At 61.2% G+C, this 57,671-nt stretch carries 51 protein-coding genes (2 of these 51 running past the window's edge); 15 read left to right on the top strand and 36 right to left on the bottom strand.

What is annotated here, in order from left to right:
* Both IE091_RS00795 and IE091_RS00790 read right to left on the bottom strand, forming a co-directional pair.
* Positions 1-246: the 5' portion of an alpha/beta fold hydrolase gene (locus IE091_RS00795; protein WP_189462566.1), read on the bottom strand. 639 nt of this gene lie to the left of the window's left edge; 246 of the gene's 885 nt are visible here — the first part of the coding sequence; it begins with the start codon at positions 244-246; its stop codon lies off the left edge, out of view.
* Between the two features lie 30 nt (positions 247-276).
* Entirely contained in the window at positions 277-1,161 is an 885-nt protein-coding gene (locus IE091_RS00790) for a LysR family transcriptional regulator (RefSeq protein ID WP_189462565.1), read from the bottom strand.
* A 119-nt stretch (positions 1,162-1,280) separates the two neighbouring features.
* Between IE091_RS00790 and IE091_RS00785 the strand changes: the two genes are divergently transcribed.
* Both IE091_RS00785 and IE091_RS00780 read left to right on the top strand, forming a co-directional pair.
* A complete protein-coding gene (locus IE091_RS00785) occupies positions 1,281-2,291 on the top strand; it encodes a zinc-binding alcohol dehydrogenase family protein (RefSeq protein ID WP_189462564.1) in 1,011 nt (336 codons plus the stop codon).
* Between the two features lie 106 nt (positions 2,292-2,397).
* Positions 2,398-3,201 carry a helix-turn-helix domain-containing protein gene (locus IE091_RS00780; protein ID WP_189462563.1) on the top strand — a complete coding sequence of 268 codons (804 nt, stop codon included), beginning with the start codon at positions 2,398-2,400 and terminating at the stop codon, positions 3,199-3,201.
* On the opposite strand, the gene IE091_RS00775 is transcribed toward IE091_RS00780, so the two are convergent.
* Positions 3,198-3,800 carry a TetR/AcrR family transcriptional regulator gene (locus IE091_RS00775; RefSeq protein ID WP_189462562.1) on the bottom strand — a complete coding sequence of 201 codons (603 nt, stop codon included), beginning with the start codon at positions 3,798-3,800 and terminating at the stop codon, positions 3,198-3,200. The genes IE091_RS00780 and IE091_RS00775 overlap by 4 nt on opposite strands.
* Before the next feature lie 191 nt (positions 3,801-3,991).
* Here IE091_RS00775 and IE091_RS00770 point away from each other — a divergent pair, with 191 nt between their 5' ends.
* The 6 genes from IE091_RS00770 to IE091_RS00745 are packed head-to-tail and all read left to right on the top strand — an operon-like array spanning position 3,992 to position 12,586.
* Positions 3,992-5,197, top strand: a complete 1,206-nt coding sequence (locus IE091_RS00770; protein ID WP_096921406.1) for an efflux RND transporter periplasmic adaptor subunit — start codon at positions 3,992-3,994, stop codon at positions 5,195-5,197.
* On the top strand, positions 5,194-8,295 hold the full coding sequence (locus tag IE091_RS00765; RefSeq protein ID WP_189462561.1) for an efflux RND transporter permease subunit: 3,102 nt from the start codon (positions 5,194-5,196) through the stop codon (positions 8,293-8,295). Before IE091_RS00770 ends, IE091_RS00765 begins: the two co-directional genes overlap by 4 nt.
* On the top strand, positions 8,292-9,722 hold the full coding sequence (locus IE091_RS00760; protein WP_096921408.1) for an ATP-binding protein: 1,431 nt from the start codon (positions 8,292-8,294) through the stop codon (positions 9,720-9,722). The genes IE091_RS00765 and IE091_RS00760 overlap by 4 nt, the downstream gene beginning before the upstream one ends.
* A gap of 13 nt (positions 9,723-9,735) precedes the next feature.
* Positions 9,736-10,440 carry a response regulator gene (locus IE091_RS00755; RefSeq protein ID WP_016916247.1) on the top strand — a complete coding sequence of 235 codons (705 nt, stop codon included), beginning with the start codon at positions 9,736-9,738 and terminating at the stop codon, positions 10,438-10,440.
* Between the two features lie 50 nt (positions 10,441-10,490).
* Positions 10,491-11,174 carry a response regulator transcription factor gene (locus IE091_RS00750; RefSeq protein ID WP_016916246.1) on the top strand — a complete coding sequence of 228 codons (684 nt, stop codon included), beginning with the start codon at positions 10,491-10,493 and terminating at the stop codon, positions 11,172-11,174.
* The gene (locus tag IE091_RS00745; RefSeq protein WP_189462560.1) at positions 11,171-12,586 is read left to right on the top strand and encodes a sensor histidine kinase; all 1,416 of its coding nucleotides are present in this window, start codon (positions 11,171-11,173) and stop codon (positions 12,584-12,586) included. The genes IE091_RS00750 and IE091_RS00745 overlap by 4 nt, the downstream gene beginning before the upstream one ends.
* On the opposite strand, the gene IE091_RS00740 is transcribed toward IE091_RS00745, so the two are convergent.
* From IE091_RS00740 to IE091_RS00710, 7 genes are all read right to left on the bottom strand, one after another.
* The gene (locus IE091_RS00740; protein WP_016916244.1) at positions 12,528-13,547 is read right to left on the bottom strand and encodes an AbrB family transcriptional regulator; all 1,020 of its coding nucleotides are present in this window, start codon (positions 13,545-13,547) and stop codon (positions 12,528-12,530) included. The two genes, IE091_RS00745 and IE091_RS00740, sit on opposite strands and share 59 nt — an antisense overlap.
* 19 nt (positions 13,548-13,566) lie before the next feature.
* Positions 13,567-15,075, bottom strand: a complete 1,509-nt coding sequence (locus tag IE091_RS00735; RefSeq protein ID WP_189462559.1) for a tripartite tricarboxylate transporter permease — start codon at positions 15,073-15,075, stop codon at positions 13,567-13,569.
* 19 nt (positions 15,076-15,094) lie between these two features.
* Positions 15,095-15,547 (bottom strand): tripartite tricarboxylate transporter TctB family protein, encoded by a 453-nt coding sequence (locus IE091_RS00730; RefSeq protein ID WP_016916242.1) that lies wholly within the window; start codon positions 15,545-15,547, stop codon positions 15,095-15,097.
* 67 nt (positions 15,548-15,614) lie between these two features.
* Entirely contained in the window at positions 15,615-16,628 is a 1,014-nt protein-coding gene (locus IE091_RS00725) for a Bug family tripartite tricarboxylate transporter substrate binding protein (protein WP_189462558.1), read from the bottom strand.
* Positions 16,629-16,782: 154 nt separating this feature from the next.
* A complete protein-coding gene (locus IE091_RS00720; protein WP_016916240.1) occupies positions 16,783-17,679 on the bottom strand; it encodes a bile acid:sodium symporter family protein in 897 nt (298 codons plus the stop codon).
* A gap of 35 nt (positions 17,680-17,714) precedes the next feature.
* Positions 17,715-19,466 carry an AMP-binding protein gene (locus IE091_RS00715; RefSeq protein WP_189462557.1) on the bottom strand — a complete coding sequence of 584 codons (1,752 nt, stop codon included), beginning with the start codon at positions 19,464-19,466 and terminating at the stop codon, positions 17,715-17,717.
* A gap of 223 nt (positions 19,467-19,689) precedes the next feature.
* On the bottom strand, positions 19,690-20,622 hold the full coding sequence (locus IE091_RS00710) for an alpha/beta hydrolase (RefSeq protein ID WP_189462556.1): 933 nt from the start codon (positions 20,620-20,622) through the stop codon (positions 19,690-19,692).
* A gap of 158 nt (positions 20,623-20,780) precedes the next feature.
* On the opposite strand from IE091_RS00710, the gene IE091_RS00705 reads away from it, so the two are divergent.
* The 3 genes from IE091_RS00705 to dauA all read left to right on the top strand — a co-directional run bounded on the left by IE091_RS00705 (position 20,781) and on the right by dauA (position 25,300).
* Positions 20,781-21,167, top strand: a complete 387-nt coding sequence (locus IE091_RS00705; RefSeq protein WP_189462555.1) for a hypothetical protein — start codon at positions 20,781-20,783, stop codon at positions 21,165-21,167.
* 188 nt (positions 21,168-21,355) lie between these two features.
* A complete protein-coding gene (betT, locus tag IE091_RS00700) occupies positions 21,356-23,404 on the top strand; it encodes a choline BCCT transporter BetT (RefSeq protein ID WP_189462554.1) in 2,049 nt (682 codons plus the stop codon).
* Between the two features lie 159 nt (positions 23,405-23,563).
* On the top strand, positions 23,564-25,300 hold the full coding sequence (gene dauA, locus IE091_RS00695) for a C4-dicarboxylic acid transporter DauA (RefSeq protein WP_189462553.1): 1,737 nt from the start codon (positions 23,564-23,566) through the stop codon (positions 25,298-25,300).
* A 68-nt stretch (positions 25,301-25,368) separates the two neighbouring features.
* On the opposite strand, the gene adhP is transcribed toward dauA, so the two are convergent.
* Together adhP and exaC are read right to left on the bottom strand one after the other, a co-directional pair.
* Complete coding sequence (gene adhP, locus IE091_RS00690; protein WP_189462552.1) at positions 25,369-26,397, bottom strand: alcohol dehydrogenase AdhP; 1,029 nt, start codon at positions 26,395-26,397, stop codon at positions 25,369-25,371.
* Between the two features lie 123 nt (positions 26,398-26,520).
* The gene (exaC, locus tag IE091_RS00685; RefSeq protein WP_189462551.1) at positions 26,521-28,041 is read right to left on the bottom strand and encodes an acetaldehyde dehydrogenase ExaC; all 1,521 of its coding nucleotides are present in this window, start codon (positions 28,039-28,041) and stop codon (positions 26,521-26,523) included.
* A gap of 117 nt (positions 28,042-28,158) precedes the next feature.
* Here exaC and IE091_RS00680 point away from each other — a divergent pair, with 117 nt between their 5' ends.
* A complete protein-coding gene (locus IE091_RS00680) occupies positions 28,159-28,878 on the top strand; it encodes a response regulator (RefSeq protein WP_189462550.1) in 720 nt (239 codons plus the stop codon).
* 11 nt (positions 28,879-28,889) lie between these two features.
* Here the strand turns inward: IE091_RS00680 and IE091_RS00675 are convergent, their stop codons facing one another.
* The 24 genes from IE091_RS00675 to puuE form a co-directional block, all read right to left on the bottom strand.
* Positions 28,890-30,272 (bottom strand): ATP-binding response regulator, encoded by a 1,383-nt coding sequence (locus IE091_RS00675; protein WP_189462549.1) that lies wholly within the window; start codon positions 30,270-30,272, stop codon positions 28,890-28,892.
* Entirely contained in the window at positions 30,250-31,431 is a 1,182-nt protein-coding gene (gene nosP, locus IE091_RS00670) for a nitric oxide-sensing protein NosP (RefSeq protein ID WP_422822506.1), read from the bottom strand. Before nosP ends, IE091_RS00675 begins: the two co-directional genes overlap by 23 nt.
* Complete coding sequence (locus tag IE091_RS00665) at positions 31,388-33,634, bottom strand: ATP-binding protein (RefSeq protein WP_189462547.1); 2,247 nt, start codon at positions 33,632-33,634, stop codon at positions 31,388-31,390. Before IE091_RS00665 ends, nosP begins: the two co-directional genes overlap by 44 nt.
* Positions 33,621-34,127 carry a putative pterin-binding protein gene (locus IE091_RS00660; protein WP_229800673.1) on the bottom strand — a complete coding sequence of 169 codons (507 nt, stop codon included), beginning with the start codon at positions 34,125-34,127 and terminating at the stop codon, positions 33,621-33,623. Before IE091_RS00660 ends, IE091_RS00665 begins: the two co-directional genes overlap by 14 nt.
* Before the next feature lie 194 nt (positions 34,128-34,321).
* Entirely contained in the window at positions 34,322-35,137 is an 816-nt protein-coding gene (locus IE091_RS00655; protein ID WP_039175452.1) for a DUF2189 domain-containing protein, read from the bottom strand.
* A gap of 285 nt (positions 35,138-35,422) precedes the next feature.
* Positions 35,423-35,851 carry a universal stress protein gene (locus IE091_RS00650; RefSeq protein ID WP_039175450.1) on the bottom strand — a complete coding sequence of 143 codons (429 nt, stop codon included), beginning with the start codon at positions 35,849-35,851 and terminating at the stop codon, positions 35,423-35,425.
* 13 nt (positions 35,852-35,864) lie between these two features.
* Positions 35,865-38,465, bottom strand: coding sequence for a TRAP transporter permease (locus IE091_RS00645; RefSeq protein ID WP_189462546.1), 2,601 nt, complete (start codon positions 38,463-38,465; stop codon positions 35,865-35,867).
* A 132-nt stretch (positions 38,466-38,597) separates the two neighbouring features.
* Complete coding sequence (locus IE091_RS00640; RefSeq protein ID WP_144979621.1) at positions 38,598-39,578, bottom strand: TAXI family TRAP transporter solute-binding subunit; 981 nt, start codon at positions 39,576-39,578, stop codon at positions 38,598-38,600.
* A gap of 463 nt (positions 39,579-40,041) precedes the next feature.
* A complete protein-coding gene (locus IE091_RS00635) occupies positions 40,042-41,343 on the bottom strand; it encodes a TRAP transporter large permease (RefSeq protein ID WP_039175444.1) in 1,302 nt (433 codons plus the stop codon).
* Positions 41,333-41,812, bottom strand: coding sequence for a TRAP transporter small permease (locus IE091_RS00630; protein WP_039175441.1), 480 nt, complete (start codon positions 41,810-41,812; stop codon positions 41,333-41,335). Before IE091_RS00630 ends, IE091_RS00635 begins: the two co-directional genes overlap by 11 nt.
* 56 nt (positions 41,813-41,868) lie before the next feature.
* A complete protein-coding gene (locus IE091_RS00625; protein WP_096921426.1) occupies positions 41,869-42,879 on the bottom strand; it encodes a DctP family TRAP transporter solute-binding subunit in 1,011 nt (336 codons plus the stop codon).
* A gap of 196 nt (positions 42,880-43,075) precedes the next feature.
* Positions 43,076-43,597 (bottom strand): DUF192 domain-containing protein, encoded by a 522-nt coding sequence (locus tag IE091_RS00620; RefSeq protein WP_081136242.1) that lies wholly within the window; start codon positions 43,595-43,597, stop codon positions 43,076-43,078.
* A gap of 16 nt (positions 43,598-43,613) precedes the next feature.
* Positions 43,614-44,720: an ABC transporter ATP-binding protein gene (locus tag IE091_RS00615; RefSeq protein WP_189462545.1), complete on the bottom strand. Its 1,107-nt coding sequence runs from the start codon at positions 44,718-44,720 to the stop codon at positions 43,614-43,616.
* Positions 44,713-45,381, bottom strand: coding sequence for a molybdate ABC transporter permease subunit (modB, locus tag IE091_RS00610; protein WP_016916218.1), 669 nt, complete (start codon positions 45,379-45,381; stop codon positions 44,713-44,715). The genes IE091_RS00615 and modB overlap by 8 nt, the downstream gene beginning before the upstream one ends.
* Entirely contained in the window at positions 45,381-46,148 is a 768-nt protein-coding gene (modA, locus tag IE091_RS00605) for a molybdate ABC transporter substrate-binding protein (protein WP_189462544.1), read from the bottom strand. Before modA ends, modB begins: the two co-directional genes overlap by 1 nt.
* A 4-nt stretch (positions 46,149-46,152) precedes the next feature.
* The gene (gene pyk / locus IE091_RS00600; RefSeq protein WP_189462543.1) at positions 46,153-47,637 is read right to left on the bottom strand and encodes a pyruvate kinase; all 1,485 of its coding nucleotides are present in this window, start codon (positions 47,635-47,637) and stop codon (positions 46,153-46,155) included.
* A gap of 98 nt (positions 47,638-47,735) precedes the next feature.
* Complete coding sequence (locus IE091_RS00595) at positions 47,736-48,227, bottom strand: ureidoglycolate lyase (protein WP_081136249.1); 492 nt, start codon at positions 48,225-48,227, stop codon at positions 47,736-47,738.
* 37 nt (positions 48,228-48,264) lie between these two features.
* Complete coding sequence (locus tag IE091_RS00590; protein ID WP_016916214.1) at positions 48,265-49,095, bottom strand: bifunctional allantoicase/(S)-ureidoglycine aminohydrolase; 831 nt, start codon at positions 49,093-49,095, stop codon at positions 48,265-48,267.
* Between the two features lie 220 nt (positions 49,096-49,315).
* Positions 49,316-50,044 (bottom strand): amino acid ABC transporter ATP-binding protein, encoded by a 729-nt coding sequence (locus IE091_RS00585; RefSeq protein ID WP_229800652.1) that lies wholly within the window; start codon positions 50,042-50,044, stop codon positions 49,316-49,318.
* Positions 50,025-50,681, bottom strand: coding sequence for an amino acid ABC transporter permease (locus IE091_RS00580; protein ID WP_189462542.1), 657 nt, complete (start codon positions 50,679-50,681; stop codon positions 50,025-50,027). Before IE091_RS00580 ends, IE091_RS00585 begins: the two co-directional genes overlap by 20 nt.
* Positions 50,678-51,355 carry an amino acid ABC transporter permease gene (locus IE091_RS00575; RefSeq protein WP_039175427.1) on the bottom strand — a complete coding sequence of 226 codons (678 nt, stop codon included), beginning with the start codon at positions 51,353-51,355 and terminating at the stop codon, positions 50,678-50,680. Before IE091_RS00575 ends, IE091_RS00580 begins: the two co-directional genes overlap by 4 nt.
* 8 nt (positions 51,356-51,363) lie before the next feature.
* Entirely contained in the window at positions 51,364-52,218 is an 855-nt protein-coding gene (locus tag IE091_RS00570) for a transporter substrate-binding domain-containing protein (protein ID WP_016916210.1), read from the bottom strand.
* Between the two features lie 268 nt (positions 52,219-52,486).
* A complete protein-coding gene (locus IE091_RS00565; protein WP_016916209.1) occupies positions 52,487-53,365 on the bottom strand; it encodes a MurR/RpiR family transcriptional regulator in 879 nt (292 codons plus the stop codon).
* A 22-nt stretch (positions 53,366-53,387) separates the two neighbouring features.
* Complete coding sequence (puuE, locus tag IE091_RS00560; protein ID WP_189462541.1) at positions 53,388-54,314, bottom strand: allantoinase PuuE; 927 nt, start codon at positions 54,312-54,314, stop codon at positions 53,388-53,390.
* 262 nt (positions 54,315-54,576) lie between these two features.
* Here puuE and IE091_RS00555 point away from each other — a divergent pair, with 262 nt between their 5' ends.
* The 3 genes from IE091_RS00555 to IE091_RS00545 form a co-directional block, all read left to right on the top strand.
* Positions 54,577-55,335, top strand: a complete 759-nt coding sequence (locus IE091_RS00555) for an aspartate/glutamate racemase family protein (RefSeq protein WP_039175418.1) — start codon at positions 54,577-54,579, stop codon at positions 55,333-55,335.
* A gap of 159 nt (positions 55,336-55,494) precedes the next feature.
* A complete protein-coding gene (locus IE091_RS00550) occupies positions 55,495-56,865 on the top strand; it encodes an NCS1 family transporter (RefSeq protein ID WP_189462540.1) in 1,371 nt (456 codons plus the stop codon).
* 64 nt (positions 56,866-56,929) lie between these two features.
* Positions 56,930-57,671, top strand: partial view of an NCS1 family nucleobase:cation symporter-1 gene (locus IE091_RS00545; protein WP_189462539.1) — the 5' portion only. It continues 731 nt past the right edge of the window; only the first 742 of its 1,473 coding nucleotides appear in the window; its start codon is at positions 56,930-56,932; the stop codon falls past the right edge of the window.

Below are 57,671 nucleotides of genomic sequence, written 5' to 3'. Positions count from 1 at the left end.
CATGGTGCGCTTGGCGTAATTGAGATGCTCTGCGTCATCGTCCGGCTTGCCGCTGTCGCCGTAGCCGCGCAGGTCGGCGGCAATCACCGTGAAGTGCTGGGCAAGCGTGGCCGCCACTTTGTGCCAGATCATATGGGTCTGCGGGTGCCCATGAAGCAGCAGCAACGCCGGGCCACTGCCCCCCATGCGGTAGGCAATATCGACGCCGTTAACGCGGCGTGTCTGTTTTTCAAACCCTTCAAACATAACGAGCTCCTCGCGGATAGATGATGCTCTTCATTCGACGACTTCTTGTAACCGCTCGATCAGAAAGTCTTTCAGCGCGACCACGGCGGGCGTGAGCGACAGCCGATGCGGGCAGACGAGATACAGCGGCGCGGGCTCGGTAGGAAACGCAGCCAACAGCGCCACCAAGCGGCCTGCATCGAGGTCTGCCTGAACATCCAGGCGAGATTTATAGGCAACGCCCTCTCCCGCCAGCGCCCAGCGGCGCACGCACTCAGCATCGTCGCTCACCCGATTGCCCTGCACGCTGATACGCTCACTGCCGAACTGCCACTGGTCATGCACCCGCTCACCAAGATTGAAGCAGAGACAGTTGTGCTGGCGTAGTTCATCTGGCGTGGCGGGCTCGCCGTGGCGCGCGATATAGCGAGGTGCGGCGCACACCACCCGTTGGTTATCACTTTTTAGCGGCAGGGCTACCAGGCTGGAATCCTCCGGCACGCCGTAACGCAGGGCAATCTCCACTGGCTGGCGAAACAGATCGCTCACCCGATCGCTGACCCGAAGCCGCAGACGCAGCTGCGGATGCAGCGCCATAAAATGGTCCAGCCAGCCCAGCAGCACGTTGCGGCCCAGATCGGAAGGCATGGAGAGGCTGAGCTCTCCCGCGATCTCCTGGCGTTCGCGGTGCAGCTCTTTTTCCCCTTCGGCAAGGGCGCTCAATGCCGTTTTCGCATGCACTAAATAGTGCGCCCCGGCGGGTGTTAGCCGCAAGCTGCGGGTAGAGCGTACCAGTAGCCGCGTGCCCAACGCGTCTTCAAGCCGTTTGATCGCCACGCTAGCCACTGCCGGGGTAATCGCCAGCTCCCGCGCGGCGGAGGAAAGGCTGCCGTGCTCGGCGGCATAGACAAGCACGTTTAGGTCATCGGTACGCATGGAGCGATAGCGCCCTTATTTTCAAAAAAAATTGGAAACTGTTAGCTACATTAGCCCTCTTTTTCATAAAACGACACCCAGGCATGATGTCGCCATTCATCATCGCTTGGAGAACGACCATGAAAGCATTCGCGTTTACCAAAAGCCTGCCGATCGACCACCCAGACGCCCTGCACGCCGTCGAGCTGCCGCTGCCCACCCCCGAGCCCCACGATATTCGTGTCGCGGTCAGCGCAGTTTCCGTCAACCCGGTAGATGCCAAGGTGCGCAAAAGCGCGCTGCCCGAAGGCGGCGAGCCGCGGGTGCTGGGTTACGACGCGGTAGGCGTGGTCGATGCCGTGGGCAGTGCAGTCACTCGCTTTCAGCCGGGTGACCGGGTGTGGTACGCAGGCAGCATTGCGCGCCAAGGCTCCAATGCCGAGTACCAACTGGTCGATGAGCGTATCGCCAGCCTGGCGCCGAAAAGTCTGTCTGACGTCCAGGCAGCGGCTCTCCCTCTCACCGCCATTACCGCCTGGGAGCTACTGTTTGACCGCCTGGAACTGGGCCTGCGCGACACCAAAGGCAAAACATTATTAGTGGTAGGTGCTGCCGGTGGCGTTGGCTCGATTCTGATTCAGCTGGCCAAGCAGCTCACCGATATCACCGTGATTGGGACGGCCTCACGCCCGGAAAGCCAAGCCTGGGTCGCGTCGCTCGGCGCCGATGCGGTGATCGACCACCGCCAACCGCTGGATGAAGCGCTCAAAGCCGCAGGCTACGAGCAGGTGGATATGGTCATCAGCCTTAACCAAACCGATCACCACTTCGAGGCGATCATCAATGCCTTGAAGCCCCAGGGCAAATTGGCACTGATCGATGACCCGGCGCTGATCGACGTGCGTAAACTCAAGCTCAAGAGCCTGTCACTGCACTGGGAGCTGATGTTCACTCGGCCTTTGTTTACTACCGAGGACATTGCCAAGCAGCACGACCTATTGAGCGAAGTTGCCGCCATGGTGGATAGCGGCCGTTTGACCACGACGCTTGGCGAGGTACTTGGCCCCATCACTGCCGACAACCTGACGCGTGCCCACGCGCTGATCGAGAGCAACCGCACCGTAGGCAAGCTGGTGCTAGCGGGGTTTTAAGCACGCTCGCCGATCATTTCAAGCCAGCTTGAGGTATCAGCCGTTGCACTCTTGGGCGCAAGGCGGCACATTAGCCGCCACCGCCCAAGAGCCCCGAGTCACGCCCATGCACGATGAATTTGTGGCCAATTTGCGCCTGCTGTGCAGCTACTACCCGTCGATTGCCGACGTGTGCCGCCGCCTGCCGATGAACCGAGCGCAATTCAACCGCTACTTGAGCGGGCGCTACTACCCCAGTCATGCGGCGCTCCAACGAATATGCCATTTTTTTGGCATCGCCGCAGACGACATTGCCCTCCCCCACCAGGATTTTCGCGCCTTGGTACAGACCGGCCAATTGAGTGCTGATACGGCAAGCCCCACGCTACCCTGGCCCAATGCGCTGGTGCAGCGGGGCAGTGAAGGGTTGGAGCGCTACCTGGGGCGCTACTTCGAGCTTTATCACTCCATGTCGCGCCCTGGTCATATCATGCGCACGCTGGTCTGTCTGGAGGAGCGCGACGGCGGCGTGGTGTATCAGCGCACCGAACGCATGCCGGTGGCCCCCGGCAAACGCCCCTGCCATAACCGCTATGTGGGAGCGGCAGTCAAACTCGCGGACCGACTGTTCTTGATCGACCACGAAACCCTGAACGGTCACGAGATCACCCAGACCATTCTGTTTCCCAGCTTTCAAAGTCAGGTAACGCGATTGACGGGGCTGAAGATGGGCGTGGCAGACAACAGCGAGCGCATGCCCTGCTGTGTGAGAGTGGTGTATCAGCGGCTGGATGAACAGACCAGCCTGCGCGAAGCGCTCGCCCAGTGCGGGCTACTGGCACTGGACGACCCATCCCTGGATGCGGCGCTACTGGCCGCCATTCAGAACGATATCGCCGCAGGGGAGTATCATTTTCGTGCGCGCCATTAACGGGGTGGTGGTGTCGCAGTCGCCAGCACGTGGGAAAACAGAATGGCTTCGAACTGCTCCATGGGAGCCAGGGACTTGAGCGTCTTGGCGCGCAGGATGGCACCTTCCCACCCCGAGAGAATGAAGCTGGCCAGCGTGTCAGGTGACAACGCTTCCGGCACGCTGCCTTCTGCCTGCGCCTGGCTCAAGCACGTGACCAGGCGTTTTTCCCAGCGCTGGAAGACCACGTTGAGCGCATCGCGGAAGGTGTCGTTCTGGCCCGCCAGCTCCTGCCCCAGGTTGCCGATCAGGCAGCCCGTGGAGTGGTCACAGTCGAGCATATGCGCCCGGCCTGCCGCGAAGTAGCGACGCAGGCGTTCGAGAGGTGGCACGGCCGAATCTTCCATCAAGGTGGCCAGATTGGCATCGTATTGGCTGGCAAACCGCTCGATCACCGCCAGACCAAAGTCCTCTTTACTGGCAAAATAGTGGTAAAACGAACCCTTGGGTACACCGCAGGTTTTTAGAACGGCATTGATACCCGTGGCGTTATAGCCCTGCTGGGCAATCAGCTCAGCGCCGGTATCAATCAACTTATCGCGCGTGGCGGTGTTTTTCATAGCGTCATGCAGACCAGGAAGTCTATGGTTTTTCACGTCAATGATGACAGGTATCGGAAACCGCGTCAGCGTTTGGGTTGCACGCTATTTGCACAATGCTTGCCTAATCGCTGCGTAGGAATCGGTGATGCTAGCATGATCTTGCCACTTCTCGGGCATTTTTGCCTTCAGCCAATGGATACCCCCCGGCCATGACTCCACCTCGCTCTTTTGCCTCCTCACAGCAAGGCCGCCTGGGCCTGGGTGCCCTGGCCGCCTTGCTGGTACTGGCAGGCGGCCTTGCCGTGGCCTGGTGGATCATCAGCCAGCCACCCAGGGTAGAGCGCAGGCCACCGCCGCCGCCCGTGCCCCCGGTGGTCGACGTGATGACCGTCGAGCAGCGCCAACAGTCGCCTACCCTGAGTGGCTTTGGTCGTGTCGAAGCGGAACAGTCGACGCTGCTGGCCAGCCGCGTGGCCGGGCAGCTGGAACGTTTTGCCGAAGGCGTACTGCCCGGCCGTGTGGTCGAGCAGGGAGCACCGGTGGCTTACATCGACCAGGCCGACCTGCAGCTGGCACTGGAGGATGCCCAGGCTCAACTGGCAAACGCCGAAGCCCAGCTGGCCCTGGAACAGGCCGAACAGCAGCGCGCCCGCAGTGAGTACGAGTCGTTCGGCAGGCAGCTCAGCGCCGAACGGCGTGCGCTGGTGCTGCGTGAACCCCAGCTGCGCCAGGCCCAGGCGCAGCTGACCCAGGCGCGCGTAGTCCGCGACCAGGCGGCGCTAAACCTGGAACGAGCCACCCTCACGGCGCCCTGGCGCGCCATGGTTCAGGAGCGCCTGGTGGGGGCTGGCAGCCTGCTGAGCCAAGGCACCGAAGTGCTCAGCCTGGTGGGTGTCGAGCAGTTCTGGGTACGCGCGTCGCTGCCCGGCGATACGTTGGCCTGGCTGGAGAGTGGCGGTCGCGTCACGCTCACCAGCCAGGGCTGGCCCGATCAGGCCGAACGGGAGGGCGAGCTGCTCTCCGTGCTGCCCAACCTGGAAGAGAACGGCTTGCAGGCCCAGCTGCTGATTGCCGTGAACGACCCATTGGCCCTGAATCATGAGGGTCCCGCCCTGCGGCTGGGCGACGTCATGCGGCTCACCTTCCACACACGCGCCCAGGAGCCGCTGATCAGGCTACCCTCTGCCGCGCTTCGCCCCGGCGAGCAGGTCTGGTGGGTGGACGACGACAACCGCTTACGCAGTACCCGCGTCACTCTCGCTTATCGCGGCCAGGATGACGTACTGATCCGGGAGGGCCTGGAAGCGGGCCAGCGCGTGGTCGTTGCAGGCCTGGCGCAGCCCCGCGAGGGGCAGGAAGTTCGCCTGCGCCAACGTGGCGACACCCCGGCACGTGATCAGGAGAGCGCTCAATGATGCGTAAAGGCCCGTTGGCGTGGATGGTGGATCACGGCGTTGCCCCCAACTTGATGATGGTGCTGTTCATCGTGGGCGGCCTGATGGCCTCGATGGCCATCAAGAAAGAGGTCTTTCCGGAGTTCGAAACGGAAATCGTCCAGGTCTCCATCAGCTACCCAGGCGCCACCCCGGAAGATATCGAGCAAAGCCTGCTGCTGCCCATGGAAGCCGCCATCGCCAACGTGGAAGGCATCGACGAGATGACCGCCAGCGCCAGCGAAGGCAGCGGCGTGGTCAGCGCAACGCTGATCGACGGCGTGGATGTGATGCGCGCCTACCAGGACATTCAACAGGCCGTGAATGCCATTACCACCCTGCCCGCCGCTGCCGACCCGCCCCGCATTACCTTGGCAGGCCGCTCGCGCAGCGTCGTCAGCCTGCAGGTGTACGGCAGGGTGGGCCAGGAAGCCCTGCACGACGCCGCCGAGAACGTACGTGCCGAGTTACAGGCCACCAGCGGCATCTCCCGGGCAGAGCTCTCCGGCAACCGGGACCGGGAAATCCAGGTGCACCTGGACGATGAAGCCATCGAGCGCTACGGACTCGATCATCAGCAGTTGGCCAGCCGCATCGCCGCCGAAGCACTGGATCTGGCCAGCGGCCAGTTGACCACCGCCGAGGGCGAATGGCTGATCCGCTACCAGGGGCGCCGCAATAGCGCCGAAGAGTTCGCCGAGCTGCCCATTCTGACCACGGCCCAGGGCTCGCCGGTGCTGCTGCGTGACATTGCCCAGGTCAGTGAAGGCTTTGCCGAAACCGACCGGGAGGAGTTCTACAACGGCCAGCCGGGCATCTCGGTGGATGTGTACCAGATCGGCGGCCAAACCCCGACCAGCATTTCCAACGCAGTAAGCGGCGAGCTGGAACGGCTGCGCGCCAACCTGCCCGACGGCGTGAGCCTGGACATCGCCCGGGACAGCTCGGAGGTCTACGAAGACCGGCTCGGCCTGCTGCTCAAGAACGCCTGGATGGGCCTGGCGCTGGTGCTGGTGCTGATGGCGCTGTTTCTCGAAGCGCGACTGGCGTTCTGGGTGACGCTGGGCATTCCCACGGCGTTTCTGGGGGCCATGCTGTTCCTGCCCTGGATAGGCGTCTCGCTCAACATGATGTCGATGTTCGCATTCATCATTGCGCTGGGTATCGTCGTCGATGACGCCATCATGGTGGGCGAGAACATCTACAGCTATCGCGAAGAGGGTTACTCGTTGCGCGATGCGGCGGTCAAGGGCGCCCAGGAAATTGCCACGCCGCTCACCTTTGCGATCCTGTCGAACATCGTGGCCTTCCTGCCCCTGCTGTTCCTGCCCGGCTTTTTGGGGCTGATCTTTGCCACGGTGCCGGTCGTGGTGATCACGGTCTTCGTGATCTCGCTGGTGGAAGCGCTGCTGATCCTGCCCGCGCACCTGGCCCACGCCAGCAAGCCGAGGCAAACGCCAGCCTGGCAGCGTCCTCTGGAGGCCGTGCGGCTACGCATGCAGCAGGGGCTGCACCATTTCACCTACCGGCGCTTCGAGCCCTTTCTGCAGGGTGCACTGAACCAGCGCCTGCTGACCGTCTCGTTGGGCGTGGCGCTGCTGGCGATCACCCTGGCATGGGCCATGAGCGGCCGATTGGGCTTCTCGTTGATGCCCCGGGTCGAATCCGATCAGGTGCAGGCCAGCGTCACCCTGCCGATTGGTAGCCACATCAGCGTCAGCCGCGAATTGAGCCAGCAATTGCTGGACGCCGCCACGGCCCTGAGCGAGCGTGAAGAGGGGTTGAGCTTCACCAGCACCCGTAGCCGTCTGGATGGCGAAAGCCTCTCCGTACGCCTCGACATCGCTTCGGAAAGCCTGGAGAGCTGGCCACCCTCACGCATTGCCCGCGAGTGGCGTGAACTGACCGGCGACCTGCTGGGCGCGCAATCGGTCCGCTTCGAATCCGACTTTGGCGGCCCCGGCAGCGGCGCCGCGCTGAGCCTGCGGCTTTCGCACCCCAATACCCAGGTGCTGGAAGCAGCCGCCACACGATTGGCCGAACAGCTGGCGGAGTACGGGCTGACGGACATCGACAGCGGCCTGGGCGACGGCAAGCCACAGCTGGAAATGCGCCTGTCGGCCGAAGGCCGCTCGCTGGGGCTGACCGGCAGTGACTTGGCACAGGCCCTGCGTGGGCCGCTGCAAGGCGCCACCGCCGTCGAGCAGTTCATCGGCCGCCGAGAGGTCAGCGTCGAAGTGCGTTTACCGGAAGCCTCTCGCGATAGCCTCAGTGAGCTGTACCGGCTTCCCGTACGCACCCCCGAGGGGCTCAGCGTGCCGCTGTCGCGGGTGGCCGACATCACCCTCAGCCAGGCGTCCAGCAGCCTGCAACGCATCAACGGCCGGCGCATCATCACCGTCACCGCCGACTCCGAGGGCGACCAGGCCATCAATCAGGTGCTCGCCACCTTGCAGGAGGATGTCTTCCCCACCCTCAGCAATACCTGGCCGGGCCTCGAAGTCAGCATGGGTGGCCGCCAGCAGGATACCGCCGACAACCTGGCCACGCTGCGCAAGGCCATGTGGCTGATGATTGCGGCACTCTATGCCCTGCTGGCGATTCCCTTCCGAAGCTACTTGCAGCCGCTGCTGGTGATGGCCGCCATTCCGTTTGGTATCGTGGGTGCCATTGGGGGCCATCTGCTGATGGGCTTTGGCTTGTCGATCATCAGCCTGCTGGGCATGCTGGCGCTGTCCGGCGTGGTCATCAACGATGCCTTGGTGCTGATCGACTACGCCAACCGCAAGCGGCGCGAAGGCATGGCGCCTCGGGAAGCCATCGTGGCCGCTGCCACACGCCGGTTGCGGCCGATCATGATGACCACACTGACGACCTTCCTGGGGCTGGCACCGATGATTCTGGAAACCTCGCGACAGGCACGCTTCATGATTCCCATGGCCATCTCTCTGGGCTTTGGCATGCTGTTCGCCACGCTGATTCTGCTGATCATGGTGCCCTGCCTCTATCTCAGCCTGGAGAATCTGCGCGAACGCCTCAGCGCACCGTCCCCTCCCGAACCCGAGAGGGCTAACCCATGAAGGCGTTACATAGCCTGCGCCAGTGGCGCCCCTCGCGGCTGGGCATGAAGCTGTTCGCGGCCATCCTGAGCGTCAATGTGGCCATTGCCGCCAGCGTATTTCTGGCGGTCACCTACAGTATCGACCGCGGCTTTCTCGACTACCTGAACCAGGCACAGGAGCGCCGCGCCACGCTGCTGGCCGACGGCCTGATTACCCGTTGGGAAACTCAGAACAGCTGGGCGTGGCTGGAAGAGGCCCCCGACCGCTGGCCCTACATCGTACGCTTCGAACTGGGCCAGGAGCATCGTGATCGGCCATCTCCCTTGGGGGAAGCGCAGGATTTCGCTCTGCAGGATGCCGATGGCCACGCCATCATTCCCCCCAGCGATACTCCACGGGGCTCCCGCAACTGGCACTGGATGACCCTCTACAGCGACCTGGCGCCCAATGGCCAGCGTGAAGCCATTGGGGCCCTCGGCTTTCGCCCGCCCCAGGAGATGATGGAGCGCATGGAGAGCCGCTTTCTGGAGCGCCAGCAGCGCAACCTGATCCTGATCGTGGTCTCGCTGGGCCTGGCCTCTCTGCTGCTGGCTGGCGGGCTCTCCTGGTGGCTGGGCCGACGCACGCGGGCGCTGGCCGGTGCCACCCTGCGGCTCACCGAAGGCGACTACCATACCCGCTTGCCCGAACGCGGCCGCGATGAGCTGTCTCGCCTGGCCCGGGATTTCAACGTGCTGGCGGCCACCCTGGAAGCCAGCCGCGAGGCCCGGGCACGCTGGGTGTCGGACACGGCCCATGAGCTGCGCACCCCGCTGGCCGTACTGCGCGGTGAAATCGAAGCCATGCAGGATGGTATTCGCCCGCTGAATCAGGAAAACCTGAGCTCGCTGGCCCAGGAAGTGGCTCAGCTGGAGCGCCTGGTCTCCGACTTGCGGCTGCTCTCGCAAAGCGATGCGGGAGCGCTGGACATCCAGCTGGCCCCGCTGAACCTGAGCGACAGTCTGGGCAGCCGCCTGACAGACGCCGACCGCTGGCTGGAGCAGAGCGGCCTGAGCCTGACCTGCCAGCTGGAAGAGGACATCATGATTCGCGGCGATGCCCAACGCCTGCGCCAGCTGTGGAGCAATCTGCTGGACAATAGCTGTGCCTATACGCAATCGCCTGGGGCGCTGCGCGTCACGCTCGGCTGCGAGCGCGGTCAGGCCGTCATCGTCTGGCAGGACAGCTCCCCCGGTGTCCCCGACAGCGAGCTGGGGCGGCTCACCGAGCGGCTGTATCGGGTCGAGGGGTCGCGTAACCGTGCCAGCGGCGGTAGCGGCCTGGGCCTGTCGATTGCCAGCGCCCTGGTGAGTGCTCACGGGGGCACCATGGAAGCCAGCGCCTCGACATTGGGCGGGCTGGCCTGGACACTGCGCTTTCCGCTGATTTCTTCTGACCCTTACTGAATGCGAGTTGACCATGACCCAGGAAGCATCCCTGCTGATCGTCGAAGACGAACCCAAAATTGCCAGGCTCATGGCGGACTACCTTGGCAGCCATAACTTCGCCCCCACCATCATCGGCCATGGCAGCGACGTGATGCCCTGGCTCACCCAGCACTCACCGGCGCTGGTACTGCTGGACGTCATGCTGCCCGGCAAGGATGGCCTCACCCTGTGCCGGGAAATACGCCAGCAGTGGCCGCTGCTGCCCATCATCATGGTGACGGCCAAGGTCGAGGAGGTGGACCGGCTGCTGGGTCTGGAGCTGGGCGCCGATGACTACATCTGCAAGCCGTTCAGCCCCCGCGAGGTGGTGGCCAGGGTCAAGGCCGTGCTGCGCCGCAGCCAGGCCATTGCCGAGGCCACCGGCCACACCCCGACCACACGGCAAGCGCCGGTCACCCTGGATGAAGAGGGCTGGCAGGCCCTCGTCAATGGCCAGGACCTGGGGCTCACCGCCGTGGAGTTTCAGCTATTACGCGTTATGATGCAGTCGCCGGGGCGTATTTTCAGCCGCGAGCAGTTGATGGATCACATGTATCGCGACAACCGCATCGTGTCCGAACGTACCGTCGACAGCCATATCAAGAAGCTGCGCAAAAAGATCACCGAAGCCCTGCCCGAGCAGGAAATCATTCGCTCGGTGTATGGTGTGGGTTACAAATATCAGCCCGAAGGGTAAGCCTGGCAGATCAACAGGCACACTTGGGCACCGCTACGGGCCAATGCACCATGAAAGCGCTCATCGTAGAAGATAACGACAATCTTGCGCGCTCGATTGCCTCGACGTTAGAAGAAGCCAGCTTCACCATCGACGTGGCCTGCGATGGTGAAAAAGCGCTGCTCATGCTGCAGCAAGGGGGGTATGACCTGCTGGTACTGGACCTGGGGCTGCCGCTGCTCGACGGCATGTCGTTGCTGCGCCTGTTGCGCCACCAGCAGAACACCATTCCCGTCTTGATCATCTCCGCCCGCGACACCCTGGACCAGCGCATTTTGGGGCTGGAAGTCGGCGCGGACGACTACCTGTGCAAGCCCTTCTCGCTGAACGAGGTAGCCGCCAGAGCCCGCGCGCTGGTCAGAAGAGCCAAGCATTTTGGCGGTGAGAGCCTGCGCTGCGGGCGCCTGGAGTTCTTTCCAGATGCCATGGAGCTGCGCGTGGACGGCCAGGCCCTCACGCTACACCGCCGTGAGCTGGAGGTCATCGAATACCTGCTGATCAATCAGAATCGACTGGTCAGCAAGGACCAGATCATCGACCGGCTCTCCTCGACGGATGAAGCCATCAGCTACGCCGCCGTGGAAACCTACATTTCACGTATTCGCAAAAAGATCGGCCATGACTTCGGCCTGAAAACCGTGCGAGGGCTGGGCTATTACCTGGCCCCACCCGCCTCGGAGGAAGGCGCGCCTTGACCCAGACACCCCGCTCCATCCGCAGTCGCCTGCTGCTGTGGATTGCCTTGCCGTTCACCGCCCTGGCCTTCCTGGCCCTGCTCTCCAGCTACCTGCTGCTGAGCAAGCAGATCAACGAAGCCTTCGACGCCATGCTGCTGAATGCCGCCCAGCGCCTGGAGCGTCGGGTATATACCGCCGATGGCCAGCTACGCATCAACATGCACTACTTCAGCATCAGCACGCTGGGCAGTCGTGGGGAGGGCAAGATTTTCTACCGTATCCGGGAAGCCCAGGGGGGCATGATTGCCGGTTTTCAAGGGCTGGGCGATCCGCCCGACTCCCTCGACGCGCCGCTGTTTTACGACGTGGCTTACGCAGGCAACGAGCTGCGGGCCGTGGCCTTGACCTTCCCTTTTCGCCGCGGGCGTGATGTCGTGGACATCGAAGTCATCGTGGCGGAATCAAAAGAGACCCGGCACTCATTGACCCACGACTTCATGGTCACCCTGGCCGGGCTCACGGCGGTGACCGGGCTGCTGGCGATCACGCTGGCACTCCTCGCCATCCACCGTGGCCTTGCCCCCTTGAACGCCATCAGCCGCGCACTGCGCCAGCGCTCGCCCCACGATCTGCAGCCCATTCGCGACAGCGTGCCCAGAGAAATACGCCCCCTGACGCAAAGCATCAATTACCTGATGCAACGCATGCAAAGCAGTATTACCAGCACCCAACAGCTCAACGCCGACGTTTCCCACCAGCTACGCACGCCCATTTCAGAGATTCGGGCACTCACGGAAATGACCCTGAAGAGCGAGCAATCACCCGCCAACAGGGCCAACCTGCTGGAGATTCAGCGCATTGCCGAGCATGCCGGGCACACCGTGCAACAGCTGCTGAAATACGCCAAGACCCGCAGTGAGCTGTTCGAACTCACCCAGCTGCAGACCGTCGACCTGATCGCACTATGCCAGCAGGCTTGCCAGCAGGTCGCCACCGGCATTTACCAAAAGGGCCAGGAGCTGGCCTTCGAGCAGCCCGAGGCCCTGCCCTCCATTCATGGCGACCCCATTTTGCTGCAGTGGTTGGTGATCAACCTGATCGATAACGCCAGCCTCCACGCGGGCGGCGCGCTCCCTTACCAGGGCACCATTACCATTGGCCTCACCCATGACGCCGATACGGTACGACTCAGCGTGCACGATGACGGCGTGGGGGTGGACCCCGCCCGGCTGCCGCAGCTCACCGAACGGTTTTTCCGCGATAACGCCCATGCACCGGGCAGCGGCCTTGGCCTGGCCATCGTCGAACAGGTGGCCACTACCCACGGCGCCCAGCTTGCGGTGCGCAATCGCCCTCAGGGCGGGCTGGAAGTCACGGTGGCGTTTCCGGTGCTGCCAGCGTCGTCAGGCGGATCATCAGCGGCGTCATGAAGATCAGCAGCAGCAGCCGCAGAATATGGTGAGAGACCACGTAAACCGGGTCGATCCCCATGACCATGGCGATGACCGCCATCTCCCCGACGCCCCCCGGTATCAGCGCCAGCATCACCGCCACGAACGGCAATGACGTGACGCTGGCCACCAGCCAGGCCATCAACGCGGCCACCACCAGCGCAAAGAGCGCATACAGCATGCCAAACCGCCCTACCCGCACCACCTGTTTCCAGTGGGTGCCTGAAAAACGCGAGCCCACCGAAGATCCCAGCACCAGAAAGGTCACCAGCAGGATTTCATTGGGCAGCGTGTAGGCTACGCCCACATTGGCAATCAAGGCACCTGCCGCCATCGGCCCCAGAAACTCCGGTAGCGGCAAGCGGATCAGTCGACCCAGCCACCAGCAAGCAGGAGCCAGCAGCAGTGGCAGCACCCCCATGAGCGACAGCGGCTCGGCCGAGGGCGGCAAGGCCACGCTGTCGACGAACAGGCTGGCCAGCAGCGCCGCGCCCGATACCACGGTGACCAGCCTCAGCGAGTGAGAAATGGCGATCCAGCGCAGGTCACCATGGGCACGCTCGGCCAGCACCAAGGCCGAGTTCATGCTGCCTGGGTAGGCACAGAACATGGCGTTCAGGCTGCCGACGCGGGCACGAGCAAAGATCCAGTACCCTCCTGCCAGCATCAGCACCATGTAGGCCAGCATGGCCAGCACGCTGGGGTACCACTGCACCAGGCTCACCAGCTCGTCCGCGTGGATACGACTGCCGATGAACAGTCCCAGTAGTGCAATGGCCACGCGATGCAAGCGCTTGTCTACCCCGGTGCGAACGCCTGCCAGCGAAACGCCCATGACCATGAACAGCGCCCCTAGCATCCACGCCAGCGGCAGCGAAAAAAGGGTGGCCACCAGGCCACCCAAACATCCCAAACCAATGGTTTTCAGCGTTTTCTTCACTCGCGCCCCCGTTGTTGCGCTACGCTTTTGCCGCCACGCGCCGCGCCTGAAAGCGCTTGACCAGCGGCTGGCCAAACAGCGAAATCAACAGCAGCGCCAGGATGGCCAGGGTCGCAGGCCGCTCCAGCACGTAGGTGATGTCCCCGCCACTGATCTGGTAGGAGTGCAGCAGCGACTTCTCCGCCAGAGCCCCCAGCAGCATGCCAATGACCGCCGCAGGCACCGAGTAACCGTAGTGGCGGAAGATCCAGCCGATCACGGCAAACACCAGCACCGTGGCAGGCCCGGTCATGTTGCCGGTGAGCCCGAACGACCCCATGACCGCCAATACCAGCACGGAAGGAATCAGATAGCGCATGGGCACCTTGACGATGTTGGCCAGCAGCGGAATGAACAACATCCCCACGATGACCAGCAAGAATACCTGGGCGAAGTTGGCAAAGATGATGGCGTAGACCACGTCTGTTTGCTGGCGGATGAACTGCGGGCCACCGGTAATGTTGTGCATGGCAAACGCGGCCAGCATCACCGCCGTTGCCCCACCGCCGGGAATACCCAGCGCCAGCAGGGTTGCCATGGAGCCGCCCTCCGAGCTGCTGTTGGCGGCCTCGGACGCGACGACCCCTTTGGGGTTGCCCTTGCCGTAGGAGTCCGGGTCTTTATCCCGCCGCTTGGTCTCGATGTAGGAGAGCAGATTGGAAACCGACGACCCGACGCCGGGCACCGCGCCCACCAGCACACCGATCAAGCCACCACGAATCATCACCACAGGATGACGCAGCGCCATCTTGCAGCCCTGAAAAATTTCGCTGGCACGTACCTTCCGCGCATCCGCAGACTCGACGATGAACCCCTTGTTGGCCAGCTTGAACAGCTCGGACGCCGCAAACATGCCCATCATGGCAGGAATCACCGGCACCCCGTCCAGCAGGTAGGTTTGCCCCATGGTGCCCCGGGCCAGGCCAATTTCGTTGAACCCGATGGTTCCTACCAGCAGCCCCACGAAACCGGCCACCAGGCCTTTGAGCACCTGTTCCCCCTTGAGACTGGCGATCAGCGTCATGCCCCAGAGGATCACCACGAACATCTCGGCGGGCCCCAGGCGCAGGACCATATAGGAGAGCGGCTGGATCATGAAGAACAGCACCACGTAGCCCATCAGCGAACCGACCACCGAGGCGGCCAACGCCACTCCCAGCGCCTGGTTGTGCTGCCCGCGTCGCGCCATCGGGTAGCCGTCAAAGGCCGTGGCAATGGCCGAGGAAGTCCCGGGAATGTTCATCAGGATGGCCGGGATCCCTGCGCCAAACGAGCCGCCGGTAAAAATCGCCGTCAAGAACAGCATGGCCTGAATGAAGTCCATGTACATGGTCATGGGCAAGAAGATCGCCATGGCCATGGAGATCTGCAGGCCCGGCGTTGCCCCAAAAATCAGCCCCAGCACGATACCGGGAATCACCACAAGCCAAGGGCCTGCGCTGGAGAAGAGCAGGTTCATACTCTGCTCGACGGCACCAAAATCAATCATGTTGCCTCCTTCGATGCGTTCAGCTGGGCAGCAGCAGCAGCGTCATGGGGTAAGGCAGCATTCGCGAAAAAAAGAACGCTGCACCAAGGCCAAACAGCGCGCTGAAGCCGAATACCGCCAGCCAGTTGCGCTCACCCTTGAGAATCAGAAAAGACGCGATGAACGCCACCGTCGCCAGGTCGAAACCCAGGGTTTCCAACGACATCACGTAAGCGGCAAACAGGCCCACCACCGGCAGCGTACGCAGCAGGGGTTCCTCTTGCTGGTCCTGGGTCAGCAGCGTGCCTTTCTTCAGGCGCAGTACCACCTCCAGGGCAATCAGCGCCAGTACCAGCAGCGCCATGGGAAGAATCAGCAGTAAGTTCTGGGGGGTCGCGGAGACGCGAATGGCATCCATCAGATACCACAGCGTAAAGCTCGCCAGACCGATGAGGACGAGCGCGTCCCCATAGTCACGTTTTTGTGCCGTCATGGGTAAACTCCTGGCAGGCACCCCTTTAGGGTGCCTGCCACTACAGGATCGTCAGACGATGGGGTGATCAGTTGAGAAGGTGGGCGTACTTCTCGAACACTTCGTAGTTTTCGCGCATCAGCTCATTGGAACGCTCGGGGCCTACCCATACGCCGCCCATTTCATTGCGCTCCAGATGCTCTTGCACGTCCTTGCGCGCCAGTGCGTTCTGGATGGCATCCGCAAGGGCTTCGTAACGGCCCGGATGCTGGCGCTCGACTTCGCTGGTCACCGCGAAGCCGCGCATGGAGCCTTGCAGCACCGGCACTTCCAGCTCCATGGGAGCAAGGGCCTCATTGATGGTCGGCGCATCCCACTGCTCGATACGCTCGTCGTTGACGATGGCCAGCGGCGTCAGGAACTCACGAATGCCCTCGCTGCCCTGTGCACTGATGGAGACGAAATCCACCTGACCACCGGCCACCGCCGAACGTGCTTCACCACCGCTGTTGTAGGTCACCAGATTGAGATTTTCCTGGGGGATGCCCGCTTCTTCCAGCAACAACCGCACCATCAGGTGGCCCGCCGAGCCTTGTACCACGGCACCGCGCACCTGGCCGCGCTGCGCACGAATCGCCTCCAAAAGCGAAGGCAGGTCGTCGTAACCGCTGTCCTTGTTGGCTGCGATCAGGTCGAGGTCGAACCACTGAAAATTGATGTAAGAGAAGTCATCCACGCTGAAATTGGCCCCACCCGTCAGAATCGAGTTGGTCAGGTAAGGGGCGAAGGTAGAGGCATAAACGGTATAGCCGTCGTCCGGTACGTTCAGCACGTAGTTGGAAGCGACCTGAGTTCCCGCCCCGGGGCGGTTGGTGACTTGAATGGGTACGCCAATCTCTTCCGAGATGTATCCCGACATCAAGCGGGCCAACCGATCGGCACTGCCGCCGGTACCAAACCCGACGACCATGTTGAGCGGGCGTTCCGGGTAGCTGTCTGCCGCAGCAGGCAACACCATGGCCAGTGACGCTACCGTGACGGAGGCGCCCACCAGCAGGGATTTAAGCGCGCGAGGAAACGAGCTGACAGGTTGCTTGAGCATAGCGATGTCTCTTGTTGTGCGTGTTATTAGAATCAGGCGGCTGCCTGTAGAGAACAACGCTATCCCACGAAACTGTCATCAACCTTGCACGGGGATCAAAACCAACTAAAGTCTAGTCCCCGCGCCTGCCCTCCGGCTGAACCTTCCGACCGACCTACGAAGGTTCGACCTTGGCTTGATCGCGGGCCAATTCCTCCTTTTTCGTTAGCTTGCGGTAAAACACCGCTACGGCCGTGGAGTTCAGCACGATAAACAGCGAATACATGACGGGTATGAGCAGAATCAGCTGCTGTGTTTCGCCACTGAACGTCATGATGACGATCAATGCGGCCAGCGGGCCGTTTTGAATCCCCGTTTCAAGAGATACCGTGCGTGCTTTTTGCGGGTTGAGTTTGAGCACGCGGGAGAATAAATAACCGAACAGAAAACCCACCAAACCGAGCAGAATCACCGCTGCATATACCTGCCAGCTGGTCTCCATCAGCAAGCGCCAGTTGCGCGGTGCCCACGTCACCACCAGAAACACGATCACGATAGCCCCCAACACGCCGCCTACCAGCTCAATGACCGCGCCAAGGTTGGCATTTTTACGGCGTATCCACATGCCCAACAGCGTTGGAATCAGCAGTACGAACAGCAGGCGGCCAATTTGGTCGGGCGGTATGCGGAAGGCGTCATCAATCCCTTGGGTATAAAACGCCATCCACAGCGGCACAAGAACAAAGCCCGCCAGCGTGGAGCAGATGGTCATCATGATGCTGAGACTGAGCAGGCTTCGTGAGAAGTAGGCAAAAATGTTGGAGGTCGTGCCGCCCGGCATGCACCCCATCAGCACTAGCCCCACGGTATGTTCAACCGACAGGTCGAGAAGGCGCGCCAGGGCAAAGGCGATAAAAGGCATCAGCAGATACTGCGATGAGAAGCCAACCCCAATGGCCTGGGGGTGGCGCATGGAGAGTTTGAAGTCCTTGAAGGTGAGCGATGCCCCCATGCCGAACATGATGATCACCATCATGATCGACAGTAAGCTTTCTTCCAATGGGCTTAGCATAGTGCTGTAACTCCGTAGCCTGCCGCTGTTTGCGGTTATTGTTGTTTAGTCTCGGCGTGACTGCCCTGCACGATGGCACGCACTTCTTTGCGCAGCACCTTGCCAACAGGGGTTTTGGGCAGCTCATCCCAGAACACCACTTTTTTGGGAACCTTGTAGGCGGCAAGCTCTGTTTTACAGTGCCGGATAACGTCCTTGGCGCTTAGCCCCTGTTCACGCAGCACGACGTAGGCGTGAACCGCTTCGCCTGTCTGGTCGTCGGGGACACCAATGACGGCGGACTCTTGCACTTGCGGTAAGCGCGCAATGCTGTCTTCTACTTCGTTGGGGTAAACGTTAAATCCGCTGACCAGAATCATATCTTTTTTACGGTCGACGATTTGAAAGTGACCATCCTCTGACATGGTTCCCACATCGCCGGTGTAAAGCCAGCCATCTTTTAACGTTTTGGCGGTCTCTTCCGGGTTGTTCCAGTAACCTTTCATGATTTGTGGGCCGCGCGCGATAATCTCGCCAGGCTCGCCCGGGGCAACCGTCACGCCCTGTTCATCGACGATGCGCACCTGGGTAAACGGCGCGGGAATGCCGATGCTGTTAGCACGCTCATGCCCAATCGGGTTGAAGCAGATCACCGGAGAGCTTTCGGTTAGCCCGTAGCCTTCGGCAATCGGTGTGCCGACCACCGCGCGCCAGCGCTCAGCGACGGATTTATGTAGCGCGGTGCCGCCCGCCATCGCCACTTTCATGTTTTTAGGCGGGTACACGGTGAACCACTCTTCGTTGAGCAGCGCGTTGAACAGCGTATTGACGCCTGAAATCCAGGAGATCGGGTAGTTATCAAAAGCGCGCTGGCAGTTCTGGATAGGCCGCGGGCTGGGCACGAGCACGTTGTGCGCCCCTTTGCTGTAGAACGCCAGCAGGTTCACCGTGAACGCGAAAATATGGTAGATGGGCAGTGCGGTGAGAACGCACTCTTTGCCAACCTCTATGTGGCTGCCAACCACCAGATCGACCTGTTCTAAATTGCTCAGCAGATTGCCGTGCGTCAGCTCTGCCCCTTTACTGACGCCGGTGGTGCCGCCGGTGTACTGCAACAGCGCGGTGTCTTCACGCGCGATAGCCTGCCAGTAGCGCGCCACGTCTATGCCTTGTTCGGCTTGCCGTGCACTGCCCGTTTGAATGGCCTGGCTCAACGTCACGGCGTTCAGCGAGTGCCTGGGGATGGCTTTGTTCCAATATTTCAGTACGGCATCCAATACCGTGCGTACGACTGGTGAAAACCATTGCGAAAGCGAAGTGAGTACGACGTGCTGAATGCCAGTGTTGGGGAGCACGTCCTCCAGCTTGTCGGCAAACATATCCATGATGACAAGCGCCTTGACGCCAGCATCGTTGAACTGATGCTCCATTTCTCGACGCGTATAGAGCGGATTGACGTTCACCAGCACACAGCCCGCTTTCAAAACGCCGAAAATGGCCACCGGAAGCGCGAGACAGTTGGGCATTTGCACCGCAACGCGGTCGCCTTTGGCAAGCCCCAGGGTGTCACGCAGGTAAACCGCAAACGCATCGGAGAGAGTGTCCGTCTGCCGATAAGCAAGCGTGCCATTCATGCCGTTGGGCATGCAGGTGGTGAACGCGGTGTGGGAGCCAAACTGCTGGGCTGCCGCAGTGACCATCGCGGGAATACTGGCAAAGCGCGGCTGCGGCTGGTCACCTATCGCGTGATGGTTGGTGCCATAAAGATGTGCCCACGGCGCGCTGTCATAGAAGTGATCATTTGACATGCACATTCTCTTCGTTGGGGCCCTTTCATGAAGGGGCCATTGTTTTTATTAGCTTTCTACATGTTTTTCTACCGCACAGGCTCTCCATGGAATAACGCAGCCGCTGAGTTTAAGTCAACCGTTTTAATTTTTGCTTTCGCCAGGTGGGGCGTCAAATAAAAAACGGGCCAAGCGCAAGACGCACTGGCCCCGTCAGCTCGGCCCTCACACAACCCTCTGACATCTAGTTCCCGCGCCTGCCCTCCGGCTGAACCTGCTGATTCAGAAACGCGATACCTGCCTCGATGGCACTGCCACGCAGCAGGAAGCTGGCGAAATGGCCTCGGCCACGCTGAAGATACAGCTCGCTGGGCGTACCTTGCGCCTGAAGCGCGGCATAAAAATCGGTGGCGTGATCGACGGGCACGAGCCGATCCCAGCGGCCGTGAAACAAGAAGAACGGCGGTGCTTGAGGTGTGATTTGCCGCGCGGGCGATGCCAGGGCATACGCGTCACGCTTCTCTGCGCGCGTACCACCAATGAAGTCCACCACCAGCCGCCCATCGTTGAACTTCAGCAAGTCGCTGGGCAAACCGCCGGCCAGCACCGCCGCCAGCCGGGCATGCTCGCCGCCGTAGGGGTGTGCCAGGGGGCCTTCACTGCCCGCCAGCGCCAACAGGCTCACCAGGTGAGCCCCTGAGGAAAAGCCCACGCCGACAATGCGGTTCGTATCCACTTGCCACTCGTCGGCATGGCGATGCAGCCAGGCCATGGCCTGCTGCAAGTCGTGCAGCTGGGCGGGGAAACGATATTCCGGTACGAAGCGGTGTTCGATATTGACGGTGACGTAGCCCTGTTCAGCCAGCTGCCGGGCAATGCCTGCCATGTCGTCACGGCTGCGGTTACGCCAACCGCCCCCATGCACCAGCAGGGCGGCTGGACGCAGGCCCGCGCCCTCGGTGCGGGGGAGCAGCACATCGGCCACCAGCGGCTCGGGCCAGTCGTCCGGGGTATAGCGCTGCTGGACCAGCGCCGTGAACGGCAGCGCCTCCCGCAGGCCCTGGCGTTCGATGGCCGGTTCACCCTGGCTGGCCTGATGGGTGGCGCCACAGCCACTGAGCAGCGCTACCAGCGCGCCCAGGCGCGCATAGCGGCCAATGAATCCAAGTTCTGGCATGGTGTTCTCCTGTTTCCTGTTCCCCTCACCCTGTGGCGTGATCCTTGCCCCTCCGCATAAGACCACGGTTGTTGCACACTTCCTGCAACCGATTTACACCAAGCCCCTGGATACTGCCATGGTCAACATTAGCCCATTAATGACCCATGAGGTATGCCATGAAAATGTCTCTTAGCCAACGTTTTGCTCCTGCCTTTCTGGCCATTGCCCTTATGCCCCTGGCGTTCACCGCGCAAGCCGACCATCATGAGCACCGTGGCATGGACCGTGAAGCCATGCACGAGCGCATGGAAGAGCGCCGCCAGGAAGTTTACCAGCGCGCCGAGCTGAGCGAAGAGCAGCAAACCGCGCTGAATCAGGCCCATGCCGAGCATCGTGAAGCGGTCATGGCGCTGCGTGAGGAGCATCAGGCCCGCGTTGCAGAAATTCTGTCAGATGAAGAGCAGCAGGCACTGCGGGATGCCATGCACGAGGTGCACGCCGAATACCGTCAGGAGCACGGCAAGCGTGGTGGCCGCCACGGTGATCAGGCCAATGCTGAATAAGCGTTGATTTAACGTTCGTCCTGCCACCCTGCGCCCAGCTCTGCTGGGCGCAGGGCTATCTATACTCCTGTTTCATCATTTTACGTGGTTGGCTCGTCACTTGAACTGGCGTAGCAAACCGCGTATTTTATTTGAACGTTCATTCAAAAATAATTCTTCCCTTGTCTTAACAACAGGAGTCCGCCTCCATGGCGAAAGACAACTCGACCCTCCCCTCGCGGGATCGACTCAACCCCGTGGTTTTCCACGGCAGCGTCGCCGGTATACTCATCTTTCTGGTGATGACCATGCTGTTTACCGAGCAGGCAGGCGCTTTCTTCGACGCGGGCCTGGCCTGGGTCAGCACCACCTTCGGCTGGTACTACATGCTCGCCATCGTCGCCTACCTGGTGTTCGTGGTACTGATCGGCATGTCGCGCTTCGGCAACATACGCCTGGGCCCGGACCATTCACGCCCGGAGTTCTCACTGCTCTCCTGGTCCGCCATGCTGTTTGCCGCCGGTATTGGCATTGACCTGTTGTTTTTCAGCGTGGCAGAGCCGGTGGCCCACTACCTGGCCCCGCCGGACCTGACGCCTGAAAGCCAAGAGGCCATGCGCAACGCTGTCGTTCAGACTTACCTGCACTGGGGGCTTTCGGGATGGGGGCTCTACGTGCTGATGGGCATGGCACTCGCCTACTTCAGCTACCGCCACCGCTTGCCACTGGCGATCCGCAGCGCCCTCTACCCACTGCTGGGCAAGCGCATCCACGGCCCCATCGGTAATGCCGTGGATATCACGGCGGTCATTTCCACCGTGTTCGGTATCGCCACCAGTCTTGGGATTGGCGTTCTGCAGCTCAATTACGGCCTCAACTACATGTTCGACGTTCCCGAGACGTTGACGGTACAGATCATCCTGATTGGTCTGGTCGTGGTGCTGGCCACCATTTCTGTGGTGACCGGGGTCGAGAAGGGCATTCGCCGCCTCTCCGAGTTCAACATGCTATTGGCGCTGGCGCTGATGCTGTTCGTGCTGTTTTCTGGCGATACCCTGACCCTGCTCGACAAGGTGGTGAACAACGCCGGTGACTATCTCTCCGGGTTTGTCGCCGCCAGCTTCGATACCTACGCGTTTGCCGATGAAGGCGCCCAGGAGTGGAAAATGTGGTGGACCATTTTCTTCTGGGGCTGGTGGATTGCCTGGACGCCTTTCGTGGGCCTGTTCCTGGCGCGTATTTCTCGTGGCCGCACCATTCGCCAATTCGTCGCCGGTGCGCTGTTCATTCCGCTGTCGTTCATGATGGTGTGGATGTCCATTTTCGGTAACAGCGGTATCGAGCTGGTCGCCAATCAAGGCGTCGTCGAGCTGGGCGAACAGGCGTTGAACTCGCCGCAAACCACCCTCTACACGTTGCTGGAGTACTACCCCTACGTCGGTATCACCGCCGCCGTGGTCACCGTGCTGGGCATTGTGTTCTTCATTACTTCCGCCGACTCCGGCGCTTTGGTACTGGCCAACTTCACCTCGATTCTGAGCGACGTGAACCATGATGCCCCAGTGAAGCTGCGCATTTTCTGGTCGGCCGTGATCGGCCTGATTACCGTGGCACTGCTGATGGCAGGCGGACTGAACGCGCTGCAAAGCGCCGTGGTGATCACCGCCCTACCGTTCTCGGTGGTGATTTTTGCCATCATGGTAGGCACCTACAAAGCCTTGAAGCTGGAAGGCAGCAAGGCCGATGCACGCCGCATGATTGCAGGTAGTGCGCCTGGCGGCGATTGGCGCGAGCGCCTGGACCGTGCGCTGGATACCTCCAACCGTGCCGGGGCAGCGGCCACCATCGAGCACGCGATCCGTCCCGCCATGACCCAGTTTGCCCAGGAGCTCGAAAGCCGTGGCCAAACCGCCAACGTGACCGAAGAGCAGGTGGAAGGCGAGTCGCTGCCCACCTTGACGCTGCAGGTCGACTTTGGCGAAGCCACCAGCTTTGTCTATCAGGTCTGCCCGCACCGCATGCGCACCCCGAGCTTCATCCCGGCAGACGATGACTTCTACGTGCGCCTGGATGTCTATCTGGCCGAAGGCGGCCAGGATAAAGACCTCAACGGCTATACCCGTGGTCAGGTGATTGGCGATCTGGTGGCCGAGTACGAACGCCACCTGCACTTCCTGACCCTGGCCGGGGAGCAGATGGGCCATGTGCAAGCCATGCCCGGCACCATCGGCGAGCCACCAGAAGACGCCCAGATGTAGCGTCAGCACGTTCTCCCTGCAATCTCTATCCCGGCCACCGTGCCGGGATTTTTTTATGCCTGTTCGAGACGAACGGTCGAGACTAACGCCTTGTTGTGAGAACGCAGGCTCAGGCGTAGCGTAAGAGCTTGTTTGGCTTATCGTTGAGGAGGCTTTCCCATGTCTCGTGACGCTCGCACGTCGGGATATGTATTCCCGATGCCTGGTAGTGCTCTGTTACAGGCGTGGCGTGAAGGCTATACGCTGGATCGGTTGAAGCGCGATGTTCTGGCGGGATTGACCATCGGCGTGGTCGCGGTGCCCCTCTCCATGGCCTTGGCCGTAGCCACAGGAGTGCCCCCACAACACGGCCTTTACACCGCCATCGTCGCCGGTGCCATCATTGCCTTGACCGGAGGGTCGCGGTTCAACATCTCCGGCCCAACGGCAGCGTTCGTGGTCATCCTCTTTCCTATCGTCGCCCACCATGGTCTCGGCGGACTGCTCATTGCCACGTTCATGGCGGGCGTCATCCTGGTGGCCCTCGGGCTTTCCAGGCTGGGCAGCCTGATCCAATACGTGCCCTACCCGGTCATTCTTGGCTTTACAGCGGGCATCGGCGTGGTGATTGCGCTGCTGCAGCTGCCTGACTTTCTGGGTTTGAGCGGCATTACGCTCGGCGACAGTACCCTGCACAACCTGCTGTTGATTGGCCAGGCACTGCCGAGCCTGTCGCTGGAAGAGCTCAGCGTGGGACTGGTCACGCTGGCCGTGCTATTGGTTTGGCCACGCTTGCACACTCCCCTCCCCGCGCCGCTGGCAGGCCTGGCCATCGGTACGTTGGCCGCCACGCTGTTACTGTGGGGCGGAATAGAAGTGGACACCATTGCGTCTCGCTTCAGTTGGGAGCTTGGCGGTGAACACGGCAACGGCATTCCCCCTTTCGCCCCTGGGCTGATCGCCCCGTGGCATTTTCCCGGCGCCGATGGTCAGCCACTGGTGATCGATTTTGCCTTGATTCAGGCGCTGCTGGGCCCCGCCCTGGCCATCGCGCTACTGGCCGCCATCGAGTCGCTACTGTGTGCCGTTGTAGCGGATGGTTTGACACGCACCCGCCACGACCCCAATGCCGAGCTCATTGGCCAAGGCCTGGGCAACATGGTGGTGCCTTTTTTTGGTGGCATTACCGCCACGGCGGCCTTGGCTCGGACTGCCACCAACGTCAAGAGCGGTGCCTTTTCACCTATCGCTGCCGTGGTGCATTCGCTGGTGGTGTTGCTGGCCGTGGTGGCGTTGGCAGGCCTGTTGGGGTTTGTTCCCATGGCCTCTCTGGCGGCACTGCTGTTCATCATTGCCTGGAACATGAGCGAGGCGCGCCACTTCATGCATACGCTGAAAAGCGCCCCCGCCAGCGATGTGGCGGTGCTGCTCATCTGCTTCGGGCTGACGGTGATTTTCGATATGGTCATCGCGGTGGCCGTCGGTATCGGGCTGGCAGCCGCCCTGTTCATCCGCCGAATGGCTCAACTGACCCATACTCAGCGCCTGGACTCACCCTCTACAGGAGAGTGCTTTCCACCAGAGGCCGCGCTCTACAGGATGAGCGGCCCGCTGTTTTTTGGCGCCGCCGAAAAGGCCATCGCCACGCTACGCATCGTGGACCCCGACGTTCGTATGGTCGTGCTGGACATGCACGAGGTGCCCAGCCTGGACACCACCGCCATCGTGGCACTGGAGTCGCTGCGCCGAGAGCTGGGCGAGCAAGGCGTAGGGATCATCTTCGTGGGGCTACCGCCCCGCCTGGCGTTGAAACTGAAGCGCGCAGGCATCAAGCGTGAAACAGGCAAACTGGCGGTCGTCCGTACGCTTGCTCACGCCGAAAGTGTGGCTTGGCGTTGGCTAGGTGGTGGCCGTTAGCGCACCTGGGGTGAAGTACTGAAATAGGGGAAGTAGCCCTCCCCTGAGGTGATGCCATTCACTGGCGATTAGCTCGCCATGTCCAATACGATACGGCCTTCGATCTTGCCGTCGATCATGCGTTGGAAAACGTCGTTGATGTTGTCCAGCGTGTCGGTGGCTACTGTGGCCGTGACCTTGCCTTCGGCGGCGAAGTCCAGCGCTTCCTGCAGGTCGCTGCGTGTACCGACGATGGACCCGCGAATGGTAATGCCGTTGAGTACCGTGCTGAAGATCGGCAGCGGGAAATCACCAGGCGGCAGCCCATTCAGCACCAGCGTGCCACCGCGACGCAGCATGTTTTGCGCCTGATCGAAGGCTTTCGGTGAAACGGCCGTGACCAATGCCCCATGGGCTCCGCCAATGTTCTTCTTCAGATAGGCCGCCGGGTCAGTTTTCATGGCGTTGACCGTCACCGTCGCTCCCAGGCGTTCAGCCAGGGCCAGCTTGCCGTCATCGATATCCACCGCTGCGACGTTCAGCCCCATGGCCTTGGCATACTGCACGGCCATGTGCCCCAGCCCACCAATCCCGGAGATCACCACCCACTGGCCCGGGCGAGTGTCGGTCATCTTCAAGCCTTTATAGACCGTCACCCCAGCGCACAGCACCGGAGCGATGCCGATGAAATCCACCGACTCCGGCAGGCGCCCCACATAGCCTGCATCTGCCAATGTATAGTCGGCAAAGCCGCCGTTGACGCTATAGCCGGTGTTTTGCTGAGATTCGCACAGCGTCTCCCACCCGCCCAGGCAGTGCTCGCAGTAGCCACAGGCGGAGTAGAGCCAGGGCACACCAATGCGGTCCCCCTCTTTGACGTGGGAGACGCCCTCTCCCACGGCCACGATGTAGCCGACGCCCTCATGCCCGGGAATGAACGGTGGCGAAGGCTTGACCGGCCAATCACCGTGGGCGGCGTGTAAATCGGTATGGCAAACCCCGGAGGCCGCCACTTTCATCAATACTTCGCCCTGTTTGGGACGAGGTACATCGACTTCTTCGATGACCAGCGGCTGGCCAAACTCGCGAACCACTGCCGCGCGCATTGTGCTATCCATGTGCAACTCCTCTTGATGGTCGATACGGCCATTTGAAAACGGCTCTTATCAATAGAGTCAGCGTCAGGGGGGACTGACAATACCGCCCGGCAGATGCCGGGCGGCGTTATACATAGACGCAGGCTAGAAAAAGCCCAGCGGATTGATGTCGTAGCTGACCAGCAGGTTTTTGGTCTGCTGGTAGTGCTCCAGCGCGACCTTGTGGGTTTCACGACCAACCCCGGACTTCTTGTAGCCACCGAAGGCCGCATGGGCCGGGTACTGGTGGTAGCAGTTGGTCCACACGCGGCCTGCCTGAATGCCACGCCCCATGCGGAAGGCCACGTTGATGTCGCGACTCCACACGCCTGCCCCCAGGCCAAACTCGGTGTCGTTGGCAATGGCCAGCGCTTCCTCTTCGTCCTTGAAGGTCGTGACGGCCACCACCGGGCCAAAGATCTCTTCCTGGAACACGCGCATCTGGTTATTGCCTTTCAGCAGCGTGGGCTGAATGTAGTAACCGCTGTTGATGCTGTCGTCGAGGGTCTCCTTGTCACCCCCAGTGAGGAACTCCGCGCCCTCGTCACGGGCGATGTCCATGTAGGACATGATCTTGTCGAACTGCTCCTGAGAGGCTTGGGCACCCACTTGAACGTCGGTATCCAGCGGGTTGCCGCGCTTGATGGTTTTGGTGCGTTCGAGCACTTTGGCCATGAACTCGTCGTACATGCTCTCCTGAATCAGCGCACGCGACGGGCAGGTACACACTTCGCCCTGGTTGAAGAAAGCCAGCACCAGGCCCTCAACCGCCTTATCGATGAAGGACGGTTCGGCCTGCATGATATCGGCGAAGTAGATATTGGGCGACTTGCCGCCCAGCTCAACAGTAGAGGGAATGATGTTCTCGGCCGCGCACTTGAGAATATGCGACCCTACGGGCGTCGAGCCGGTAAAGGCAATCTTGGCAATACGCTTGCTGGTCGCCAGCGCCTGACCGGCTTCCGCGCCGAAACCGTTGACGATATTGAGCACGCCTGGCGGCAGCAGGTCACCGATCAGCTCGACCACTTTCAAAATGGAAGCGGGCGTCTGCTCGGCGGGCTTGAGCACCACGCAGTTACCGGCGGCCAGCGCGGGGCCAAGCTTCCAGGCAGCCATCAGAATGGGGAAGTTCCAGGGGATGATTTGCCCAACGACTCCCAGCGGCTCGTGAAAGTGATAGGCCACGGTATTGGCGTCGATGTCGGCAGCGGTGCCCTCCTGGGACCGCAGGCAGCCCGCGAAGTAACGGAAATGGTCGACCGCCAGCGGAATATCGGCATTGAGCGTTTCCCGCACGGCCTTACCGTTATCCCACGTTTCGGCCACGGCCAGCATTTCGAGGTTTTGCTCTATGCGGTCGGCGATCTTGAGCAGAATGTTGCTGCGCTCTTGCGCGGAGGTCTTGCCCCAGGCAGGCGCTGCCTGATGGGCGGCATCCAGCGCTTTTTCGATGTCTTCGGCGCTGGAGCGGGGAATTTCACAGAACACTTTGCCATTGACTGGGCTAATGTTGTCGAAGTATTGGCCCTTCACCGGTGGCACGAACTCACCGCCGATGTAGTTGCCATAGCGTTTTTCGAACGAGACGACTGAGCCCGATTCACCTGGGTTGGCGTAGATCATGGTGCTGCTCCTGAGTATTATGATTATTAAAAGGTGCCTATTCAGTGTTGGCCACCGAAGGCAATCCCGATATCGCCCAATGGCAGGATGCACCCTCATTCCTTGGTAGGAGATGCCATGTATTCGCTACTAGTGGCCGATGACCACCCGCTGTTTCGCGACGCGCTTCAAGCGGTCATCCGCGGCGGGCTGGCAGACACGCGGCTGTTGGAGGCTGACAGCCTGGCGGCAGCCATGGCGCATATCGAGGCACACGACACGCTGGACTTGCTGCTACTGGACTTGAGCCTGCCGGATGCCGACGGCCTGGAAGGGTTGAAAACGTTGCGCAACGCCTTTCCCTGGCTGCCGGTAGCCATCGTCTCGGCGCATCAGGAGCGCCAGCTGGTGCTGGATGCCATCACCCAAGGCGCGGTGGGCTATATCCCCAAGTCCACACCCAGTCAGCAGCTGTTGTCGGCGCTGGAGCAGATACTCCAGGGCCAGCTGTATCTGCCTGCCGATATCATGCGCCGCCCTCCTGCCCAACGCGCACCTGTCGCGGCCAGCGTCTCCTCGTCGGCCACCCTCCAGGACGTCGAACGACCCGCGCGCCTACCGCGCTTGACCGACAAGCAGTTGGATGTGTTGAGCTGCATGAGCCAAGGGATGTCGAACAAGCAGATCGCGCGGGAACTGACGATTGCCGAAACCACCGTCAAGACCCATGTTTCCGCCATCCTGCGCAAGCTGGGCGCGTCCAGTCGCGTACACGCCATCGTACTGGCCGGCGAAGAGGACTTGAGCAGCCATATCGCCCAGCGCACTGCCGGTCTGTCGGGTAAATCCGTCGATTGAGCCAACGCGCCTTATCCGGGCTGGCGGCTCTCCAGCAGGCTTCCCAGCAGCATCTTGAGCCGCAGGGGCTTCAGGGGTTTCAGCAAGTAGTGCAGGCCCGCCTCCCGAGAGGCGCGCTTGACCGCGGCTTCGTGGTTGGCGGTAATGACGACGGTCGCCAAGCCGGGATAACGCCGCCGCAGTCGCGCGGCCAGATCGATACCATTTTCGCGATGCTCACCCAGATGATAATCCACCAGCAGAACCGCAGGTCGCTCCCCGTCACTGGCCGCCTCCAGCGCACTCACCGTAGCGGCAGCACGCACGCGGCAACCCCAACCGCCGAGCAGCGCCTGCATGCCCGCGAGGATGGCCGGGTCATCATCCACCACCCACACCACGCAGCCCTGTAGAGGGTCTTCGTGCCACCAACCAGCGTCTACCCCGCTTGCAGACACGGCACCGGCCGATCCCGCATAGGGCACGAGAATGGAGAACAGGGAGCCGCGCCCGGGGCGCGACGTAAGCGCAATCGGGTGTTCCAGCATGGCGCTGATACGGTCGACGATGGCCAGGCCCAGCCCAAGCCCGCGGCTGTGGTCCCCCTGCGGCTGGCTGGCACGGCGAAATTCGAGAAAGATCGCCTGCCGCTGCGCTTCAGGAATGCCGGTGCCCGTATCCCCCACCATGATCTCGAGCCCGTTGGCGCGTCGCCGACATCCCAGCAGCAGGTGCCCCTGTTCGGTGTAGCGCACGGCGTTACTCAGGAAGTTGCGCACCACTCGCGCCAGCAGTGCCAGATCCGAGTCCACCCAGGCCCGAGACGCCACGTAGTGAAACGACAAGCCGCGCACGGCAGCCACCTGACGATACTCTTCGGCCAGCGCATCCAGCAGGGTACTCACGGCAAAGGGTGCCTTGTCGGCGTGGAGCACCCCGGCGTCCAGCCTTGAAATGTCCACCAGCGTGCCCAGCAGGCCTTCGACATCCTTCAAGGAGCGGCCGATATGCCCCACCAACGCCTGGGAGGTATCGGGCAACGTATGCGTTTCCAAGGCGCTGGCAAACAGCCGTGCGGCGTTCAAGGGCTGCAGCAAGTCGTGGCTGACCGCCGCCAGAAAGCGGGTCTTGGAGAGGTTGGCGGCTTCGGCCTGCGCATTGGCCGCCAACAGCCGAGCATTCACGCGCCCAAGCTCATCCAGCGCGCGATGCAGGGCATCGGTGCGCTCGCGCACCTGCTCGGCCAGCAGCACTGAGCGTTCGAACGCGGCATACGGGGCGCCGCTGGGACTGCCGCCTGACTCCACGCGCTCCATCAACGCTTGGCATACTTTGCGCAAACGGCGATTTTCCTCCTGCAGCGTTGCCAGAGTCGGCTGTTCACCGTGTTGCTCAGGAGGCTGGAAGAGCGCCAAAGGCCACCCCCGTAAACGTCTGATTCACATGCATGCCATGATGCTGCTCACCATAGGTATTGAAACCGACCACGTTGGCATGGCGCAGCAGCATCGAGGCCTGAGCCAGCTGGCCCAACGACTCGAGCGCCATGCGCCGCAAAAAACAGTCACAACCAAGAATGGCCACTGGTGCCCCCAGGCGAGCTTCCACCCGTGCCAGCATGGTCGCCAGGTTCTCCAACAAGGGGGCTGGCTGCATGGCCGTGAGTACGATGCCATTTTCAACGGCACAGTAGAAACTCAGGCTGTCGTCGTCATTGACACGCTGGATGGAGCGAATGTAGTGCTGGCCTCCCAACCGCACGGCCAGCGGGTGCCGGGCAAATACCACGGGGTCCAGTGCCGCCACCGGACGCCCTACCAGTTCGGCATAGAGCTGGGCCGCAGGCAACCCATTCAGCTCATGTACCCGCCGCTGCTCATGGTCGACCGCCGTCACCACCAGCTTGTGCGCCAGGGGCCGCAAATGGTGCGTGGAAAACACCTCGAACGGCAGCTGAGTATTGATCATCACCACCACGGCAGCCTGGGTGTGAAAGCGGCCATTCGCGTAGACATGGGTATGGGACAGATGATTGTCGTCACCGGCCGAGCCTCCGAAGCTGGGAATGCGCCCCAGCGCGGCATCCAGAGTGGCCAGCACCTGCTCTTCTCGGCTCGACAAGCCATCCAGCAGCGTGAGCGCAAAGCTGTGTTCATTGACGGGCGCCACCGCCTGCTGCCGACAATGATCCAGCAAGGTGTCGACCAGTGACTGAGCCACGGCGAGATCAAAACCTTCGAGATCGTCGATCAATGCCGTTTCGACGGCGAAAAACCGCTGATCGAGACATATGGCGACAATGGACCCTCGCTCGTAACCTTGCGGAGTCAGCTCACCTGCCGTGGTACAACCGCTGATGGGCAGCTCACCAAAGGCAGCACCAAGCGCCGTTGCCAATGCCTCCAATGGGTACTCCGCGCTGCAAAAGAACAGCAAAAAGCCCGCATTGGGGTGGTGCAGTTGGGAGGCCAGCTCTGCGGCCGCCTGAGCGGGGTCGGCATGGCGACTTGCAGCCGTACGAATACCGCTGTCAGTAGAGTTGATGGTCACGACGCCATTTCTCCAGCGCTGCATGAGTACGACCTGCGCAGTGGCGTACGCTGCTGAATGCACGCATCAGTTGCTCACCTTCGGGCGCAGGCATATCGGCCATCAGCTCCAGGCGCTTGGCCTCGGCAGCCAACCGCTCGGCTCCGATGCTCAACGACTCGCCGCGCAGCTGGTGCGCTAGCCGCTTCACTTGCAGTGCCTGTTCGCTGCCCACGTGCCCTTCACGGGAGAAGTAGCCGGCTAGCTGCGCGGTATAGTCGCTGACTTGCTGGTGATAAAGCACGATCAGTTGGGTCACACTCTCGCTACCCAACGAGGCCAACAGCGTTTGCAGTGCGGACTCGTCCAACAGGCACGCGTCATCATGCTCTTCCCGTGTCTCAGGCATGCTGGGTAGAAGCTGCCCGTGCTGTTCGGTCAGGTGCAGTGCCAGCACATTGCTCAATGCCAGCAGCGATAGCGGCTTGGTGATGTAATCGTTCATCCCGGCGGCCAGACAGCGCTGACGGTCATCGTCTGCTCCGCCCGCGGTCATGGCGATGATGGGCACCTGCTGACACCAGCCTGCCTGTTGGCGCAGTCGACGCGTGACCTCGATGCCGCTCATATCGGGCAGCTGGATATCCATGAACACCAGGTGTACTGGCTGACGCTTGACCATGTTCAGCGCTTCATGGCCATTTTCGGCACACACCACTTCACACCCCAGTCGCGAGAGCAAGCCCACGGCCACTTTCCGATTGACGGCATTATCTTCTACCAGCAGTAGCGAGAACCCCGCAAAATCCTTGGAAGGAACGACGGGCAAGGGAGCATCGATCGGGCTTGCTTCGACCAAAGGCAGCTCACACCAGAATGTACTGCCCTGACCAGGCTCGCTGTTCACTCCCATGCGGCCCTGCATGGCTTCGCACAAGCGCTTGCAAATCGCCAGCCCCAGCCCGGTACCCCCGTAGCGCCTGGCGACGCTCTCGTCGGCCTGCTGAAAGGGTTCGAACAAGGATGCCTGCTGTTCAGGGTGAATGCCGCACCCGGTATCGCGGATTTCAAATACCAGTGCGTTGACGGTAGAACTGACGCGGATGGTGACGCTGCCATGATCGGTGAACTTGATGGCGTTGGCGATCAGATTGAGCAGAATCTGGCGCAGCCGACCAGCATCGATCATGACCCAGGCGGGCACCAGCGCATCGATATCCAGCGCGAGCTGCACGCCCTTGGCCTGAGCCCTGGGTTCGAACAGTGCCATGACGCCTTCCACCAAGGGGGTGAGCGCCGTGGGGATCGTTTCCAGCGTCAAATGACCTGCCTCGATCTTGGAGAAGTCGAGAATCTCGTTGATCATGGCCAGCAGCTGATTGGCGCTCTCGTGGATCGTTCGGGCGTAATCTTCTACCTGAGCAGGGCTGGCAGGCTCACGCAGCAGTTCGCTCATCCCGATCACGCCGTTCAGAGGCGTACGAATTTCATGGCTGACCATGGCCAGGAAATCGGATTTGGCATGGTTGGCCGCTTGCGCCTGGCGAGCGGTCACCTGGAGCTGTTTGCCCAGCTGCTCCTGTTCACGGCGCGCGGCCGCGCTTTCCCGCATTTCACGCACCAAAAACGCAATGACCAGCAAGACGGCCACGCTCATTCCGAACAGCAGCGTAATGAGCAGCTTGTACAGCGTGCTCAACAAGGCGCGCTCTTCTGTTGCCGACTCGGCGAGATAGCCATTGATCGCAATCACGAAACGTTCGGTCAGGCGAGTGAGGGCCTGCAGCTCTGTTTCCAGTTCCGTGATGGGCAGTGGGGTCAGCACGGCATAGGGCTCGAACATGGGGTCAAGCCGATCCAGTTGCTGTTGAATCGACGCCAATAGCTCCCTCGCCGCGCTGATACTCTGCAATAGCGAACTCACCTCGCCTTCTCGCAGCAGCGTGATGCGGCTGTAGAGCAGCTCGAACCTCAGGTTGAGCGCGTCTTGAGCGGTGGGAGAGAGCGAAGTACGCGTTTCTGCCAGCAGATGATTCAATAGCTGAACGGCATCGCGATCGAGTTTATAGACCACCCAGGCCGTATCTTCACGCAAGCTCTGGGTCAGGTTGTCCTGGCGCCATGCGGAGAGCCCTGCCACCACCAGTGCGGCGGCAAACAGCAGCACCGTGATGATGGCCAGCAGCTTGAGACGCCGAGGGTAACGCAGCAAGCGAGGTGCCCGAGGCGTAGACTCACTGGCGGACATTGATATGCATTACCTGCCAGACTGCCCTGAAGCGCATGCGCTCGCTCAGCAGTGCTTCGTCATGATCGAAAGGGTAAAGCACCCATAGCGGGCCATACTCACGAATCGGGATGGCTTGATCATCGCGCTCCAGCGCGAGAATGACATCGTAGTCGTAAAAGTCACTGATCGGGATTTCCGCCTCGTAACCATTCAGCGCGGCAACGTTGACGGTATCTCCCTCGCTCTCCAGGAACTCCAGCAACGTGCGCATCAACGGCCCACGGTAGTGGCTTTTGCCTTCTGTCCACGGTGTCCCGGTGGTAAACGAGTGCTGCGGCAACGCCAGCAGCATCTCATGGTCGAATTGTGCCTGTTGCTCTGCGTTGGTGGCTCCGATGCCACCGTCGACCGTGAGAATGACAGGCCCTTCAGGCGCTCCCAGCGGCTTTGTCGTCTCTGCCAGCACTGCATGAGGAATGCTGAACGCCAGCATGATCCACCCCAATAACATCGCTTTCACTACTATGCCCTCGTATCGTATTGCCCTGAGCGCACCACGCGAATCAAGCCTTGCGACAGGGACAAAATAAAAAGAGATGGCGCCTAGGGTACGCCATCTCGATTCACAGGTCAGGCTAATTACGATGTTTTTGGCCCGTCGCGAATGACATCCTCCTACCGAGGTGACATTGCATCAACGTATTATCACGTCTTCAGCTGCTCGATGGGCTCAAAGCGCACCAGCTCTTCGTAGGCGTGCCAGCTGGCATGCCCAAGCACGGGCAGAATCAGTGCCAAGCCGATATAGAACGTCATGACACCCACCAGCACACAGCCGGTCAGGATGGCGGCCCACAGCAGCATCGGGCGGAAATTGCGTGCCACGCAGCGCACGCTGGCTTCGATGCCTTCCATGAAGGTCAGGTCTTGATCCATCAGCGTCGGAATGGCCACCACGCTGATCGCAAACGCGCCAAAGGCAAGCACTCCTCCTGCCACTGTGCCAACGGCCAACATTCCCAACCCCTCGGGCGTAGTGAGCAGCGCGGTATACAGCGTAGCGGGGCTCGGCACTTCAAAACCGAAGAATAGCGCGAACAGCAGCGTGGCCAAGCGAATCCAGGCGAGGAAGAAAATCATCATCATCACGCCCATCATGGCCAACTGACCCGCATGGGGCTTCCAACTGCCAAACGCATCGCCCAGGTTGGGGACACGTCCCTGCTCAAGGGCACGGCTGATACCGTAAGACCCAACGGCCACTAACGGCCCCACGAACATGAACCCGGCAATCATGGGCAGCAGCCAGTACCAGTAACCCAGCGTGAAGGCCCCAGCCGTAATGGCAATACTCAAGCCCACCCAGAACAGTCCGTACGCTAGACTGATGGCGGACGCACGACGAAAATCCTCTACGCCAGCGGCCAGCCAGGCTCTTGGCCTGTCCATGCCCACCTTGTTGATAGTGATCTTGACGTTGGGCACACCTGCCACTGGCTGTGTTTTTGTTGTTGCATTCATGGCGTAACTCCCGTGATTTACCCCAGATGGCGTTGTCGCACCAAACACTCAGGCAAATGCTTACCCTGTGTGATGACACCATTAATTCCACGTTAATGGCTTAATGCTCTTTTAATGTAGTTGAGTTGTTTCCGGGCGAAGCGCTTTCATGGAGTCACGTACAAAAAATCCTCAAGAGGGTCCATTACCAACGAATAATTCGATGCGTTAGCGCTGGGTAATATGCAAAAAAACGCGCCAGGCTAGATGCCTGGCGCGTTGCTTGGGTGCTTTCGAAGCGAGTGGTTAGCGCACGATCATGACCGACACTTTGGCATGATGCACGACGTGCTCGGCGTTGGGGCCCAGCACATAATCGACGAACTTGCGCTTGGTATGCGAGGCCATCACGATCAGGTCGGCATCGATTTTCTTGCCGACCTTGATGATGGCCTCCCAGGGCGAGCCATCGACGATCACGCTTTGGGTCTTGATCCCTTCAGGCACCTGCTCCTTGATGAACGTGTGCTGCGCCTCCTTGATGGCCGAGTGGGCTTTTTCCGAGAAATTTTTCGGAAAGTAGGCCCCCACCATGGGCATCTTGAACTCTGGCAGTACCGTCACGATATGCAGCGATGCTCCAAAGGTCTGGCACAATGTCACTGCCGTGGGCAGCGCCTTCTTCCATGACGCTTCTTCGTTCAGGTCCACCGGCAGCAGGATCTTCTGATACATGATCGTGGTCTCCTCAGGTGGTGGTGGCCATGGCCGTACGCTCTTTCTCGCGACGACGGCGCTGCAGCATGACGACAAAGGCAAAGAGGACGAACCCGGGTATCCACATCCACTCTTTTGCCCAGCGGTCGACGGGCGCCAGCACTTCGAGGATTTCCTGATCGAAATCAAAGCCCAGATCCTGTGCCAGACCGCCGAACTGCACGAAATCGACCGTGGCCTGATCACCGTCTACCCACAGCTCCATGCCCAGACGCTCCATGCGTTCTTCAGCAGAGTCGCCACGCGGCACGGGCACCAGAATATACGTGGTCATGGGGTCACCGAAGTTGTCTTCTCCCGCGATTTGCACGCGCAGGTTACTGCCATCCTCGACTTGCCCAAGCGCTTCTGCAAACTGTGCTGGCGGCACCGACTCGTACGGATCATGGATGCGGTCCATCCAATAACCGGGGCGGAACAGGGTAAAGGCAACCAGTAGCAGCAGCAGCGACTCGTACCAGCGGCTGCGAACCAGCATGTAGCCTTGGGTTCCCGCCGCGAAGATCAACATGGCAATGGTCGCGATGATGAACACCACGATCCCCTGCAGGAACGAAACGTCGATCAGCAGCAGGTCGGTATTGAAGATGAACAGGAACGGCAGCGCCGCCGTGCGCAGGCTGTAATAGAACGCCTGGAAGCCCGTCCGCAGAGGATCGCCCCCCGAAACCGCCGCCGCCGCAAACGACGCCAGGCCCACCGGGGGCGTCACGTCGGCCATGATACCGAAGTAGAACACGAACAGGTGCACGGCAATCAGCGGCACGATCAAGCCGTTCTGCTGGCCCAACAGGACGATGACGGGGGCCATCAGAGCCGATACCACGATGTAGTTGGCGGTGGTCGGTAGCCCCATGCCCAGGATCAGGCTGAGCAGCGCCGTCAGCAGCAGGATCATCATCAGATTGCCGCCCGACAGCACTTCGACCACGTCGGCCAGCACCAGGCCTACGCCAGTCTGGGATACCGCACCGACCACGATGCCGGCAGTGGCCGTGGCAATACCGATCCCGATCATGTTGCGGGCACCGGCCACCAGACCATCCCATAAATCAAGGAAACCTTCCTTGATGTCGGCGGCCATCTTGCTGCGACCACGGAACAGGGCAATGATCGGACGCTGGGTGAGCATGATGAAGATCATGAACACGGTTGCCCAGAAGGCAGACAGTCCCGGCGAGAGCCGTTCGACCATCAAGCACCAGACCAGCACCACGACCGGCAGGATGTAGTGCAGCCCGACCATGACCGTGGGACGCGTCTGAGGCAGCGTGACGACCTTGGAGTTGGGGTCGTCCATCTCCAGCTCAGGGTAGCCCGCCCCGATTTTCAGCAGGCCCACGTAGGCCACTGCCAGCAGCACTGCGACGACCCATGGGGTCGCATCACCCAACAGGGGTTTCAGCCACCCCAGGCCATAATAGACCGCAAACGAGAGAGCCATGATCAGAATCAGGCCGGTCAGGAAGCCCAGCACCTTGTTGATCAACGGGCGTGCCGGGTTGCTGGACGGCAGACCGGTCATGTTCGCCTTCAGTGCCTCGAGGTGAACGATATAGATCAATGCAATGTAGGAAATGATGGCCGGCAGGAACGCATGCTTGATGACTTCCACATAGGGAATGCCGACATACTCCACCATCAGGAAGGCGGCAGCCCCCATGACCGGCGGCATGATCTGGCCATTCACCGAAGAAGCGACTTCCACCGCGCCCGCTTTCTCCGAGCTGAAGCCGACGCGTTTCATCATGGGGATGGTAAAGGTACCGGTGGTGACCGTATTGGCAATCGAAGAGCCCGAAATCAGTCCCGTCATGCCCGAGGCCACCACCGCTGCCTTGGCCGGACCGCCCTTGAAGTGCCCCAGCAGCGAGAAGGCCACTTTGATGAAATAGTTACCGGCCCCGGCTTTATCCAGCAAGGCGCCAAACAGTACGAACAGGAAAACGAAACTGGTAGATACGCCGACCGCGATACCAAACACCCCTTGCGTGCCCAACCACTGGTGGTTGATCAAGCCGTTCAGGCTGACCCCACGGTGGGCAAGAATGCCTGGCATATAAGGCCCGAACAAGGAATAGGCGATAAACACCCCGGCCACGATCATCAGCGGTGGCCCTAACGCACGACGGGCGGCTTCCAGCAGCAGCACAATGCCGACGACGCCGACCACCACGTCCTGGGTGATGGGCCTGCCCGGACGCTGAGCCAAATCACCAAAGAACAGAAACAGATAGGCGCCGCAGAAGGCGGCAACCGCAGCCAATCCCCAATCCAGCAGGGGCACGCGATCACGCGGCGAGCGCTTGAACGCAGGATAGGCCATGAAGGCCAGAAACAGCGCAAATGCCAGGTGAATGGAGCGCGCTTCCGTAGAGTTGAAAACGCCGAACCCGAGCATGAAAGGAAGTGGCGATGCAATCCATAGCTGAAACAGCGACCAGGCAGCTGCAATACTTACCAGCAGCTTACCCGGCACGCCCAGGGGTTTCCTTGCCCCTGTATCGCTGGAAGCGACCATATCCTCCAGGTCGCTTCCCGCGGCTGCCGAAGGTTGTTTGTCATCACGCATACGCTTGCCCTGCCTAATGGTCAGCACTGTGAATCAGTACTTTCAACAAGAAGCGCGGACACCCAAGGTGCCCGCGCTTTATCACTCATCGCGAGGCTGCTCACCTTAGCCAGCAGCATCGCTTTTCAAGACTTATTCGATCCAGCCACGCTCACGGTAGTAACGTGCTGCGCCATCGTGCAGCGGCGCCGTCAGACCGTCGGAGATCATGTCTTCTTCGTTCAGGTTTTCGAACGCCGGGTGCAGACGCTTGAAGCGATCGAAGTTCTCGAACACGGCCTTGACCGTTTCGTAGGCCACCTCTTCATCTACTGCCGTGGAAGACACGAAGGTCGCTGCCACACCGAAGGTTTCGACGTCTTCGTCGTTACCACGGTAGAGGCCGCCCGGGATCACGGAACGGGTGTAGTAGGGGTACTCTTCGATCAGGCTGTCGATTTCATCGCCAGTGACCGATACCAGACGCGCATCGATAGTGGTGGTGGCTTCCTGGATAGAGCCGTTCGGGTGGCCTACCACGTACACCATGGCATCGATGTTGTTGTCAGACAGTGCAGCCGCCTGCTCGGCAGCGTCCAGCTGCGAGGCCAGAGCGAAGGTGCTCTCGTCCCAGCCAAACGCATCCATCACCACGTCCATGGTATTGCGCTGGCCTGAACCGGGGTTACCGATGTTGACGCGCTTGCCGGGGAAGTCGGTGATGCTTTGAATGCCGGAGTCGGCACGGGCAACCACGGTCAGCGGCTCGCCATGCATGGTGAAGAGCGCACGCATGTCTTCCCACGCGCCTTCTTCTTCGAAGTTGGCTTCACCGTTGTAAGCACGGTACTGAACGTCCGACTGGACAACGCCCATGTCCAGCTCGCCGCTCTTCATGCCGTTGACGTTGGCAACGGAGCCGCCGGTGGACGGTGCGTTACAACGAATGTTGTGCTCATCGCTGCCACGGTTGACCATACGGCACACCGACTGACCGACGACGTAGTAAACGCCCGTTTGGCCACCGGTACCGATGGTGATGTAGCGATCCTGAGCTACCGCCGGAGAAGCGAAGGAAGCCGCAGCAATGAACGCGCCCGAGAAGGCCGCAGTAGAAAATACATGGCGTTTCATGAATACACCTCTTTATCTTGATGTTGTGAGCGTTATGCGCCTTGCAACCACCTGCAGAACGGTTCCCTTCAGGTGCTACGGTTGCAAAACGTTGTCAAGACAGTCTGTTATCGACCTCGGCAATTACTGCCGACGGTGACTACTTTAGCGAAAAAAAAACCACTTGGCGAAGCTCGCCGCTATTTCATGCTTGCCGCTGCGGCTACAGGAGACGTTTTTTCCGCCCCTAAGCACCCGCTGAGCATGCCGCGCAAGTAGACACCCCCTGGATGTCGAGGGCAACCCTGCAGCGAGTGCCTCTCTCGAAGGCTGGGCTGCTACGCGTTGCCACGAGACGCCACTGAGGAATAAGTTTAGCGGGGTTTGCGCATATGTAACGTTTAGTCACCGTTAAACATGCCTCTCCCAGCCATACCATTTTTGCATAGGGTATCCCAACCCGGCTGACCCGATTACCCATGCATCAAACGTTGTAGCCCAGCACCTGGGGTAGCCACAGGGCAATACTCGGGAAAATGGCAACCAGTGCCAGCGCGCAGCCCATGGCCAGCACGAACAGCATTGCCCAGCCTATCGTATGCTCCAGACGAATCTTGGCGACTTCGGTGGTCACCATGAGGTTGACCGCCACGGGCGGAGTGAACTGACCAATGGCGATATTCATGGCCAGCAGAATGCCGAACCATACCGGGTTCCACTCGAAATGCTGCATCACCGGAATCAGAATCGGCATCATGATCAGATAAATGGAGATCGCATCCAGCAGCATGCCCGCCACCAGGACGGCCAGCATCACCAGTATCAGCAGCAGGACGCCGTTATCCGTCAAACCGATGATCCACTCGGCCATGTGACGGAACGTGCCCAGCATGGTGCCTGCCCAGGCGAAGATACCGGCCAGGGCAATGATCAGCATGACCACCCCCGAAATGATCGCGGCTTCGCCCAGCAGCTCCCATAAATCACGCAGCGTCAGCTCACGGGTCAGCAGCAGCCCCACCAGCGCCCCGTAGGCCACGGCCACGACGGCGGCCTCGGTAGGCGTGAACAAGCCTGAACGCAGGCCACCAAGTATCAAGATCGGCGCAAACAGGGCAGGCAAGGCGTCACGAAAGGTGCCGCGCACGGTCAGTTGCTCGGCTCCCTCCACCGGGGTGCCCTCCCAGCCGTAGCGCTTGGCGACCAGCATGGCGGGTACCAGCAGTGCCAACCCGGCCAGCACGCCTGGAAAAAGGCCAGCGGCAAAGAGTGCCCGCAGGTCCACTCCCGGCACGACGATGGAGTAAAGAATCAGCGCTACCGAAGGGGGGATCAGAATCGCGGTCGACGCAGAGGCAGCAATCAGCGTGGCAGAAAACGGCTTCGGGTAGCCCGCTTTGGTCATGCTGGGCAGCATGACCATGGCCACGGCGGCAGCATCGGCCGGGCCCGAGCCGCTCATGCCGCCCATGATCATGCACACCAGCACGGCCACCAGCGCCAGGCCGCCATGGCGCGGGCCAATCAAGGCCTGAGCAAAGCGCACCAGACGCAGCGCGACCCCTGCCCGCTCAAAAATGAGCCCGGTCAATATGAACAGCGGAATGGCGATCAGCGGGTACTTGGCGATGCTGTTATAGGTGTTGGTGCCCAGGGTCGCCAGCATGTCGGGCGAGAGACCCGCGACAATGCCCACAGAACCGGCCAGCGCCAGTGAGAAGGCCACCGGCACACCGGCAATCAGCAGGCCCGCGAACGCCAGAATCATCCAGATATCAGGCGTCATGAGGAAACTCCCCTTTCAAGCGCGCCCGGGTCTGTTGCACCAATCGCCAGCTCATGGCCAGCGTCAGTACTGGCAACCAGGCCAAGTACCACCATTGAGGCAACCCCAACCCGGGAGAAAGCGATTGCCACTCTCGTTCCTGCCAGGCCAGCTTGCCAGCGTACCAGGTAATCAACGCAAGCACCGTCAAGCCACACAGCGCCTGAAACAGGATCAGGACACCCCGCCACTTTGGAGGCAAGGCGCGCTCCAGAAAGCCCAGGCGAATATGCCGGTCGTGGCGCAAGGCGACGGAGGCGCCCGCAAAGGTCAGCACCACCAGCAGAAACACCGAGAACTCTTCGGTAAACGAGAAAGAGCCGCCGGTAATGTAACGCGTGATGACGTTCCCCAGGCTGATCAGCGAGATGATGATCAACGCCAGGGCGCCCAGCCAGCGTTCGGGCCGGGCATCAGGAAGGCCTTTCATGGCAACCTCACACAAATAGCCGCCGCTCGGGAGCGGCGGCAGCGGCTAGCGAAATATCAGCGTGCGTCGATTGCCGCTTGCGCAGCCTCTACCAAGGCTTCGCCGATGCGGGGCACCCACTTTTCATGGACGGACTGGGTCGCCTCCACGAACGCCTGGTACTGCTCGTCGGTCAGCTCGGTCACGGTGACCCCGCGTTCCTGGATGGCGGCCAGCCGCTCATGCTCCTGCTCGCGGGTCATGGCGATCTCCCACGCCCCGGCTTCCTGCGCGGTTTCACGCAGCATCGTCTGCTGCTCTTCGCTGAGCGTACGCCACACTTGCTGGTTCACCGCAAAAATCAGCGGGTCGTTCATGTAGTTCCACAGCGTCAAATGCGCCTGGCCCACCTGGTCGATGCGCGCCACGTCGAACACCGACAGCGGATTTTCCTGGCCATCGACCGCGCCGGTGGTCAACGCAGGCTGAGCGTCGGTCCAGCTCATTTGGGTCGGGTCTGCGCCCAGTGCCGAGAACGTGTCCTGGAACAGGGGCGAGCCCACCACGCGAATTTTCAGGCCGTCGAGATCATCCGGCTGGCTGATGGGGCCACGGGAGTTGGACACCTGACGAAAGCCGTTTTCCCCCCAGGCCAACGGCATGACGCCACGCGACTCGATGGCCTCGAAGACCATGTCACCCGCTTCACCGCCAGTCACGGCGTCCACGGCGGCTTCGTCAGGAATCAGGAACGGCAAGGAGAACAGATTGAGCTCCGGCACTTGCGGCGACCAGTTGATGGTCGAACCGACGGCCGCATCGATCAACCCGGAGCGCATGGCGGAAAACTCGCGGGTCTGGTCACCGGAGACCAGCTGGGAGTTGGGGTATACCCGCAGCGTCAGTTCACCGCCACTGCGCTCTTCCACCAGCTCTGCCCATTTTTCGGCGGCCTGCCCCCAGGGGAAGGCATCGGACAGCACGGTGGAGACAGAGAGTTCACGCGCCTGTGCAGAAAAAGCAGCGGAAAGCAGTGCAGCACCGGCCAAGCCAGCGGTCAAACGAGCCATGGAGCGTGTCAGCGTCATTGTTATCGATCCTTTTTTCATTTTTATGAGTCGTGAAGAACGCCGTGATCTGGCGGGCGCTCCGCGCCATACGGGAAAGCCCCGCCAGCGACACCCCATTGTAGGCGCTCACCGAGTGAAGGGAAGCGCTGGCCGCTGCTTTTGGCCATCGACTTTCGCCGCAGCGTCTTCACTCACTGCTGGCTGGTATGCGGGGTTACTCCGGGCGGCAGAAGCCGGCCAGCGCAGGCACGGAAACGCAGTCGCCTACCTGGATGCCACGCTCGGCAAAGTAGCCAGCGTTTACTTCCAGGGCGGCATGGTAGGCCACGCCGGCGGGGTAGGAGGGGCACTCACGCGGGGTGCTGGACTCACAGGGCTGCATGGTATTGATCGCCACGATGCGGCCTTGGTCATCGATGTAAGCGATATCCAACGGGATCAGCGTGCGATACATCCAGAACGCATTGCCTGCAGGCTGTTCGCTCTCGAAGCGGAACAGCATGCCGCGTGAGGTTGGCAAGTGCTCACGTCCCATCAGCCCACGCTGGCGCTGGGCGACCGTTTCGGCCACTTCCACTTCCAGACGATGCGGCCCGCCCTCGCTGTGAATCGCCAGCGGCAGGGTATCGACCATGGCCGACTCGGCGGCCATGGCGGTCACGAGCGACAGCGGCAGGCAGCTCGCCAGGGAGACCCCCAGGGTGGTTTTCAGCAGTTGGCGGCGGGACAGGGTCATGACAGATTCCTTCTTCCTATACAGTGGCCTGCGGCGAGGTCATGAGATGGATTCCCTCGGCCAGCAGCGAGACGGTCACAGGCTCCCCCAACGCCAGCTGGTTGCGTTTGGCCGCGTGGGTAGCGATATCGAAACGTAGCATATCCCCATGCGAAACGCGCAGCGAAACCGAGGTCATGCTGCCCAGCACCACCATTTCACTCACCGTGGCCGTCACCGGGTTTTCGCGCTCCCCCTGGGAGGGCCGCCCGCGCCGGTGCAAGACGATATCCGACGGCGGCAGATACCAGGTCACGGTCTCCCCCGCCGAGCAGTGTTCGAGGCCGCGAGCGACTTCCAGCCACCACTCGCCCCACTGCAGCCGTGGCCCGCTGGCCGTGTTGACCACCTGCCCCTGAAAGACATTGTGGCGGTCGAGCAAACGCGCCACCAGGGGCGTGTCAGGCTGGCGAAACAGCCGCTCCGGGCCGCCCTGCTGCAAGCTGGTGCCGTTGTGCAGCACACAGATCTGGTCGGCCAAAGCCGTCGCTTCTTCGAGGTCGTGGGTGACCAGCACGATGGGGATGGCAATTTGCTGACGCAACAGCGCAAGCTCCCGCTGCAAACGGCGCCGAGTGACCTGATCGACCGCAGAAAAAGGTTCGTCCAGCAGCAGCACACGGGGCTCTCGTGCCAGTGCTCGCGCCAGGGCAACCCGCTGACGCTGCCCTCCCGAAAGCTGGCTGGGGTAGCGGTTCTCCAGCCCTTCCAGGCGCACCTGGGCCAGCCATTGTGCGGCGCGTGCGGGTCTTGCCACTGGGGGGAGGTGCCCCATGGCAATCTGGACGTTCTGCTGCGCGGTCAGGTGTGGGAACAGCGCATAGTCCTGAAAGACCATGCCCACTTTGCGCTGCTGGGGTGTCAGTGCCTGGCGCGGCCCCTGCCCGGCCGAAAGCCACCGCTCACCGGCGCAGCTGATGTGGCCCTGGGCAGGATGGTAGAGCCCGGCAATGGCGCGCAACAGCGTGGTCTTGCCGCTGCCTGATGGTCCCACCAGCGCCAGCAACTCCCCCGGCGCGCAGCGGAAGCTGGCGTTCAAGGGGATGGGCCCCGCCTGATGCACGGACACCGTCAAATCAGCCACGTGCCCACCTGCGCCTGCCCGCCAACCCGTAGACCAGCCCCAACGTAGCCAGCGAGATGGCCAGCAACAGCGCCGACATGGTGGCCGCGCCCTGCTCGTCGAAGGCCTGTACTCGGTCATAAATGGCAATGGAGAGCGTTCGGGTTTCGCCATCGATGGCGCCGCCCACCAACAGAATCACGCCAAACTCCCCCAGCGTATGGGCAAAGGTCAGCGCGGTCGCCGACAGGATGCCTGGCCACACCAGCGGCAGTTCGATACGCCACAGGGTCTGCCAGGGGCTTAGCCCGCTGCACCAGGCCGCTTCGCGCAAATGCACGGGCACATGCTCAAAGGCCCGCTGAATGGGCTGAATGGCAAACGGCAGGTTGGCAATCAAAGAGGCCAGCAGAATCCCGGTGAAGGTAAAGTTGAGGCCGCTGCCGGTGAGCGCTGCCCAGGCGCTGCCCAGCGGCGCATCGCGACCAAACTGCTGCAGCAGATAGAAGCCCAGCACCGTGGGCGGCAGCACCAGAGGCAGGGCAATCAGCGCTTCGCAGACGCCCTTGCCACGAAACCGGGCCGTGGCCAGCCACCGCCCGCACCAGATGCCCAGTGGCACCAGCAGCAGGCTCGTCAACGCCGCCAGCCGCAGCGAGACCCCCAGCGCCGTCCAGTCCATCACTCGGTACTGAAGCCGTAGGCGCGAAAGAGGGCCTGGGCCTCGGGCTGTTGCAGCCAGCCATAGAAGGCCTGGGCGGCTTCTCCGGCGTGAGGGGTCAGCACCATGCGCTGAGTCAGCGGCGTGTGCCACGCTTCGGGGATCAGCACGCTTTCGCTACGGGCCGCCAGCCCAGGCGCCAGCACCAGCGAATAGGCCACCAGCCCGCCCCTTGCGTCGTCGGACAGCGCAAACTGCATCGCCTGGGAAACGTTTTCCCCCTGTATGCGCAGCGGGCGACTGGCCTCCCAGAGCCCTGCCCTTTCCAGCACTTGCTGGGCGGCCACGCCATACGGTGCATGCTCGGGGCTGGCCATGGCAATCCGCAGGCGCTGGCCATTCTGCAACGCGGCCACGGCGTCTTCCACGCCGGCCAGGGGCGCCTGTGCATCGGGCGGAGGATAGCGGCCGACAGGCTGTACCCAGGCCAGCCGCCCGCGTGCATAGATCACACCTTCATCCACGACGTGCCCTTCCCGGTAGAGCGCTTGCACGAAGCCCTCATCGGCGGAAAGAAACAGCTCGAAGGGCGCCCCCTGGGCGATCTGACGGCGGAAGTTACCGGAGGAGCCCAGGTTGAGGCGCAGCGTATGCCCGGTTTGCTGGGTAAACCGTTCAGAAGCCTCTTCCAAAAAGAAGTGCAGACTGGAGGCCGCCGCTACGATGGGTGCGCCTGCCATGGCAGGCGCACCCAGCAGCAGGCAACCAAGGCACAGCAGCCAACGCATGCGCTTAGGCCTGGGCACTTTCCACATGCTGCTCGTTAATCACCATCACCTTCATGGTGTTGGTGCCACCGTGAGCATTCATGTGGTCGCCGCGGGTGAGGATGACGTGGTCACCCAGCTTGGCAACCCCTTGCTTGACCAGCAGGGTCAACGCTTGGTCATTCAGCTCGGTGGCGCTCATCTCGGAGGTATCGAAAGGCAGCGATACCACGCCGCGATAAAGCGCCATGCGACGCTGAGCGATGGGGTTGTGTGCCAGGCCCACGATGGGCAGACCGGAGCGAATCCGCGATGCGATGAGCGGCGTATAGCCAGACGCCGTCATACAGGCAATCGCCGCTACCCCTGTCATGTGGTTGGCAGCGTACATGGCCGACAGCGCAATGGTTTCATCCGGACGGGTAAAGCCTTCATGAATACGGTGCCCGGACTCTTGCGCCACCCGCTCCCGCTCGGCTCCCAGGCACACGCGCGCCATGGCCTCGACGGTTTCCAGCGGGTAGTCGCCCGCCGCCGTTTCTGCCGACAGCATCACGGCATCGCTGCCATCCAGCACGGCGTTGGCCACGTCGAACACTTCTGCTCGGGTGGGCAGCGGCGCAGAAATCATGCTTTCCATCATTTGGGTCGCCGTGATCACGGCCCGGTTGAGCGAACGGGCGCGCTTGATCATGCGTTTCTGCACACCGACCAGCTTGGCATCGCCAATTTCCACGCCCAGGTCACCACGCGCCACCATGACCGCTTCAGAGGCTTCGATGATGCCATCCAGCGTCGCCTCGTCGGCCACGGCCTCGGCACGCTCGACCTTGGCCACCAGACCAATCTCCTTGCCTTCCTCGCCCAGCAGCCGACGTGCTTCACGCATGTCTTCTGCCGAGCGCGGGAACGAAATCGCCAGGTAATCGACGCCGATCTCCACCGCCGTTTTCAGGTCGGCCTTGTCTTTTTCGGTCAAGGCCGGCGCGGAGAGGCCTCCCCCCTGCTTGTTGATCCCCTTGTGGTTGGAGAGCTTGCCCCCCACGACCACCTGGGTGTGTACCTGCTTGCCTTCGACACGGGTCACGTCCAGCACCACACGGCCATCGTCCAGCAGCAGGCGGTCGCCGGCCGTGACGTCATCGGCCAGGGTCTTGTAGTCGCAACCGACGCCCTGCTGAGTACCAGCATCGCTGTCCATGGCCATGTCGAGCACGAAGTCCTGGCCCTCTTCCAGATACACGGCGCCCTCCTTGAAACGGGCAACGCGGATCTTGGGGCCTTGCAGGTCGCCCAGCGCCGCTACGCTGCGGCCCAGTTGGGCAGCAATCTCACGCACTCGGGCCAGGCGACGGCGATGGTCGTCGGCCGTGCCGTGCGAAAAGTTCAAGCGCACCACATCCACCCCTGCCTTCAGCATGGCCTCCAGTACGCCTTCGCGGTCACTGGCAGGGCCAAGGGTAGCGACGATCTTGGTACGACGAAGGGGGATATGGGTGTTTGTGCTCATAAATGTCCTGACCAGTAAAAGAGGAAATGTTCGCGTATCAGCATACCCCAAGCAAGATGACACTCGCATGTACTTGTTGCAACGGCCAATGTCGGCAATTACGGCGCCACGTGCACGCACAAGGACAGCGGGTACTCGTCACAGTTGTTGCCATCTCCACCGCGGTCCACCACGAGAAACTCGCCTTCACGCTCCAGCACCGACTGAATGGCGTGCCAGGTGCCTGCTCGGTAGTTCACCCCCTGGCGGCCATCCGTCACGAAGGCCCGAACGTCCTGGGGCGCGATGGTGTCGCCGGGCGGGGCGACCACCACGATGAAACGCTCTTCGTGCAGCGGCATGAAGGCCTGGCTGCCCAGCGGGTGGCGTTCCAGAAACGTCAGCGTCAACGGCAGCGACACCGGCTGGCTGACAAAGATGCTCACCAGGGTGCGCGGGTTGTCGCCCAGCGTCTCGACCCGCGCCAGATCGTGATGCCGCTGGGTACGCCCTGCGTTGATCGGAAACGATGGCGAGGTACGCGCATCGAGCACCTCGCCAAATGGTTCAAATGCTGCTTGTGTCAGGGGTTTTGCTTCGAGTGTCAGCATGATGGCTCCTGGTGGTCAGTGTGCTTGTGCGCCAGCGTCAGCGAGCGCCAAGGCGCAGCGCCGCGTGACGATTCACATCCTTGTACAGCAGATAACGGAACGGGCCAGGCCCACCTGCATAACAGGCTTGAGGGCAGAACGCCCGTAGCCACATGAAGTCCCCCGCTTCCACTTCTACCCACTGCTGGTTGAGGTGGTAGACCGCCTTGCCTTCCAGCACGTAGAGCCCGTGCTCCATCACGTGGGTTTCGTCGAACGGAATCACGCCACCGGGCTGGAACGTCACGATGTTGACGTGCATGTCGTGGCGCACATCGCCAGGTTCGACAAAGCGCGTCGTTGCCCAGCGCCCTTCCGTGCCCGGCATCTCGATCGGTGCGATCTCCTGCTCGTTGGTGACGAAGGCCGGCGGTACGTCCAGCCCCTCGACGAACTCATAGGCCTTGCGAACCCAATGGAAGCGCACCGGCTCGCGGGACTCGTTGCGAACCTGCCAGTGGCTGCCGGGGGGAATGAAGGCGTAGCCGCCAGGGCCCATGAGATGACGCTCGCCAGCCAATGTCAGCGTCAGCTCTCCTTCCACGATGAACAGCACCCCTTCTGCCTGAGGGTCCAGCTCAGGCTTGTCGCTGCCGCCCTCGGGCTGCACTTCCATGATGTATTGAGAGAACGTCTCTGCAAACCCGGACAGCGGACGCGCCAATACCCACAGCCGCGTGCCTTCCCAGAAAGGCAGGTTGCTGGTCACGATATCGCGCATCACCCCTTTGGGGATCAGCGCATAGGCTTCCGTGAAAACGGCACGGTCGGCGGTCAACTGAGTTTGCGGCGGGTGTCCGCCGGTGGGCGCATAGTAATTGGCTGGCATGGGGGCCTCCCTGACGTTTTTGTATACGAGAATATGGCACTAACTAGAAGCTTATACCGAGCCACTCATGAAACAAAGCTTCCAAATATGATGAATATAGAAACTTTAGTTTCATGAAAATAGCGCTATAGATTCCCGACTAGCACTGTTCAACCCTTTAGGGCAGGCATTACCGGGCTCCCGCTCTGCCCCTGAGGCCGCTAACTCCGAGCCTCGATTTCTACAGCACCGCCGAGATAAACTGCTTCAGCTCGGCGGTCTGGGGGCGGCTGAACAGTTCGCCCGGCTCGCCCTCTTCATGGATGCGCCCCTGGTGCATGAATACCACGCGATCTGCCACGTCTCTGGCGAAGCCCATTTCATGGGTGACCAGAATCAACGTCATGCCTTCCGCCGCCAGCGCCTCCAGCACGCGCAGCACCTCCCCCACCAGCTCCGGGTCCAGGGCAGAGGTCACTTCGTCGCAGAGCAGTACCTTGGGCCGCATGGCCAGCGCCCGAGCAATGGCCACCCGCTGTTGCTGGCCACCGGAAAGCTGTGCCGGGTAGGCATCGTACTTGTCGGCCAGGCCGACCTTGCTCAGCACTTCACGGGCGATTCTCTCGACCTCGTCGCGCTTCTCGCCGCGCACCACGACGGGGGCCAGGCACACGTTTTCCCCCACCGTTTTGTGGGGAAACAGGTTGAAGCTCTGAAAGACCATGCCTACGTTTTCGCTCAGCTCACGGGGGGACATGACACCCGCATCCAGCGCTTGACCGGCAATGGTGATCTCGCCGCTGTCGTGCTGTTCGAGCTGATTGAGGCAGCGCAGCAGAGTACTTTTGCCCGACCCGCTTCGGCCAATGATGGCCACCACTTCGCCCTGAGCAACGGAGAGGTCGATTCCCTTGAGCACTTCCAGGTCACCAAAGGCTTTGTGAACGTTATCAACGCAGACCAGCGTCATAGAGCTTTTTCTCCAAATGGCGCGCGTAGCAGGACAGCGGGTAGCACAGCGCGAAATACAGAAGGGCCACCAGGGCAAAGATGGTGAATGGTTCAAAGGTGGCGTTGTTGAGCATCGTGCCCGCCTTGGTCAGCTCGACGAAGCCAATGATCGAGGCCAGCGCGGTGCCCTTGATGACCTGTACCGAAAAACCGACCGTGGGCGGTACCGAAAGCCGCAGCGCTTGGGGCAGGATGACATGGCGCATGGTTTGGAAGTAATTCATGCCCAGCACCCGAGCGGCATGCCACTGCCCCTTGGCAACGGCTTCCAGGCAGCCCCGCCAGATATCACACAGGAAGGCGCTGCTGAACAGCGTGAGGGCCACGGAGGCCGCCAGCCAAGCAGACACGGGGTATCCCAGCGCCGCCGCTCCGAAAAAGATCAGGAACAGCTGCATCAGCAGCGGGGTGCCCTGAAATACATCCACGTAGAGCGCGGTGAAGCGTTGCAGCCAGCGCGAGCTGGAGAGGCGCATGAAGGTCAATACCAGCCCCACCGTGGCCCCGCCGATAAAGGCGATCAACGACAGCACCACGGTCCAGCGGGCCGCCAGCAGCAAGTTGCGCAAAATATCCCAGAAGGTGAATTCGATCATCGTTGTTCTCCTTGCTGGTAGGCAAAGACTCGTTTACCCACTTGCATGAAGACGCGGCGCATCACGAACGCCAGCAGCAGGTAGATCAAGGTGATCAGCAAATAGACTTCGAAACTTCTGAAGTTGCGAGACTGAATGAAGTTGGCCGCGTAGGTGAGATCGAAGACCGAAATTTGCGACACCACCGCCGACCCCAGCATGACGATGATCGACTGGCTGATCAGTGACGGATAGACACGCGCAAAGGCCGGTACCAGTACCACATGGCGATACCCCTGAAGGGTGTTCATGCCCAGCGCTCGGGCGGCTTCCAACTGCCCCCTGGCCGTGGCACTGATGCCCGCACGCAGGATTTCGGCACTGTACGCGGCAAGGTTCAGGGTCATGGCGATAAACGCCGCGGTGATGGCGTCCAGCTTGATGCCCAAGCCAGGCAGACCAAAAAAGATAAAGAACAGTTGCACGATGAACGGAGTATTACGAATGACTTCGACATAACCGCCCAGCCCCCAGCGTACCCAAGGCTGACCGTTTACCCGCAGATAAGCTACCGCTACCGCCAGTGCCAAACCGGTCAAGGTGGTCACCACGGTCAAGATGACCGTGGTGGTCAAGCCTTTGATCAGCTCACCGACGTAGGGCAACAGGGTCAAGAAATCGAGTGTTGGCCCCATGACGACCCTCAGCTACCAAAGCCGTCGGGCAGGTCGGCACTGAACCAACGCTGGGAAAACTCGTTCAGGGTGCCGTCCTCGAGCGCCTGAGCAATCAACCGGTTCACTTCAGCCTGCAGCGCTGCTTCGTTCTTGTTCAGGCCGATATAGCAGGGGGAATCACGCAGTTGATACAGCAGGGTCGGTGCGCGGCGACTGTTGCGCTCGGCAATTTCTGCGGCCACCACGTTGCCGGTCGCGACATAGTCCACCTGGCCAGACAGAAAAGCCGAGATGGTGGTGGCATTGTCCTCGAAACGGCGGATGGTGGTCGAGCTGGGGGCGACCTCGGTCAGCTCCATGTCTTCCACGGCGCCCCGCGTCACGCCGATGGTTTTACCGGCCAGCTCGTCGGGGCCGGCGATACTTTCATCGGCGTCAGCGCTGAAGACTCCCAGGAAGAAAGGCGCATAAGCCTCCGAGAAATCGATTGCCGCTTCACGCTCCGGATTTTTGCCCAGGCTGGAGATCACCAGGTCCGCCTGGCCCGTTTGCAGGTAGGGAATGCGGTTGGCGCTGGTCACGGTAATCAGCTCCAGCGTCACGCCCATCTCATCGGCAATATAGTTGGCCATGTCGATATCGTAGCCGCGCGGCTGCAGATCGGTGCCGACCGAACCAAACGGCGGGAAGTCCTGCGGGACCGCAATACGTATGGTGCCACGGGATTCGATGGCTTCCAGCGCATCCGCTTGCACGGCGGTGCTGGCACCCACGCCACCCACGGCCAGCGCAGCGGTCACACCGGTGGCCAGCACGCCGGATTGGCAACGTTTCAAGAAGTGCTGAATAGATTGTGTAAAGCCCTGAGGGGTCGTGCCCATGATGCTCTCCTGCAGTTATGCGATTGGCCAAGCCAGCGAGTGCGACAGTCGCGTATGAATAGCGCCGTGATGAAAGCTTCGTTGCAAGTAAGTACAGTCCGAAACTTTTGTTTCACAGCCTCAGCAGAGCAATTACAGGGCCACTCAGGCACAAAGCACATGGATAACAGCAGGTTGAGAGTTTTTCAGGCAGGCAGAGGCCTGTCGAAGCAACGCTTCGACAGGCCTCAACGTTCGTATTTGGTGCATCAAGAACCAGCACGCACCATTATTGGTGAGCATCCCAATCCACGCTCATCACCGGCGCTGCCAGCTCACTCAGCGCCTCGTACTGGTCGCTGATGTCACTGATGCGCTCGCGCCCATCACTCAGGTTGTGATGCAGCACCGCATTGGCCAGCAGGCAAATCAGGCTATTGGCGGTGGCGTAGCTGTCGAAGGCCGACAAGCTTTCCAGAGGCACTTCCATGAACCACGACACTTGCGGTGCAAAAGTGGCGGCGGTGGGGTCGGCGATCAGCAGCACCCTGGCGGGCGAACGCTCCAGGGCCGTCACCAGTGCCGCAAAGGCCGTGGGCCGACGACGAAAGCCGAACAGCACGATGGTGTCCTGCTCGGTCAAATCGACGATCTCTTCCGCCAGCGACTGGTTGGGCTGAGGCGCCAGGCGTACTCGCCCACGCGCCTGAATCAACTGCTGGCGCAGATGTAACGCCAGCGGATAGCTGTTGCGAAACCCCATGACCACGATCTGCTGGGCAGCCGCCAGCGCATCGACGCAGTCGGCAAACGTAGCGGGGGGCAAACTGGCCAGGCAGCGCTGGAGATTCTCCTGTTCGCGCTGCAGGTGGCGCTGAAACGGTGCGCCGCCCTCCTCCTGCATGGCATCGTCATCGATGACCAGCGGCACCCCCAGGTTGCGCAGCTGCCGCGCGTGGGTCTTGACCGTGCGAAAGCTCTCGAACCCCAGCCGCTTGAACAGACGGCTCACCGTGGACTTGGATACCCCCGTCAGTCGCGCCAGATCGGCGGCGCTGTAGACCGCCAGGTCATCGAAATGGTCGAGAATGAACGTGGCGACCCGCTGCTCCTGGGCCGTCAGCGCATCGAATTGGGCGGCAATCCGTTGTCCTATGTGGGGCGTCATGGTGTCCTATCGCATCCTTGGGTTACTGAGTCGGTGCGGGGTGGTGTTCGGCCCAGTGACGAGCGATATCGACCCGGCGGGCAACCCATACTCGATCATGCGCTTCGATATGGTCCAGAAAGCGCTGAAGCGCACGGAAACGGCCCGGGCGGCCCAGCAACCGGCAGTGCATGCCAATCGAAAGCATTTTCGGCGCCTCCTCCCCTTCGGCATACAGTACATCAAAGGCGTCGCGCAGGTAGGTAAAGAAGTGGTCGGCGGTATTGAACCCCTGCGGCGCCGCAAAACGCATGTCATTGGTATCCAGGGTGTAGGGCACCACCAGATGCTGGTGCTCGGCACCCTGGCTGTCGCTCACGCGGGTCCAGAAAGGCAGGTCGTCGCCGTAGTAATCGCTGTCGTAGAGAAACCCGCCTTCATCCACTATCAGGCGCCGCGTATTGGGGCTATCGCGGCCGGTGTACCAGCCTTGTGGCTTCTCACCGTACAGACGCTGGAAAATCTCCATGGCTTTTTGCAGGTGCTCGCGCTCTACGTGCTCGGGCGTTTCCTGATAGTGAATCCAGCGGTAGCCGTGACAGGCCACTTCATGGCCCAGCTCCTTGAACGCCTGCGCCACCTCCGGGTGGCGCTCCAGCGCCATGGCCACCCCAAACACGGTGAGCGGCAGCCCACGACGCTCAAATTCGCGCAGAATGCGCCACACGCCAGCTCGCGAGCCGTACTCGTAGATGGACTCCATGCTCAGGTGGCGGTCGGGATAGCTGGCTGCCCCGATGATCTCGGAAAGGAACTGCTCGGACCCCGCATCCCCGTGAAGCACGCAATTCTCCGCGCCCTCTTCGTAGTTGAGTACGAACTGCACGGCTATTTTGGCGCCGTTGGGCCACTGGGCATGAGGGGGCGTTGGGCCGTAGCCAATCAGGTCACGCGGGTAATGGGAAGACATGGTCGGGCTCCTTTAGCGAGGCAGCGCATTTTAGTTTGTATACAAAATAGTCATTTTAACCGGCGCCTGCAATGCAGCGCAGGGCTAATCATTTGAGTTCTCGACGCTTTGACGGCCCCTGCTGAGCCAAGCTATTGAAACCTGAACGATTGGTCAACCCATATCGAGAGCATCAAGTGCATTAGTCCCTTGCACTTGGCTAAAAACCGCCCTATTTTTGTATACAAGATAGAAAATATTGTTCACACAAGAGTACCCGAACGTGCATATACGTCTGATCAACCCCAATACCACGGCGGCCATGACGGAAACCATTCGTCAAGCCGCCGACAAGCTGGCAGCACCGGGGACCCTCATCAGCGCGACGCAACCCGAGGCTGGCCCGGTCTCCATCGAAAGCCACTTCGATGAAGCGGTGAGCGCAGTAGGCGTTGCCGAAGAAGTTCTGAAAGGCGAACGCGAAGGCGGTATCGATGCGTACGTGGTGGCCTGCTTTGGCGACCCTGGCCTGCTGGCCGCTCGCGAGCTGACTCGCGCTCCGGTGATCGGCATTGCCGAAGCCGCCTTTCATATGGCCACGCTGATCAGCACTCGCTTCTCCATTGTGACGACGCTGGGACGCACCGGCATCATCGCCGAGCACCTGCTGGAGCAGTACGGCTTTCGCCACCACTGCCGCCGCATCCGCGCCGCCGAGATTCCCGTACTGGATCTGGAAGATCATCCGGACGCGGCGTTCAGCCGTATCGTGCAGGAGTGCTGCCGTGCCCGCGACGAAGATGGCATTGGCGCCATCGTGCTGGGCTGCGGGGGCATGGCCAACCTGACCCAGGCCATTAGCCACGAGGTCGGCCTGCCCGTGGTGGAAGGGGTCAGCGCCGCGCTGAAACTGGCCGAGTCGCTCGTCGGGCTGGGCTTGCAGACCAGTAAATACGGCGACCTGGATTACCCGCGCCGCAAAACCTTTACCGGCAAGTTTTCAGGTTTTTCCGACCTGACGCTGCCACCCACGCGCCAGTGAAGAGCTGACACCAGCAACCGGCCGTAAAAGAAAGCACGCCTACAAAAAATCATAACAACATGACGAATATCAGCATCAGCACGCCACGCCGCAAGCGTCTCCCGGGTAGCCTACTGCCCGGGTTACCAATAACATCGATAATCTTGCGAGGACGGTAACATGAGCACTTCTACCTCTGCTCTTACCTCAGAAGAAGCACCCAACGCGGCGCAGTCAGCCGCCAGCAAAGCCGTCGGCGCAGAAAGCCTCGCGCCGCAAAGCACCCGTATCATGGGGCGCACCTCCTACTTTCTTGCCTGGTTTGGTGGCTGCGTGTCGATTGGCACCTTCGCCATGGGCTCCAGCGTGGTGGGCACGCTCAACTTGCTGCAAGCCACGCTGGCCATCGCCATCGGCTGCTTTGTGATCGGCGTGGCGCTGGCCATCAATGGCGCCGCCGGTTACAAGTACGGCATTCCGTTCATGGTGCAGGCGCGCAGTGCCTTTGGGTTCACCGGAACGCGTATCCCCGGGCTGGTGCGCGCCGTGCCTGCCATCGTGTGGTATGGCTTCCAGAGCTGGATTGGGGCCGGTGCCCTCAACATGGTGTCGGCGACGCTGTTCGGCTTCGACAACCTGATCTTCTACTTCATCACCTTTCAGTTTTTGCAGATCGGCCTCTCGGTGCTCGGCTTTCAGGGCATCAAGTGGCTGGAGAATATCGGCAGCGCTTTTATTCTCTGCTCGCTGATGTACATGTTCTACGCCACCGTGCAGCGCTATGGCGATGAGCTGTCGGCCAGCCTGCTGACCATGGAAGGCTCCTGGGGCATGCCCTTCTGGAGCGCCACCATGCTGTTTCTGGGCATTTACAGCACCATGATGCTGAATGTAAGCGATTACTCGCGTGAACATAAAAAAGGCACCGGACAAGGGCTATTGACCACCCTTTACGCCATGTCGATTCTGCCCTGCACGCTGTTCATGGGCTTGATCGGCTACATGGTGTCCCAGGCCACCGGCACCGCCGACCCCATTCAGGTGTTCGCCAACGCCGTGGATAACACCCCGCTGTTGATGATCACCCTGCTCTTCATCGCCTTTGCCCAGGTGACCACCAACGTGCTGAACAACGTGGTGCCGCCCACCTACGTGCTGATGGACGTCTTCAAGCTCAAATTTCCGGTGGCCGCCGTGATCGTCGGGCTGCTGGCCTTTGCGACTTTCCCCTGGAAACTGGTGCAGCCGGAGTCGGCCGCAGGCCTGCAGCTGTTCGTGCAAACCTACTCGGCCTTCCTCGGCCCCATCTTCGCCATCCTGGTCGTGGACTACTACGTCATCCGTCGCCGCACGCTGGACATCGGCAAGCTCTACGATGAAAACGGCCCTTATCAGGGCATCAACCAGGCCGCACTGATCGCCACGGTCGTCGGCATCGCAGCCGCCCTCGCCTTCTCATCGGTCTCCTGGTACGCCAGCCTGATCCCTGCCGGGCTGACCTACTACCTGCTGATGAAACACTGGCCCGCTTGCCAGCGCTTCACTCAGTAACCCGCCCTGCCTTTGCCTGCCACCTTGTGTGGCGGGCGACCATTACCCGATCACGAGTCTTGCCATGAATGAGCAACCCACCCCAAGCGACCTGAACATCGAGCAGATCGACCCCACCCTTTATAACGACGACCTGGCCCCGCTGAAACCACAGCACCGCACCTGGGGGTCGTTTGAAATTTTTAACGTCTGGTCCAACGATATCCAGAGCCTGTTTGGCTACACCCTAGCGGCATCGCTATTCCTTACCTATGGGTTGAACGGCTGGGCAGTGATGGCCGCCATTATTCTGGCCGGTGTCATCGTGATGTTTCTGGTCAACCTGACCGGTAAACCCAGTGTGAAATATGGCATTCCCTTCCCGGTGATGGTGCGCGCCAGCATGGGCGTACGAGGGGCCAATCTACCCGCCATGATGCGCGCCATCGTGGGTATTTTCTGGTACGGGGTGCAGACCTACTTTGCCTCTACGGCCGTGGCACTGCTGATCACCGCCCTGTTTGGCACAGGCAATGGCGGTTCCTTCCTCGGCCTTTCCGGGGTGGCGTGGCTGTCGTTCGTGATCGTGTGGCTGTTTCAGATTGCGATCTTTTGGCAGGGTATCGAGCGCATCAAGCACTTTTTGAACTGGGCAGGCCCGCTGGTCTATCTGGTCATGGTCGTGCTGATGGTGATTGTCTGGGTCCAGGCAGGCAGTGAGCTGCTCCCCGCCATCGGTACGATTTTCAATAGCAGCGGCGAGCAGGCAGGAATAGGGGCATTTCTGGCCATTGTGGGCACCATGGTGGCCTATTTCGCGGCGGTAG

This window comes from Vreelandella hamiltonii (assembly GCF_014651775.1).
Taxonomy (GTDB): Bacteria; Pseudomonadota; Gammaproteobacteria; order Pseudomonadales; family Halomonadaceae; genus Vreelandella; species Vreelandella hamiltonii.
The sequence above is the reverse complement of the archived record's forward strand: the minus strand, read 5'-3'. Positions and strand labels throughout refer to the sequence as shown.

Bases quoted from the DNA above. Each gene is read 5' to 3' on its own strand.
- modB (WP_016916218.1), bottom strand. From the start codon at position 45,381: ATGGACTGGACGGCGCTGGGGGTCTCGCTGCGGCTGGCGGCGTTGACG.
- IE091_RS00595 (WP_081136249.1), bottom strand. From the start codon at position 48,227: ATGCTGACACTCGAAGCAAAACCCCTGACACAAGCAGCATTTGAACCA.
- IE091_RS00780 (WP_189462563.1), top strand. From the start codon at position 2,398: ATGCACGATGAATTTGTGGCCAATTTGCGCCTGCTGTGCAGCTACTAC.
- IE091_RS00770 (WP_096921406.1), top strand. From the start codon at position 3,992: ATGACTCCACCTCGCTCTTTTGCCTCCTCACAGCAAGGCCGCCTGGGC.
- IE091_RS00755 (WP_016916247.1), top strand. From the start codon at position 9,736: ATGACCCAGGAAGCATCCCTGCTGATCGTCGAAGACGAACCCAAAATT.
- IE091_RS00775 (WP_189462562.1), bottom strand. From the start codon at position 3,800: ATGAAAAACACCGCCACGCGCGATAAGTTGATTGATACCGGCGCTGAG.
- IE091_RS00575 (WP_039175427.1), bottom strand. From the start codon at position 51,355: ATGGGGCCAACACTCGATTTCTTGACCCTGTTGCCCTACGTCGGTGAG.
- IE091_RS00590 (WP_016916214.1), bottom strand. From the start codon at position 49,095: ATGCCAGCCAATTACTATGCGCCCACCGGCGGACACCCGCCGCAAACT.
- IE091_RS00720 (WP_016916240.1), bottom strand. From the start codon at position 17,679: ATGCTAAGCCCATTGGAAGAAAGCTTACTGTCGATCATGATGGTGATC.
- IE091_RS00630 (WP_039175441.1), bottom strand. From the start codon at position 41,812: ATGAAAGGCCTTCCTGATGCCCGGCCCGAACGCTGGCTGGGCGCCCTG.
- modA (WP_189462544.1), bottom strand. From the start codon at position 46,148: ATGCGTTGGCTGCTGTGCCTTGGTTGCCTGCTGCTGGGTGCGCCTGCC.
- IE091_RS00735 (WP_189462559.1), bottom strand. From the start codon at position 15,075: ATGATTGATTTTGGTGCCGTCGAGCAGAGTATGAACCTGCTCTTCTCC.
- IE091_RS00790 (WP_189462565.1), bottom strand. From the start codon at position 1,161: ATGCGTACCGATGACCTAAACGTGCTTGTCTATGCCGCCGAGCACGGC.
- IE091_RS00710 (WP_189462556.1), bottom strand. From the start codon at position 20,622: ATGCCAGAACTTGGATTCATTGGCCGCTATGCGCGCCTGGGCGCGCTG.
- IE091_RS00725 (WP_189462558.1), bottom strand. From the start codon at position 16,628: ATGCTCAAGCAACCTGTCAGCTCGTTTCCTCGCGCGCTTAAATCCCTG.
- pyk (WP_189462543.1), bottom strand. From the start codon at position 47,637: ATGAGCACAAACACCCATATCCCCCTTCGTCGTACCAAGATCGTCGCT.
- IE091_RS00665 (WP_189462547.1), bottom strand. From the start codon at position 33,634: ATGTCCGCCAGTGAGTCTACGCCTCGGGCACCTCGCTTGCTGCGTTAC.
- IE091_RS00715 (WP_189462557.1), bottom strand. From the start codon at position 19,466: ATGTCAAATGATCACTTCTATGACAGCGCGCCGTGGGCACATCTTTAT.
- adhP (WP_189462552.1), bottom strand. From the start codon at position 26,397: ATGGATAGCACAATGCGCGCGGCAGTGGTTCGCGAGTTTGGCCAGCCG.
- IE091_RS00635 (WP_039175444.1), bottom strand. From the start codon at position 41,343: ATGACGCCTGATATCTGGATGATTCTGGCGTTCGCGGGCCTGCTGATT.
- dauA (WP_189462553.1), top strand. From the start codon at position 23,564: ATGTCTCGTGACGCTCGCACGTCGGGATATGTATTCCCGATGCCTGGT.
- exaC (WP_189462551.1), bottom strand. From the start codon at position 28,041: ATGATCTACGCCAACCCAGGTGAATCGGGCTCAGTCGTCTCGTTCGAA.
- IE091_RS00750 (WP_016916246.1), top strand. From the start codon at position 10,491: ATGAAAGCGCTCATCGTAGAAGATAACGACAATCTTGCGCGCTCGATT.
- IE091_RS00585 (WP_229800652.1), bottom strand. From the start codon at position 50,044: ATGACGCTGGTCTGCGTTGATAACGTTCACAAAGCCTTTGGTGACCTG.
- IE091_RS00760 (WP_096921408.1), top strand. From the start codon at position 8,292: ATGAAGGCGTTACATAGCCTGCGCCAGTGGCGCCCCTCGCGGCTGGGC.
- IE091_RS00645 (WP_189462546.1), bottom strand. From the start codon at position 38,465: ATGCGTGATGACAAACAACCTTCGGCAGCCGCGGGAAGCGACCTGGAG.
- IE091_RS00765 (WP_189462561.1), top strand. From the start codon at position 5,194: ATGATGCGTAAAGGCCCGTTGGCGTGGATGGTGGATCACGGCGTTGCC.
- IE091_RS00680 (WP_189462550.1), top strand. From the start codon at position 28,159: ATGTATTCGCTACTAGTGGCCGATGACCACCCGCTGTTTCGCGACGCG.
- IE091_RS00660 (WP_229800673.1), bottom strand. From the start codon at position 34,127: ATGTTATTGGGGTGGATCATGCTGGCGTTCAGCATTCCTCATGCAGTG.
- nosP (WP_422822506.1), bottom strand. From the start codon at position 31,431: ATGCAGCGCTGGAGAAATGGCGTCGTGACCATCAACTCTACTGACAGC.
- IE091_RS00625 (WP_096921426.1), bottom strand. From the start codon at position 42,879: ATGACGCTGACACGCTCCATGGCTCGTTTGACCGCTGGCTTGGCCGGT.
- IE091_RS00655 (WP_039175452.1), bottom strand. From the start codon at position 35,137: ATGAATGCAACAACAAAAACACAGCCAGTGGCAGGTGTGCCCAACGTC.
- IE091_RS00570 (WP_016916210.1), bottom strand. From the start codon at position 52,218: ATGGGCACGACCCCTCAGGGCTTTACACAATCTATTCAGCACTTCTTG.
- betT (WP_189462554.1), top strand. From the start codon at position 21,356: ATGGCGAAAGACAACTCGACCCTCCCCTCGCGGGATCGACTCAACCCC.
- IE091_RS00565 (WP_016916209.1), bottom strand. From the start codon at position 53,365: ATGACGCCCCACATAGGACAACGGATTGCCGCCCAATTCGATGCGCTG.
- IE091_RS00580 (WP_189462542.1), bottom strand. From the start codon at position 50,681: ATGATCGAATTCACCTTCTGGGATATTTTGCGCAACTTGCTGCTGGCG.
- IE091_RS00730 (WP_016916242.1), bottom strand. From the start codon at position 15,547: ATGACGGCACAAAAACGTGACTATGGGGACGCGCTCGTCCTCATCGGT.
- IE091_RS00550 (WP_189462540.1), top strand. From the start codon at position 55,495: ATGAGCACTTCTACCTCTGCTCTTACCTCAGAAGAAGCACCCAACGCG.
- IE091_RS00640 (WP_144979621.1), bottom strand. From the start codon at position 39,578: ATGAAACGCCATGTATTTTCTACTGCGGCCTTCTCGGGCGCGTTCATT.
- IE091_RS00650 (WP_039175450.1), bottom strand. From the start codon at position 35,851: ATGTATCAGAAGATCCTGCTGCCGGTGGACCTGAACGAAGAAGCGTCA.
- IE091_RS00785 (WP_189462564.1), top strand. From the start codon at position 1,281: ATGAAAGCATTCGCGTTTACCAAAAGCCTGCCGATCGACCACCCAGAC.
- IE091_RS00705 (WP_189462555.1), top strand. From the start codon at position 20,781: ATGAAAATGTCTCTTAGCCAACGTTTTGCTCCTGCCTTTCTGGCCATT.
- puuE (WP_189462541.1), bottom strand. From the start codon at position 54,314: ATGTCTTCCCATTACCCGCGTGACCTGATTGGCTACGGCCCAACGCCC.
- IE091_RS00620 (WP_081136242.1), bottom strand. From the start codon at position 43,597: ATGACCCTGTCCCGCCGCCAACTGCTGAAAACCACCCTGGGGGTCTCC.